This is a genomic window from Leptolyngbya sp. GB1-A1, from assembly GCF_039962475.1.
Classification (GTDB): Bacteria; Cyanobacteriota; Cyanobacteriia; order Elainellales; family Elainellaceae; genus Leptolyngbya_A.
Genome location: NZ_JAMPLI010000027.1, coordinates 1 through 57,671, shown reverse-complemented (window position 1 = coordinate 57,671; position 57,671 = coordinate 1). Strand labels below are relative to the sequence as shown.

Below are 57,671 nucleotides of genomic sequence, written 5' to 3'. Positions count from 1 at the left end.
CAAATTTGGCTGGACTGTTTCAGAATTGTTGGCAGACCTGCCTCAGCTTGATCAGTGCCGTCACCTGGAGATTCAGGGGCTAATGGTCATTCCGCCTTATGGGCTGCAGGCCGCCGAAACCCAGGCAGTCTTCGATCGCGCTCGTGAACTGGCAGAGCGAATCAGGCAGCAAGGCTGGTCTCACCTGCAAATGAAGGAACTGTCGATGGGGATGTCGGACGATTACCCTCTGGCAATTCAGGCGGGATCAACCATGATCCGATTGGGAAAAACCCTATTTGGCGATCGAGCATCTCAGACGAAAACGGAGCCTTCTGCATCAATCTGATTGCGGTTCCCACCTAGAGTAGGATGTTATCTTTACCAGAGTTTAAGATTTATCGGAGGAGTGCAGTCTATCGGGCGGAACAGAGTATTATATTTCTCGATTCGGTGGCATTCGACGGCTTGGCTCTCTCCTGTAGGCTTGAGTGCTGAGTTTAACGGCTAAAAAAGACGGCTCCTTGGCTTTGGCTAATAAATTTTTCCAACTCCGTGATCGTTTGAGTCAAAATAGGCTAAACTCTACGGGTGGAGTACCAAGCAGGCTAAAAAAGCAAGAGAACGCTATGAATGGTAATAGATAGATGGTGTTAGTTAGTGATCTGGGGTCAATTTGAAGTGGTCGGTGAAGGTTGTCTAGCCGTCTCCCCCGGGAGAACTGCGAGGCGATCGTTTGAACAGGAGTTTTAACAAAAGCCGGACTGTAAGTGCGATGATTTGTGATCGATACTGGCAGTTCACTAACAATGGGCAATTGCTGATCACTCACCGTTTGTTCTAGATCTCTGAGGCTTCTTAAGAATTCCTTTTGATTTCGAGGATTTGATTTGGCGGTCAAATGTTTTATATTGAACCTTGCTTAGCAACAAGCGAATCCGGGATTTATCCCGATTGATTTAGCAATTTACTGAAAGTGTCGTCATCTGTAAGCAAGCGGTTCTAATTTACGATTGGGACAAGTTAAGGATCAGGTTTTGCCCTCCTAGGAAAATAACCTTGCTCTCCAAGCCTTCTGACGTTCAATGATGTCCAATTGCTTACTTCTTATATGGTTTGATGAATCACTTCATTCAGTATTCTAGCCGGGCAATATTTGTGATAAATATAATCAAGTTTCTGATTGCTCTTGACCTGAGCCAGTCACCTGAAAACGTTCTCAAGTTCAACCCCAAGAAATTCATTGAAATTCATTGACTTATGCTGAAGCGTATGGTTAGTTGTTTCTAGCAAAGTAGTATGAATAAGGTTCAATCAGGTTTTGCTTCCCTGGAATTTGGCAGCTAGCTTCAAAAATTAGGTTATACTGTTGACTCAAATTGGATAAAAAGGTGGCTTAGGTGAATGAGAATTGCTAGGTAAAGTCAATTGAGAAATTCCAAGAAGCTGATTCGCTAGCAAGTTTTCATTAAGGTTAATACTTCCTGTCACTTATTATTTTGATTTGTCATTCATTGGGCTGTGAGTGGCGTTAACTAAATTAGTTTTTTCTGTGAGTAGTCTGGGGCTCGATTGTTCAAGTTCTTAATAAGGCAACTTAAATTTTTGCCCTTTTTTAAGCTAAAACTCTAGTTGTGATGGAGAGTGGACAGTGAATAGCATCTTCGCAAAGCTGAAGGATTTTGTAGGGTTGAATGAGCCGAGTGATGAGTATGACTATGAGTACACCGAGGTAGAAGGCGAAGAATACCGTAACCTCTATCAGGAAGAGCATCCTCAGCCTGTCCAGGAAGAAGAACCGAGACGGCGGCGAATTCGTGAACGTCTATCTAATGAAGGAGTTAGTTCTGCCATGAGTAACGTGATTGGAATGCCCGGTGCAACGAACGGAATGTCTGAGGTAGTGGTAATGGAGCCGCGCACGTTTGAGGAAATGCCTCAGGCAATTCGGGCACTGCGCGAGCGCAAATCGGTGGTGCTGAATCTGGCGATCATGGACCCCGATCAGGCACAGCGGGCAGTCGATTTTGTTGCAGGCGGAACCTACGCGATCGACGGTCATCAAGAGCGAATTGGCGAAAGCATTTTTCTGTTTACGCCGAATTGTGTTCAGGTGAGCACGCAGGTCGGCGGCACGAATGACCTGACCGGAGGAATGCCTCAACCTCGCGCTGCCCGCCCGATGGCTCCCACGCCTGCTTGGACGACTGAGCAGGTTCGCATGGCATAGGTTCCACTGTTGCAACAGACGGTATTTAGCCAGACGAGAGAAGGTGGGATAATTTTTCTGACCTGTTATAAACGTTAGAGGCATTCAATTGTCTGTTCAATTTGGTATTATTGGCGGCGGGGTAATGGGGGAAGCCTTGTTATCCCGTCTTTTAGTGCAAAAACTTTATCAGCCCTCCGCAGTGCTGGTGAGTGAACCGCAGCCGCAGCGTCGCGAGTTTCTTCAAACAAAGTATGGTGTGGGGGTAACTGCCGACAATCAGTCGATCGTCGATGCTGCCTCGATCATTCTGCTGGCAATCAAGCCCCAAGTATTTGAAACCGTTACCGCTAGCCTGAAGCCGTCGCCGCAGCCACAGGTGATTTTGTCGATTCTGGCAGGGGTTCCGCTTACCCGTCTGGAAACTGCCTTTCCTGGGCAGCCTGTGATTCGTGCCATGCCGAACACCCCTGCAACGGTGGGCATGGGCATGACGGCGATCGCTGGTGGAGAACATACCCAGCCCGCTCACCTTCAGCAAGCCAGACAAATTTTTGCTGCAGTCGGCGAAGTCGTAGAAGTGCCAGAGTCGCTAATGGATGCCGTAACGGGATTGTCTGGATCGGGTCCGGGCTATGTGGCGGTGATGATTGAAGCTTTGATTGACGGAGGCGTTGCGGTCGGGTTGCCGCGATCGATCGCGACTCAGCTGGCAATTCAAACCGTACGCGGAACAACAGAGCTCCTGCAAACCACAGGGATGCATCCGGCAGAACTGAAGGATCAGGTCACTAGTCCGGGCGGTACGACGATCGCGGGTATTGCTCAGCTTGAACAGGCGGGCATTCGTTCGGCTTTGATTGAGGCGGTGCGGGCTGCCTGTCGCCGATCGCAAGAGTTAGGGCAGTAATTGAGCTGCTTGAATTCCCGATTTGTGTAATTTTATCGATCGCCCTCTGTACAACTTCTGCTGCATCAGCGAAAAAGAAAATAGCGGGTTCCCTCGCTTACGGTTGACCTGCTTTGATTTGTGTGTTTGGCAAATATGCTGTTGATGCAGAGGAACAAGCGATGGACATTTTGCATTTGCTCATCAAGCTGATCATTGCGATCGGCTGTGCGGCAGCGGCAGATCTGCTGCTTCCCCGACGGATTCCAGGTGGGTTAGCAGGGCTGATCTTGGTTGGGTTGGCTGGGGTTTGGCTGGGAGAGCGTGGATTTGCGCTGCTGCGGCAGCAGTTTGGAATTAATTTTGACTTTCTTTACTGGCAGATTGAGGGGGTTTTGATTATTCCGGCGATCGTGGGTTCGGCGATCGTGCTGTATGTCGTGACAGCGTTTATTCGATGGGCGAGGTATAGCAGCTAGAGGGGGTGGATGGGTAATAGGTGAGGGAGTGTCGCGGGTAGGTGTAGGAGTGTGAAGAGTGGCTGGATTTTGGGCGGGGTAACGAGGTGGGGGCTTATCGTTAAATAGAGATAGAGCAGGTCAAGATTCACTGCAATATCTTGACCGTTTTTCCTGACCATTGTTCTCCTGTTCCTCGTTCTTCTGTAACGCTATGGCATTCGATAAGTTTTCTGGTGATTCGTCCTTTGCTAGCCCGCGATCGCTGCCGAGGTTAAGCCTGCTGACGATGTTTCGGCTGGGCTTATTTCAGATGGGGCTGGGGATCATGTCTCTGCTGACGCTGGGGGTGCTGAACCGGGTCATGATCAAAGAGCTGGCGATTCCGGCGACGATTGTGGCGGGGACAATCGCAATGAATCAGTTTGTGTCTCCGGTGCGGGTGCTGTTTGGGCAGATGTCGGATGCCAAGCCGATCGGGGGGTATCATCGAACGGGCTATGTCTGGATTGGGGCAACTCTGTTTGCGATCGCTTCGTTTCTGGCGGTGCAGGTAGTCTGGCAATTAGGAGCGAGTCTTCAGGCGGTGGGCTGGAGTGGAATGACGATCGCCTGGGTCGGGCTGCTGGCTCTGGTGTTTGCGCTGTACGGGGTGGCGATTAGCTTTAGTTCAACGCCCTTTGCCGCACTGCTAGTCGATATCTCAGACGAAGATAACCGATCGAAGCTGGTCGGTGTGGTCTGGTCGATGCTGATGGTAGGCATTATCATCGGGGCGATTATTACGGCGCGGCTGCTGCGGACGATCGATCTAGACACGCCGCTTGATGTAGTGCAGGCGGCAATCAATCGTATTTTTTTGGTAGTGCCTGCGATCGTAGTGGGACTGGCAGTGGTGGCGACGGTGGGTGTGGAACGCAAGTATTCCCGCTATGGAATTCGATCGGCAATGGTCGATCGCGAAGATCAGATTACGCTGGGACGTGCCCTCAAGGTGTTAACTGCCAGCCGTCAGACCGGGCTATTTTTTGTGTTTTTGCTGATGATGACCCTCAGCCTGTTCTTTCAGGAACCTGTGCTGGAGCCTTATGGGGGGGAAGTGTTTGGGATGTCGATCGCCCAGACCACGCAGCTCAACGCTTTTTGGGGACTGGGAACGCTGTTTGGGCTGAGCCTGACCGGATTTTTCATCGTGCCCCGCTTGGGGAAACAGCAAACAACGCGGATTGGCTGTGGACTGGTGGCAGCTTCGTTTGTGCTCCTTATTCTGGCGGGCTTCACAGCTAACCCCGGAATGCTCAAGGGAACGCTACTGCTGTTTGGATTGGCTTCAGGGATCACGACGACGGGCGCGCTGAGCCTGATGCTGGATCTGACAGCGGCGGAAACGGCGGGAACCTTTATCGGAGCCTGGGGGCTGTCGCAGGCACTTGCCAGAGCGACGGCAACGGTGGCAGGTGGAGCTGTGCTCGACATCGGACGATCGCTGTTTGGTGTACCGATGCTGGCGTACGGATTGGTGTTTCTCATGCCTGTGCTGGGAATGGGCGTGGCAATCGTTCTCCTGAACCGAGTGGACGTGAAAGAATTTCAAACCGAAGCGCGATCGGCGGTTGCGCGGGTGCTGGAAACGGAGCTGGATTCATGAACTGGGAACAGATTGTCGCCATTGCTGAAGCGACCACGGCAGAAATTGGATCAAAGCTGTTGCAGGATTTCGGGCGGATCGGGGCACAGGAAAAAAGCGACGGCAGTTTGGTGACGCAAGCCGATCGTTGGGCAGATAAGGCACTGAGAGAGGCACTTCAGCAAGCTTTTCCTGATCATGGCGTTTTGAGCGAAGAAGTTGAGCATCGGTTGCCGGATCGGGATTGGTGCTGGGTGATTGACCCGATCGATGGCACAACGAACTTCACACGCGGCATTCCCCTTTGGGCGATCTCGCTCGGTTTGCTCTACAAAGGCACGCCCGTCTTTGGGCACGTTTATGTCCCGACGCTGCGCGATGCGTTTCACGGGTTCTGGTATGGCGATTCGGGACTGACGGGTCCAGCGGGAGCCTATTTGAACCATCAGCCGATTCATGCCAGCGCAGCCGATCCGTCTGGGAATCAGTTCTTTAGCCTCTGTGCCCGCAGTACAGCGGTGCTGCAACAGCCCATGCCCTGCAAAATTCGCATGTTGGGCGTCGCAAGCTATAATCTGCTCACCGTTGCCACCGGAGTGACGCTGGGCGGCGTGGAAGCGACTCCTAAAATCTGGGATATTGCCGCAGTATGGGCGATCGTTCAGGCAGCGGGTGGCGTGTGGGTTCCGCTTCAGTCTGCTCCGATCTTCCCGCTTCGGGTAGGGCAGGACTACAGCCAGCAATCCTATCCCACGCTGGTTGTCAGCCGATCCGACTTAAAGCTGGTTTTTCTGCCGCTCGTGCAGTTTTTAAGCAAGGATTCATAGCGGATGTTTGAATCACGATTGCTTAGCCAAACCGCTTTCCTCAGAGGTCTTAGCGGGCAATGTAAAACCTCTGCGACTTCTTACACCCTTTTGGGAAAATTTCTGGGGAAATTTCTGGGAAAACCATGAAACGCTGGCTGCCTTATCTTGCAAATCTGGTTTTGAATCTAACGACGATCGCCCTGCTGTGGCTAAGTTACCCGATGGCTGCCTGGAGTCAGGACTTGCCTGCTCTAACCGAGGTGACTGCTCCGACGAATCGATCGCCTTCTGGGGTGGAAAATATTTCGAGCGAGAAGCTGAATCAGTTTGTGCAGGCATATTTGCAGGTGACAACGCTGATCGAGCAGCGAGAGGACGAACTTCAGGGTGTAGAAACCAATGGCGAATCGCTTCAAATGCAGCGCGAAATTGCTGCTGATGCCGTAAGCAAAATCGACGCAGCCGGACTGACGCTGCAGGAATATCTCCAGCTATTGCGGCTTGCCAACCTCGACCCGGAATTTGGCGATCGGGTTGCGGTTCAGCTTCAGGAGGCAGCGAATTAAGATGACCAATGCGCCACAAGTGCTTTGTTTGGGCGAAATGCTGTGGGACTGTATTGCCGATCATCCGGCAGATTCTGTGAACGCGGTGAAATCCTGGACTTCCTATGCAGGGGGTGCGCCCGCTAACGTTGCCTGTGGGCTGGTGAAGCTGGGAACGCCTGCTGCGCTAATTGCCTGCATTGGAGAAGACGTCCCGGGCGAACAGCTTGTAGAAATTCTGGAGCAAATCGGCGTCGATCTGCGAGGAATTCAGCGACACGCGACGGCTCCCACCCGACAAATCGATGTCCTGCGATCGAACACGGGCGACCGAACCTTTGCTGGATTTCGGGGTGGAGAAACGACAGACTTTGCCGATACGCGGCTGAAAGCAGAATTATTGCCAATCGACTTATTTGAAGGGGCTCAGTTTCTCGTGTGCGGTACGATCGGATTTGCCTATCCTGAAAGCCGCGCTGCCTTTGAACGAGCGATTGCTTTAGCAAAAGCGCAATCCGTTCACATAGTGCTAGATGTCAACTGGCGACCTGTGTTCTGGCAGGATCACGCTGCTGCGAAATTGCTAATTTTGGATGTGATGCGGCAGGCAGATCTGCTCAAGCTTTCGATCGAAGAAGCGGAATGGCTTTTGAATACAGACCGTGCGGCGATCGTTGCTGAACGCTTTCCCCACCTCAAGGGCGTATTAATCACCGCAGGCGAAGCGGGATGCGAATATTGGTTCAGCGGCAATGTGGAACAGGTTCCTGCTTTTTCAGTCGAAGTTGAAGAAACCACCGGAGCCGGGGATGGCTTTGTGGCAGGACTGGTGCATCAGCTTTGCGTTCAGGGTATGGAGGCGTTAGCTGACCCCGATCGAGCGCATCAAATCGTTCGCTACGCCAGTGCAGTTGGTTCACTCACCACCATCAGAGCTGGGGCGATCGAGGCTCAGCCACAAGCCGAAGAAGTAGAAGCTTTCCTGTATCTCATGAGAAATGGTCTTTCCTAAAATTCAGATGAAATGCTGTTTGCCCGGTCTTTGTTTATTCACTGGGCTTTTTTGAATTTGAGCTGCCCAATTGCGAGATCGTTAGTTTTCAGGTAAACATTCAATGAACGACTGTTGCTTGCTTTGCCTGTTGACTTTAGTCTGTTAACCTTGCCGGTTAACTTTGTTTGTTAACGACTTTGTCTGTTAACCTTGCCTGTTGACTTTGTCTGGATTGTCCTGAACTGGATCGGATCGATCGCCTGTCACATATGCCTTTGGAACCCATCGCTATTATCGGACTCGGATGTCGCTATCCGGGAGCTAACCATCCTGAAGCCTTTTGGCAGCTTATGCAAGCCGGGAAGGATGCAGTCACTGAAGTTCCGCCCGATCGCTGGGATGTGCAGCAGTTCTACAGTCCAGAGTTGAGTGAACCGGGCAAGACGAATACCCGCTGGGGCGGCTTTCTAGAGCAAATCGATCGCTTTGATCCGCAGTTTTTTGGCATTGCGCCCCGTGAAGTTGCCACGATGGACCCACAGCAGCGGCTCTTGTTGGAGGTGGCATGGGAGGCACTGGAAGATGGAGGACAAATTCCAGAACAGCTCCGCGGGTCGGAAACAGGAGTGTTTATCGGCATTGGCACACACGATTACTCAATCATGCTGTGGCAGCAGCCGATTAACGATCCCTATGCGACAACAGGCACGGGCAACTGCATCGCGGCAAATCGAATTTCTTATTTGTTTGACTTCAAAGGTCCAAGTCTGGCGATCGATACGGCTTGCTCCTCTTCGCTGGTGGCGGTTCATCTTGCCTGTCAGAGCCTCTGGACAGGAGAATCGACCCTTGCTCTGGCAGGTGGGGTGAATGTGCTGATTTTGCCCACAGTGACGATCGGCTTCTCGAAAGGGGGCTTTATGTCGTCGAGCGGTCGCTGCAAGAGTTTTGATGCCAGCGCGGATGGCTATGTGCGAAGCGAAGGGGCGGGCATTGTGGTGCTGAAGCCGCTGTCTCAGGCACTTGCCGATCGCGATCCGATTTATGCGACGATTCGCGGCAGTGCGGTTAATCAAGATGGCTTTAGTCAGGGCATGGCGGCTCCTAATCCCACGGCGCAAGAGGCGGTGCTGCGATCGGCGTATCGGCGGGCAGGTGTTTCTCCGGCAGCGGTGCAGTACGTCGAGGCACACGGAACCGGAACCAAGTTGGGCGACCCGATCGAGCTTCAAGCACTGAGCGCGGTGCTGACCAAAGGACGAGCGATGAATCAGCCCTGTGCGATCGGCTCGGTCAAAAGCAACATCGGACACACGGAAACTGCAGCAGGCGTTGCAGGCTTAATCAAAGTTGCGCTGGCAATCAAGCATGGGCAAATTCCGCCTAGTCTCCATTTCAAAACACCCAATCCGCAGATTCCCTTCGATCGCCTACCGCTGCGTGTCCAGACTGAACTGACCTCCTGGTCTTCAGAATTGCCGCTGCTCGCAGGTGTGAATTCCTTTGGCTTTGGCGGCACCAATGCCCATGTCGTTGTGGAGGCGGCTCCTTCTGCTTCGCTTAGTCCAGCGAATTCCGGCTCTGCCCAACGTCCGCTGCATTTGCTTACCCTTTCTGCCAAAACGGAAAAGGCACTCCGGGATTTGTCCCAGCGCTATGCCCAGTGGATTGCCGATCGTCCAGACGTGGATCTGGCTGATCTCTGCTACACAGCAAACGCCAAACGATCGCGTTTCTCCCACCGTTTAGCGGTGATGACTGAATCTTTGCCCCAGCTTCAGCAGCAGTTAGCGGCTTTCTCGCGTCAACAGTCCCTTGCCGGAGTGAGCTATGCCACCGCATCGCCCGCGCCCCTGGCATTTTTGTTTACCGGGCAGGGTTCGCAGTATGGTGGCATGGGTCGTCAGCTTTACGAAACAGAACCCGTTTTTAGAGCGGCGATCGATCGATGTGGAGTAATTTTGCAGAGCGAGCTAGATCGATTACCCGCTAGGAAGAACGGTTTTGTATCGCTGCGATCGCTTCTTTACGAAGAGGACTTTGCTGATCTACTGAATCAAACTGCCTACACCCAGCTGGCGATTTTTGCCTTGGAATATGCTCTGGCGCAGCTCTGGCTGTCCTGGGGGATTGAACCCCATGCGGTTATGGGTCACAGCGTGGGTGAGTATGTAGCGGCTTGCGTGGCGGGGGTGTTTTGCCTGGAAGATGGCTTGAGGCTGATTGCGGCACGGGGTCGGCTAATGCAAGCGTTACCCCTGAATGGCGGGATGATTTCGGTGGCGGCAGAAGCGTCAACGGTTCGATCGCTGATGCAATCTGTTTGTGGTTCAGAATCCGTCTCGATCGCAGCGATCAATGGCCCTCAAAGTACGGTGATTTCCGGTGAGCAAGAGGCGATCGATTTACTAGCGATCGAGTTTGAGCTTCAGGGCATCAAAACCACGCGGCTCAAGGTGTCCCATGCGTTTCATTCGCCGTTGATGGAGCCAATGATCGCCCAGTTTTGCCAGGTTGCGGAAACGATCGTTTATCATCCACCGCACAGGGCGATCGTCTCGAATGTCACAGGTCGTTTGGTCGGTGCAGAAATCGCGACGCCGGACTACTGGTGTGAGCATATCCGTCAGCCCGTGCAGTTTGCGGCAGGCTTGGCGACCCTGTATCAGCAAAACTATCGCACCTTTCTAGAAATTGGGGCGAAGCCGATCTTGTGCGGGATGGGACGAACCTGTGTGTCGTCGTCTGATGTCCAGTGGTTGCCTAGCCTTGATCCGCGTCAGTCAGACTGGACGGTTTTGCTGCTTAGCCTGGGTGCGATCGCCGCGATGGGATTCTCGGTAAACTGGGCAGCATTCGATCGCGCAGAAGAACGGCAGGTTCTTCATTTACCCACTTACCCGTTTCAGCGACAGCGATACTGGTGGGACGAAGCGGTGTTGCCAGGAACCTTTCAGCCGCAGAGCCAGAACGATTACCGCTACGAAGAACTGCAAAATCAACGGCTCGGTTCTCCTCATGATGGGGAGGCTAGGGGAACGAATCGTGCAGACAATGCAGACAATGCAGACAATGCAGACAATGTAAATTTCGTTCACCCCAAATGCAATCATCCTTTGCTGGGTCAGCTTCTTTCAGCGAATTCAGCAGAAGCGCGATTTGCAGCGACGATCGCCCCCCATCAGCCCGATTACCTGCAAGATCACCGCATTGCTAACCAAATCATTTTCCCCGCAGCAGGCTATGTCGAAATTGCGCTGGCAGCTGCCGCTCAAACGCTTTCGGGTGGGCAAATTTGCATCGAGTCTCTGGCGATTGAACAGCCGCTTCTCTTTCCTGCCGGTGATGCGGGTGGCAAAGTTGAAATTCAGACGATCGTGCTTTCGGATGAATCAGGAAACGGAAAGCGGTTTCAGATTTGCAGTGGAAATTCTGCTTTGCAGCCAGGCGATCGCCAACGTTACGCGACAGGCAAAATTCGAGCCGTTCAGCAGGCGGAAAAACTGAACCGATCGCTCCAGTTCTGGCAGGACATTCAGCAGCTTCAGCAGCGCGAAGGCTTATCGTCCAACACCTATTACCAGCAGCTTCGGCAGCAGCATCTTCACTATGGAAAGTCTTTTCAGGCAATTCAGCAGCTCTGGCAGCAGCAAAATGTTGCCTGGAGTCGAATCCAGCTCCCGGCAGGTCTGGACGCATCCCCTTATTCTCTCCATCCGGTCGTGTGGGATGCCTGTTTTCAGACGGTCGGTGCGGCAGTGGCTCAAGTTCGGTCCACCCTCAATTTGTCGGTCTATTTGCCGGTGGGGATCGATCGTCTGACGCTTGCTCGATCGATCGATCGAATTTTGGAAAGCCCCCTAAATTCCTCAGGGCTAAATTCTTCAGGGCTAAATTCCCCAGGGTTGGAGGGCTTTGAACGTCAGCCTCATCGGCTCGGTTTCCCCCAGAATGGGTTCGATCGGGAGGCAAACGCTCCTTCCCATACGGATTTCCATACAGAATTGAGCCAGAATTTAGCCTCGGATCGCTCTATCTGGTGCCGGGTTGAGCTTCAGGCTGCTGATTTGGCTCCGTCTAAAACGAACCAGAGTCGCCCGCATTCACTCAAAGCAAATCTGATGCTATTCAGTGCGATCGGCGAAAATCTCGCGACGATCGAAGGGCTGACGCTGCAAGCGGTAAGCGATACGACCCTGCAAAAACTGCTGCAAGTGCCGCACAAATCCGATGAATCACAAAACTGGCTCTATGAGCTGGTCTGGCAGCCACAGGATCATCATGCGCTTGAATTAACACGTTCCGGCGATCGACTGTGGATTATCTTTGCAGACGATCGCGGCGTGGGTGAGAAATTAGCCGATTTGCTGAAGCAGCAGGGCGATCGATCGGTGTTGGTTTGGGCGGGGGACGGCAATCGCCGGATTAAAGCAGACCAGTATGCGATCGATCCCGCTTGCCCGGAGCAGTTTCAACAGCTAATGCGCGAACTGGGTCCCGCCAATTCGATCGGGTCTTGTGGCATTGTGCATCTCTGGAGCTTGAATGGCTCCTGTTCTGGCTCCCCTTCTGGGCAGCCCTGGCTCGATGAGCAAGCGATGGGCTGTGGCACAGCTCTGAACCTGCTGCAAGCGATGCCTTCCCGCTCGCGACTTTGGCTGATTACGCAGGCAACGCAGGCAATACCAGACAGTTCCCCGTCTGGAAGCATGGATTCACACTCAATCGGGCTTAATGCAGCACACAGTTCGCTTTGGGGCTTGGCACGGACGATTCGCTTAGAGCAGCCAGAACTGCACTGCACCTGCATCGACCTAGGCAGTCAACCTTCGGATGCAACGCTGGCTCAACTGGTCGAGGAATTGCAGCAACCGGACGGTGAGGACCAGATCGCCTATCGGCAGGAGCAACGTTATGTTGCTCGACTGGTGCGATCGATCGCGACTCAGACCCCGATGCCAGAAACTCCTTTGCGGCTGGGAATTTCTGCCTATGGTGTGCTGGATGACCTGGCACTGATGCCCAGCGAGCGGCGATTTCCTCAGCGAGGCGAGGTCGAGATTCAGGTCTTTGCGGCAGGGGTGAACTTCCGTGATGTTCTCAACGCACTGGGAATGCTGCAACCCGTGCTGCAAGAAATGGGCTATGCAGAAGCGGCGGTGGTTCCGTTTGGCGGCGAATGTGTGGGGCGAATTGTGGCAGTCGGGGCAGGAGTGCGCGGCTTGCAGGTGGGGGATGAAGTGATTGCAGCGCAGGCACTCGGCAGTTTGGCGCAGTTTGTCACGGTGAAGGCGCAGTTTGTGATTCTAAAACCGAAGCGGCTCACGTTTGCGGAAGCGGCAACCCTGCCCACAACTTTCCTCACCGCTCAGTACGGCTTGCAGCATCTGGCAAAGCTCAAGCGGGGTCAACGGGTTTTGATTCATGCAGCGGCGGGCGGCGTGGGTCAGGCGGCAATTCAGATTGCTCAGCAGGTAGGCGCAACGGTTTACGCGACTGCGAGTCCGGGGAAATGGGATTTTCTCCGGTCTTTAGGCGTGCAGCACATCATGAATTCCCGCACGATCGACTTTGCCGAAATGGTGATGCACCTCACTGATGGACAGGGCGTGGATGTGGTGCTGAATAGCCTCAGCGGAGCGTTCATCGAGCCAAGTTTGTCGGTGCTCGCGGCGGGTGGGCGATTTGTTGAGATCGGCAAGCTGGGCATCTGGACGGCAGAACAAGTGCAGCAGACCCGATCGGATGTCGTTTATCTCCCGTTTGATCTGTGGACTGTGGGGCAGGAAAATCCGGCTGTGATTCGATCGATGCTGAAATCGCTGCTGCCCAAATTTGAGTCAGGCAAGTTAAACCCGTTGCCGCATACTGTTTTTCCGATCGAGCAAGCGGCAGATGCTTTTCGCTATATGGCACAGGCAAAGCATATTGGAAGAGTTGTGATCACGCTGCCGCCCCTTTCCCCAGGTCAGCCGATTGTTTTTCCAAACTGCACTTATCTGATCACAGGCGGACTCGGCGCACTTGGACTCAAAACAGCCCAGGGCTTGATCGATCACGGCGCAACGCACTTGCTTTTAGCGGGACGCAAACCACCCTCGCCGGAGGCACAGCAGGCAATCGAGCAAATGCAGGCTCACGGCGCATCGATCACAATTGCCCAGGTGGATATCACCCGGTTCGAGGCGATCGAGCAGTTGCTTTTGCCTTATCAGGCGGAGCATCCGGCTCCTCTACGAGGCATCATTCATGCGGCAGGAATCCTGGATGACGGGATGCTGCAAAATCTCACCTGGACAAGATTTGCTCAGGTAATGGCTCCCAAAGTAGCGGGAGCGTGGCATTTGCATCAAGCAAGCCGATCGCTGTCGCTCGATTTCTTTGTTTGCTTTTCGTCGATCGCTTCTCTGTTTGGCTCACCCGGTCAGGGCAGCTATGCGGCGGCAAATGCAGCGATTGATGGGTTAATGCACTATCGTCGTCAGCTCGGTTTACCGGGACTCAGCATCAACTGGGGAGCCTGGGCAGAAGTGGGCATGGCAGCTCGGCTAGAAGAACGCGATCAGCAGCGATTGGCCGCGCAGGGAATGGCTCTGATTCCAAGCGATCGGGGAATAACACTGCTCGAAACGCTGCTGCGGATGCGATCACCTCAGAAAGGGAACTGCTTCGCATCGGCTCAGGTGGGGGTGTTGCCTGTAGACTGGTCAGTATTTCTGGCACGTCAGGTTAACGTTCCACCGTTCCTGGAGGCATTCGCTCAGCCATTATTAAAAATCTCATCCGAGAGGTCAGTGAAGACCTTATCTGGGATGTTATCCGGGACATTATCCGAGACATCCTCCAGGACGTTCACGAACCCTGATCAAGAATTATCAAAATCGCAGTTTATTAACCAGCAATCAGAAGATATTGCGGAAAGTGTAAGCGCCGTTCCTGCTGCCGCAGCTTCTGAAGCACCCCGCTCTTTGGAACAATTGCAAGCCCATCTGCAAGCAGAACTGGCAAAAGTATTGGGATTCAGTACAGCGGATGCGATCGGATTCAGCGATAATTTTGCCGATTTGGGTATGGACTCGCTGATGGCAGTAGAGTTTAACAATCGCCTGCAAAAAACATTGAATTGCACAATTTCATCCTCGGTTCTGTTTGACTATGCCACGATCGCCGCTCTGTCTGCCTATCTGCTCACGCTTTTAGGAGAGGACGATCGAGTAGCCGTTCAGGCAATGCCTTCGGCAGCGGTTCATCGCGCTGACACGGTGGAAAGCTTAGCCCAGCGGAACGGCTTTATTGAGTTAGAGCAAGAACTTCAGACAAATCGTTCAAACGGTTCAGAGATAGCGTCAGATTCTGGAAAGCTCTCCGTAGGCGGGCGATCGAATTCTGCCTATCAGGATGCGATCGAGCAAAAAGCAATTGGCTCGGTTGACCGCTCAGGAAATGGTATTTCTGATACTTCAGATAATTTAGAAATCGATAATTTAGAAATTCATAACAGTCGGCAGACGAGCGAAACACAATCAAATTCAAATGAACCCCGGAACGATACTGAAATTAATGCTGAAATTGCTGAAATTAATGTTGATTTAGAATCGCTTCCGGTTGAGTTTTATCAGTTTGCTCAGATGCCGGAGTATATCAATCTGAAACACGATCTGGCACGAGTGGAGCAGCTCGGCAATCCATTCTTCAAGATTTACGAGGGAATTGCGCGGGAAACGACGCGGCTCAATGGTCGTGAATTCATCAGCTATGCCAGCTATAACTATATCGGGATGTCTGGCGATCCGATCGTTTCTGAGGCGGCAAAGGCAGCGATCGATCGCTATGGCACATCGGTTTCTGCAAGTCGTGTGGTGGCAGGCGAACGTCCGATTCATCGGGAGCTTGAGCAAACGATCGCCCGCTTTCTGGGCACAGAAGACTGCATTGTGTATGTGGGCGGTCATGCCACGAATGTAACGACGATCGGGCATCTGTTGGGCAGTCGCGATCTGATTTTGTATGACGCATTAAGCCACAATAGCCTGCGCGAAGGCTGCAATCTTTCGGGTGCAACGGCGATCGAGTTTGCCCATAACGATGTGCGATCGCTCGAACAGCAGCTGATTCAGCATCGGCATCGCTACGAAAAAGTGCTGATTGTCGTTGAGGGAATTTACAGTACTGATGGCGATCTCGCGCCGCTTCCTGAAATTGTTGCCTTGAAGCAGCGATTCAAAACGTTTTTGATGGTCGATGAAGCGCATTCGATCGGGGTATTGGGGCGGCGTGGGGGCGGCATTGGTGAACACTTCAACATCGTGCCCAATGCGGTCGATTTGTGGATGGGGACGCTGAGTAAATCGTTTGCAAGCTGCGGTGGCTATATTGCAGGCTGTAAAGCACTGATTGAATATCTGAAATACACCGCTCCCGGATTTGTCTTTAGCGTTGGGATGTCTCCGGCAAATACGGCGGCAGCATTAGCAGCACTCCAGGTGCTTCAGAAGGAACCCGATCGCGTTACAAAACTGCATCAGCGATCGCAGCTTTTCCTGCAATTGGCACAGCAGCATCAATTAAATACGGGCGCAAGCCACAGTTCACCTGTGATTCCCGTGATTGTGGGCGAACCCTATAAAGCTGTTCAACTTTCCCATCTCTTAGCTGAGCGCGGTATTGATGTGCAGCCAATGGTCTATCCCTCTGTGCCTTATCATGCGTCGCGTTTGCGTTTCTTTGTCACCTGCCTTCACTCCGAAGCGCAAATTCGATACACGATCGAGCAACTGGCGCAGGCGATCGATCAGCTTGCTTAAATTAACAATGATTAGTTTTTTAGAATGACGAACATTTATTTCTGAAAATTGAAAAATAATCAAAAGATCCCTGCAAAAAATACCTGAAAGACAATTGAAAGGCGGATGAAACACTATCAAATTGCGGCATTGCCCGGAGAAGGAGTCGGTTCAGAAGTGGTGGAAGCATCGCTGGTGATTCTGCAGCAAGCAGCTCAGCAGTTTGGCTTTACCGTGGCGATCGATCGGGGGCTGATCGGTGAACCCGCGCAACAGCAGCACGGCAATTTTTTCCCAGAAGCAACAGCTCAGCTCTGCGAAGGCAAAGACGGCATCTTGTTTGGGGCAGTGACTCAGGGTGGGTTGTTGGAACTGCGAAAACGCTTCGATTTTTTTGCTAATTTGCGTCCGGTGCGTCCTTCAGTTCATTTGCGCGATCGATCGCCCCTCAGACCCGAAAAGCTGGACGATGTGGATTTGCTGTTTGTGCGGGAATTGGTGAGCGGCATTTATTTTGGGGCATCCGGGCGCGGTATCGACCAGCGAGGCTCCTACGGCTATCACACGATGCAGTATTGGGATCGAGAGATTCGGCGGGTCGCCAAAGTTGCGCTAAAGCAGGCGCAAAATCGCCGTTGCCATCTCACGATCGCCCACAAAGAAAACGCCTTACCGCACCTTCCCTGGACTCGTCTGGTGCAGAGTGAAGCCGCCGCCTTTCCCGAGGTGACGATCGAGCCAATGCTGGTGGATACGCTGGCAATGCAAATCGTGATGAACCCGCAGCAGTTTGACGTGATTTTGGCAGGCAATTTGTTTGGTGATATTCTCAGCGATTTGGGCGCAGTGCTGACCGGGTCGATCGGAGTGCTCGGATCAGCGAGCCTTAACGCCGCTGGATCTGGACTGTATGAACCCATCCACGGAACCGCCCCCGATCTCGTAGGCAAGGGCATTGTGAATCCAATGGGCACGATCGCTAGCGTCGAACTCATGCTGCGGCAATGGGGCGAAATTAAAGCTGCCAATTGTCTAATGCAAACTCAGGAAGAATTACTGGCGCAGGGATACCGCACGGCTGATTTAATGACGCGATCGGAGGATAAATTTGTGAATACCCAGGAGTTTGTCGATCGGTTTTTGGAGATGATGAGTTCGATTGATTGAGATGATGGTGGGGGATTAGATAGCAGTGAAATAATATTTCAGAGCTGTTTGCAGGAAATTCAACGATGACAGTTGACTATCTTCGATTGATTCCAGAAGATCCATACTATATCCCAGCGCAAAACCAATCCGTAGCGCTGGAAGAATTCTCCCGTTTACTTCCGGCAGGAGTGGAGATCGAAATTTCTGTTTATGATACAGCCCACTTCATCGATCAGGGAGAAAACTTTGAGCAGGTGTCTTGTCCATTTTGCGGTAGTGAGCTAGCAACGGACTGGTGGCAAGATGCAATGGATGAAGCCTACAAAAATCTATTCGAAAACTTGTCCGTTACTTTACCCTGTTGTACTCGACAAACATCTCTGAATGATCTTGATTATCGGATGCCAGCCGGATTTGCTCGATTTGTTCTATCTGCCCGTAATCCAAATTTGGGCAGAAATTTAACTGACAGTGAACTAGAGCCGATCGAAAGGGTATTGAACTGTAAAATCAGGCAAATATGCAGCACCTATTAGCCACAGTCAAACGTTAGTTTTTAAGCCAATCAATAAACTAAAAATTGACTTGAAAAGCGATTAAATCAATCCATCTATGAATCAGCAAGAACCCTCCCCCCGCATTCTCTACCTCGGCAGCGACATCAACACCGATGACATTATCCCCGCTAAACGCGGCACAAACGGCGAACCTGACCACCTGAAACGCTATGCCTTTGAACACCTGATCGGCGAAGGCAAACTGATGGAATACGACATCATTGAAGCAGGCGACAACTTTGGCTGTGGCTCCAGCCGCGAGTTTGCCCCGATCGCCATCCAAGCCGCAGGGATCCAAAAAGTCCGTGCCCGCTCCTTCGCCGAAATCTTTTACCGCAACAGCATCAACATCGGGCTCCCCCTCGAATTCCTCTCCCCATCCCTCCATTCCCTCACTTCCTCATCCACCCCCGCTCCCCTGATTCAATCCATCACCCACTCTGGCGGACTCTCCTCCTTCAATGAACGCCGCCGCGCCGGAAAAATTACCCTTCCCCCCAGCCAAACCCCGCCCCGCCCGATGACAATGGCAGAAAAACTGCTGGCACGCGCTTCAGGCAATGAATTTGTGCAGCCTGGAGAAGTGATATTTGCAACAGTCGATCTGGCAATGTCGCACGATGCGATCGCCGCCACGGTTGGAGAACGCTTTTATCAGGAATTTGGCGCAGATGCAAAAGTCTGGGATGCGAATCGGATTGTGTTTGTTGCGGATCACTTTATCCAGATCAACGACATTCGATCGGATGCAGGCGCGATTCAAATGCACAAGCAGATGGTGCAGTTTGCCCAAGCCCAGAATTGCCGCTTGTTTGATGTGGTTTCTCCTGGTGAAGCGGCGGGAATTTGTCATGTGCTTCTGCCCGAACAGGGTTTGATTCGCCCGGGTATGGTGATCGCCGGAACTGATTCCCATAGTTGCACCTATGGCGCGTTTGGCTGCTTTTCGACGGGCGTGGGCACAACGGATATGGCAAACCTGTTCGCAATGGGCGATTTGTGGCTACGCGTCCCGGGAACGCTGCGGTTTGATCTGTCGGGAACCCTGCCGGATCACGTCAGCGCGAAAGATATCATGCTGTTTATTCTGGGGCAGATTGGCTGCGATGGGGCAGTGGGTAAAGTAATGGAGTTTTGCGGCAGTATTGTCGATGCGCTTGCGATCGATGAACGCATGACTCTAGCCAATATGGTGATCGAGTGTGGCGCAATGTGTGGCTTGATGGCGGTTGATGAAACCACCCGTGCTTATCTGCGCGATCGAGGACAAACGGAGTTTCTCGAAATCACAGCCGACCCAGATGCCCAGTACGATCGCGTTTATTCTTTTGATCTTTCGAACCTGGAACCGCAAATTGCCTGTCCACCCAAGCCCGATCGCGTGATCAGCATCAGCGAACTGTCGGATGTGTCCATCACCCGCGCCTTTATCGGTTCCTGTACGGGCGGTAAGTTCCACGATTTGCAGCAGGCAGCTGCCGTTTTGAAGGGACGCAAAGTTGCCCCCGGTGTCAGCTTGTTTGTGGTTCCCGCATCGCAACAAATTCGTCAGCAGGCAAAAGCATCAGGAGATCTGCAAATTCTAGAACAGGCAGGCGCGCAAATTCTGAAATCGGGCTGCGGAGCCTGTATCAATGCTGGATTCGGCGTGTTAGGTAAACAGGAAACAGGCATTTACGCCACCAACCGTAACTTTAAAGGACGTAGTGGTGACCCCACGGCGCACAACTATCTGGCATCTCCCCGAACGGTGGCGATCTCTGCGGTGCGCGGCAAAATTAGCGATCGGCTGGAAAACGATCGATGAATACCCAAGCTGTTGTTTCATAAACAGTGCTTTTAGTAAAGCTTTCCTCACAAAATTTTGCACGAATTAAGAAGAATTGTTACAGTGCAGGAAACCTTGCTCCTTACCTCCTGCCTGTATGAATCTTCTTTTCGGCATTATTCCAACTCCGTCACCGCTGCAAGCCAAGTCTCGTGTTTATGACCTGAAAGCCCGATTAGATTGGGGCGAGCCTGCCCTGACGATTATTGATGTCCGCGATCGATCGGCGTTTCAGCTTAGCCATTTGCTCGGCGCGATAAATATGCCGCTTGAAGAATTACTCGATCGGGCACTGACCAGCCTGGAACGGACGCGGGACATTTACGTGTACAGCGATATAAACGAAGAAGCCGCAGAGGCAGCAGCGATTTTGCGAACTGCGGGATACCTCAATGTGTCTGAGCTTCAGGGTGGGTTACCTGCCTGGAAAGCAGTAGGCTATCCGATCGAGTCGGGCTTCTTCTGGCTCGCACTCTAGGATCTTGAGTACAGGATCTTGAGTACGCCTCAAACATCCTCCAAAGATTGTTTAGCCGCAAAAATTGCTCACGCTCCATTTCCTCAAATCGCTGATGCTCGAATCTTTTATGATCGAGAGACAGAGTGGGGTCAATGCAATGCGTGCAGGAATAATTTCTGGAATCTCTTCTGAAATTGCTCAGCTTGGGCGACGCTTTTTGGCGATGCGAAGCAGGTTTCCCCAGGGGGTAATCGGGCTGGTGCTGATTATGGCGATTGGGCTGTCGTCCTGTAATCCGAGCGAACTACGATCGCAGGCAGCCAGCGTGCCCCGGTTAGTCATCAGTGAACTAAGCGAACCCAAGACATTTAACCCCGTGACCAGTCAGGAAACCACCAGTGTTTTTGGGCTGATTCTAGACAGCTTGCTGTCTACCAACGGCTTGAACGGGGATCTGGAGCCTGGATTAGCGGAAAGCTGGGAAATTTCGCCTAACCAGAAGCAAATTACCTTTACCCTGCGCGAGGGGCTAAAGTGGTCGGATAGCACACCGCTCACAGTAGATGATGTGCTGTTCACGTTTAACGATGTGCTGTTTAATCCCAAAATTCCCAGCAGCTCAGCAGATATTCTGCGAGTGGGCGAACAGGGCAAATTTCCGACGGTTGAGAAAGTAGACGATCGCCGCGTTCGATTCACTGTTCCCGAACCCTTTGCGCCGATTTTGCGATTTGCGGGCGGTGTAGAAATCCTGCCCAAGCACGTTCTAGCCGAGTCTGTTTCGACTCTGGATGGAAACAACCAGCCCAAGTTTCTTTCGACCTGGGGCACGGGTACCAATCCTGCGGAAATTGTAGGCAGCGGTGCTTACAAACTCACGAGTTATCGGGTGGGAGAGCGCCTGATCTTCGATCGCAATCCCAACTACTGGCGCAAAGATGCTCAGGGCAATCCTCAGCCCTATATCGATCAGTTTGTGATCCAGATTGTGGAATCGACCGATGCTCAGTTGACCCAGTTTCGATCGGGCGGTTTGGATACGGCTGCAGTCACCCCAGATTATTTCCGACTGATCAAACGTGAAGAAAACCGGGGCGATTTCACAATTTATGAGGGGGGTCCTGCTCTCAGCTCCCTTTTCATGGCATTTAATCTCAATCAGGGCAAACGTAATGGTAAACCCCTCGTTAACCCGATCAAGTCACGCTGGTTTAATACGCTGGAGTTTCGGCAGGCAGTGGCTCAGGCGATCGATCGCCCCACAATGATCAACAATATCTATCAGGGTTTGGGCGTTCCGCAAAATTCGCCGATTTATATCCAGAGTCCTTACTATCTTCCGCCTGAAAAAGGATTGCCCACCTACGAGTACAACATCGAGCAGGCAAAGGCTCTGTTGCAGCGTGCCGGATTCAAATACAACGCCCAGGGACAGCTTCTTGATGCAGACGGCAATCGGGTGCGCTTTACCATGTCTACCAATGCGGGCAACAAAATTCGTGAAGCCAGCGGTTCTCAAATTAAGCAAGACTTGTCAAAAATTGGGATTCAGGTCGATTTTCAGCCAGTCGCCTTTAACACGTTGGTTGGCCAAATGACAGACAGCCTGGACTGGGACACGATGATCATGGGCTTGGGCGGCGCAGGAATTGAACCCGATGGCGGTCGAAATGTTTGGTCGCCCGATGGACAGCTTCACCTGTTTAACCAGAAACCGGGTGAAGGAAAAACGCCGCTCGAAGAACGAGTCGTGGCAGACTGGGAAGCCGAAATCGGACAGCTCTATGTCAAGGGAAGCCAGGAACTAAACGACGACAAACGCAAAGCCATCTACGCCGAAATTCAAAAGCTGGTTCAGCAATACGTGCCAATGGTATATCTGGTCAATCCACTTGCCCTCTCCGCAGTCCGAAACGAAATCGAAGGCGTGAAGTTTTCTGCGCTCGGCGGTTCGCTGTGGAATTTGCATGAGCTGAAGCTGAGCGAGGAGTAGGGGGGAGTAAGGGAGTAGATGAATGATTACTCCCCTTCCCTCAACCTTTACTCAACCCCACGCTCATCGATCGCCTTTCGAGCTTTTTCGGCTCTGGTTTCGGCTTCTGCCATGACTTCAGGCAGCTTTTCTAGCATTTCGCCAGGGTAGTTTTCCAGCACCTTGGTGGAAAGCGAAATTCGCCGCTTCACCGCATCCAGATCGATAATGAGGGCTTTAATGGGCTGTCCGATTTCAAAGACCTGGTTCAGGTCCGCAATATAGTTTTTGCTGATTTGGTTGATGTGAAGCAAGCCTGTGGTGCCGTCAAATTCAACAAAGACTCCAAAGGGCTTCATGCTGACGACCTTGCCCTCGATAAGTTGACCGATCGTAAGCTGGCTGAGGCTGACTGCCTGGGATGCCATGCGCTGCGACAGCACCAAACGGCGGCGATCGGGGTCTACTTCGAGCACTGCAACGTTTAAGGCTTTGCCGATCAGAGCTTCTAGATTATCGCGCTCGACCAGATGCGATCGGGGAATAAACCCGCGAATGCCCTGAACTTCTGCGGTCACGCCGCCTTTATTAATGCCGCTGACTCTTGCCTGCGTTGTTTGCTGATCTTCTTGCAGGGCTTGCAGTCTTGTCCAAGCTTGCTTGATTTCAAACTGGCGCAGCGATAGCGTTACTTGCCCGTCGTCGTTTTGCTCACGGATGATCAGGTACTCGCGCTCCTCGCCTTCGGGAAGAAATTCAGGCAGGTTAGTCACGCGCTTAAGGGAGGCTTCTTCGATCGGTAGAAATGCAGCCGATTTGCCGCCAATATCAATATAGGCTCCGTCTGAATCGTAGCCCGCTACTTTGCCCCGCACGACCTGACCTCTCTGAAACTGATAGTCGTGTTGTTCGAGGGCTTTAGCAAAGTCGTCAGTAGAAAAGGACAAAGTCAGCCTCCTAGAAACCAAGTTGAATTACTCAGACTGAGATTACTCCGGCGATCGCCGATTGATTTGCCAATCGATCGAATGACGATCGTGATCGAAGCGATCCAGGCAATGATCTTAGCGAGATCTTAGCGATCCTCTCTGAGCACTACTTCCTGACCTATGGTACTCTCTCCATCCTGGGAATGACATCTCTCGCAGCGAGATCACTGGCGGATCTGCCAGCACCCCCAGGGGCAGCCTCGCAGCAGCGCGTTAACTCATTTGCTTGAGGGCAGACAGCAACAAATCTTGAGGTTTTGGATTCGTTTCAGCTGATGCTTACAGCCTTGTTCAGGCGATTGAAGTACAAAAAATGGGGCATAGCCCCTGCACCCCCCGTACCTTACGGGAGTGAAAAACGCTGTACCCAGTTTGAGCCGGCTGGGTTGGGGGCAATTAATTTTTCTGGAAATTCCCCCATTTAACGGGTAGCGAAAATCATCATGTTAAGCCCTTGGAGGAATTTACTCGCGCTTACACTGCGCCTGAAATAATTTCCTCCCTTGGGGCGGATTACGAAACACGCGATTCTAAGCAGCAATAAAGTATCCGCCTCACGAATCGTCATTACTACCATCGAATCTAAGTTCCAATGCCCATGAACATGTTCCGCCTCCGAATCCAATGCTGGAAGATTAAACATCTGCCCCTCATGCCCCACATGAGACGACTTTATCAGTCGCACCATTTAGAGAAATGCCTGAAGATGAGCGAACTTTCTGAACATCGCTTCTGAAACGTACTTTCGAGGTGTTTTCAAGGTACAGCCTTTGAGGGGCAGAGCAGCCTTCGAGCAGAGCATCTATCGAAACGCGACGGATAGCTCGATCGCTGTCTCTAGTCGATCGCACGGTGGCAGCAGCGTCAACGAGTCTCTGGTGTTTAGCGCGTTGCGTGGGGCACTCCAGGGTTCGAGACAGTAATAGTCTTTTCCTTTGACCGTCCAGAAAACCAGCGTGGAAAACAGGGGATCGTAAGCGAGGGTCAGGTCAATTCGACGGGCAGCATCGGCAACGCTTGCAGACTCGCGAGAAATCTGGCGAAAGGCAACGTCAATTTCATCGCGATCGAAATCAAACTGTCCTGAAAACGGATGCACGGTTTGAGTCTGCTGATCCTGATACGCGATCGCCGGAATCTCGAACTGAAGCTGAGCCTTGTCATTGACTGGAAAATAGGGATGAAAGCCGATCGAGAAGGGCATCGGTTCAGCGGAACGGCTGGTAATCTGCTGCTCGATCCGCAGGCGATTGGGCAGAAGGCGATAGGTAAACCGTAACTCGAAGTCAAACGGGTACTGCGATCGAGTCAGGTTACTGCTGCTTAGCACAAGCTGGATTGCGTCAGCTGGGGAAGGGTTAACCACTGTCCAGGGCAGGTCGCGGGCGAAGCCATGCTGTTTCATTAAGTAGGACTTGCCTTGATGGGTGTAGGTGTTGTTGGGCAAGTTACCGCAAATGGGAAACAAAATGGGAATTCCGCCCCGGACGCTGAGGCCGGGATCGGCAAAACGCGCTTCGTCTAAATAGAGAATGTCTTGCCCCTGCACTTGCCAGCGTGTGATGATTCCGCCCCGTTCGGGCACGACTTCCAGGCGAGTTGAGTTTGCCTCGTCGGTGAGAATGCAGGTGAGAAACTGGCGTTGCTCGATCGAAAAAGCCATAACAATTACTAAGCTTACGCGCTAGGGTTGGGTCGGGTCTACGGTGAAGGGTTCGGAAAAGGGCTTATCGGAGTTGGGCGCGGCAGGAAGGGTCAGGCGAATTCGGGCATCCAGCGTTGTGGGCGATCTCAACGGCTGACGAAATAGGCTGGAGGCTTGCTTGAGGTAATCCAGGATCGAGGTTCCGGCTTCGGCAGTGAGAACTTCGGTTTGTCCGCCGCTGACGCGCACAGGCAGGAGTTCAAGCTGCATCTGCTGCTCCTGAAGGCTGAGCTTGAGGGCAAGGGTTTCGTACTGCTGGTTCGTCGGCTCGGCATCCTGCGCTTGATACGGGTCAAGCAGGGAACCCAGTGAATAAACGATCGCCCGTCCGCCGTAAACTTCTGCCCCTTGCGTCACCGTCGGATGGTAGCCAACGACCAGATCTGCTCCATGGTCGATCGCGGCATGGGTGATATTGATTTGCCAGTCTTCCGGGTACGATCGCAAATTCTGGTTCCAGTGATAGCTGACGACGACCCAGTCCACCTGATTGCGAATTGATTTGATGTCTGCTTCAACCTGTTCATTAACGCTGGTGTTGAGTCCAGCAGCATTCTGTGCCGCAGTTTGCAGGCTGACATCGGAATAGCCTAGATAAGCGATCCGCTTACCCTTGATCGAAAAAATTTGCGGACGACGGGCACTTTGCTGATTGGCTCCTGCCCCGATCGGATAGATGCTGGCTTGGCTGAGCGATTTGATTATCTCGTTGAGCGCGTCGCCGCCGGATTGAATGAGCGGGTTGCTTGCCAGGTTGACTACATTGACCCGATTTGCCTGGAGCTGTTGCAGTGTCAGTGGCGGCAAATTGATAGGAGGCGGTTCTGCAACTGAATCTGTTTCTGCAGAATCGATCGAGGATTCGGATAGGTCTGCTTCGGATGAAGATTCGGATAAATCTGATTCGGATAAATCTGATTCAGACAAGTCAGAACCATCCGTCATTGCTTGAGGAAAAGGTCCAAAGGCTCCGGCTGAATCGGCTGAAGCAGATTGGTCAAACTCAATCGCTGGTTGAGTCGCAGCTTCAGGCGTAGTCTCAGAAGGACTGGTCAAAGGACTGACCGAAGGAGCTACAGAAGGATTTGTAGAAGAATTGGCAGAATGCTCGGTTTGAGCAGCAGTTCCAGCTAAACCAGCTAAAGGCGCATTGAGACTGGAAATCAGCATATCGACGTTTTGCTGCGCGGCGATGCCTGACTGACCTGAGGCTGAAGTGAGCGTGACAGCATTGCTAAACAGCAGAGTAATGGCGGGATCACTGGCATTCGCAGCTGGCAGCTGAACCACCGGAACTTGCTCGAGCGCCGTTTTTACCATGCCCTCATAGCGAGCTCCTGCCGCCGCTTCGGGATTTTGGCTTTCGGCAGTAAAGAGAGTCACTTGATAGCGCAATAGCTCAAAGCCACAGCCCAGCAAAAACGCTGCGATCGCAGAACCGCCTAAAATGACTGCCTTTTGGCGCGGTTTTTGCCGCTGAAACCACTGGATCGATTGCTCAGTAGTCTGCCGAAGCTGACGACCGCTCTGCTGCATTTGCTGCTGACTGTGCTTCAGCCAGTGAGCCGTTTTTCGCTTGAGCGATTTTGGTCTAGACGATGCTCCCGGCTTCGTTTCCGGCTTCGTTCCCGGTTGGGTTTTCGGCACCGTGGGCTGAAAGGCGATCGTGGCAGGCACACTGCCAGAAGCAGCAACAGAAGCGGCAGCAACCGCAGGCATTTGCTCTGAAACTGGAGCCACAGAGTCTTGTAAGGCAACGTTTGAAGCAGTCGAGGCAGCAACCGCGATCGGCACAGGCTGCACGGAATTCACATCTTGATGTCCCGCTTGGAGAACTGTGGAGCGATGTCCCGCCTGGGGAACTGTCCCACGATCGGCTGCTTGGGCTGTCAGCCTTGTCTCTGTCCCTATTGGTTCTGCCACATTTGGGAAAGGAGAAACGGGGGCAAGATGGGCGGTTTGGGTCCAGAGTATTTCTGCCGAGCCGACAAGCTGCACCTTAAAGTGAACCGATTGAATCACAGGGGAATAAAGCTGGCTCAACCGCTCACCAATAAAGTGAACTAAGCGATCGCGATCGGGAGCTTGACGGCAGAGAATTTGTAGGGTGAGATGTCCGGGCTGATTGGTCGTCGCCTGGACACAAATCCCCTGCACTACCAGATCGCGGTTCAGCCAGAATGCGACTGCTCGCAAATTGCCCGCCCGCGCCAGCTTCACAACCGTCTCTTCCCAAGAGCTTTCTAAATTGGACATCTGCTTCACTCCTCCCGATCAGTTGCTCTGCCCTTACCATCTGCTGATTCATCTCGCTTCAGCGATACCTGCTGAGGATGATCTCAGTCCAGTGCAGCAGCTAAGTAACTTATTCTATTGCCATGCTTTGAATTTGAAGAACTTTACTGCAAGAATTTCGGCGAGAAGCGAGATTATTTTGCTCAGAAGTCGCGGCTATCCTATAAGTTGAGTCCTATCAGTGGTTGGCAAGTCAGCGGTCAGCAAGGGTTGCTCTGCGGTCTGCCCCTGGTAATCCATAGCTGTGGTGAATAACTGCGATTCATGCCTTCAATTTCCAATTCTTCCAGCAATCCAGCTCAATCAGAAGATCAAGCCTCTGCTGGGTCAGGGCAACCAGGGTTAGAGCGGCAAGTCGTCCAGGCTTCGAGTGTATCGGCTCGTCAGCCTGCTCCGGTAGACGCTTTGATGCCCGATGCCCTGCTGCTCAATGAAGCTTCTGCAATGCCCATCTCGCTGTCGATCGCCCGGCGCGGTCAGGTTCAGCCTCCCTTGGGGCTAATTATTACGATCGCGGTCAGTTTGATGGTTGCAGGGCTATGGTTCAACGCCTTTTGGCTGGGATTTTCTGGGGCAACCGTCGCGCTTCTGGTTTCGCTGCGTGTACTGTGGGTGGCAACCGCAGATGTCCTGATCGAACTGCTCTCTCCGCAGCAGCGCACCCTCTCGATCGGCATTGTGGGACTGATTGCAGCCGTGATCGGCTTTGTTTATCTCACGGGTGGAGCCGATCGACTGAGCGAATTCCTCAGCCAGCTTAACTGGGATGCGGTGGGAGCGGCGGGAGAAGTAATCGGAGCCGTTGGGCAAATCTTGATTGCACTGCTGGCGGTTTACGTAGCGTGGCGGCAGTATGTAATTTCCAAAAATTTGACGATTCAGCAAAATTTGATTACGCAGCAGCAGACGATCGACACTTATTTTCAGGGAGTTTCTGACCTGGTGCTCGATGAAGAAGGGCTACTCGAAGATTGGCCTCAGGAACGAGCCATTGCTGAAGGACGCACGGCTGCTATTCTCAGCAGTGTTGATGCCAACGGCAAAGCAAAAGTGCTGCGCTTTTTGTCGCGATCGAGGTTGCTTACCCCGCTAGAGCGCGATCGGCGATTGGGTCGTCCGATTCTGGATGGACTGGGCAGCTATGCCGAAGATCGGGAGTCGGGGGTGCGCGTAATTGATCTGGGGGTAATGCTGGCAAACGCCGATCTAGAAGGAACGGATTTGCGTTGGGTGGATCTCAGCGACATTAACTTGATTCGGGCAAACCTGAGCCGCTGTGAACTGGTGCGTGTCAACTTATCGCGGACGATCCTGTGCGGGTCGAATTTATCTGAAGCCGATCTACGCGGAGTGCGTTTATTCTACGGCTCGGTAGAAACAGCAACGCCTCGATCGCTGACCGATTTACCCAACTACAAAACAGGTGAATTTACGGGGGCTGTCGTGGAGGGAGCCGATTTCACTGGGGTTCAGCAGTTGTCAGCCGAGCAGCGATATTACTGCTGTGCCTGGGGCGGGTCAGCCACGCGATCGACGATTCCTGGCGGCTGCGAAGGCATCCCAAACCGATTAAATCGCTAGGGCGGCTGCAAATTCTCGCGTTTAATCGGTGCAGTGTGGCTTGTGACAGAACGAGTTCAGCAAGAGATACGATCGTTTATTGTTTCAGGCTGTATCTGAAACCTTTGCTTATAACTGGGCTTTTATAAAGTCTTTAGCCCTTACCAGAGGGTCGCCCTGGAAATACAAAGTTTCTTTCTAGAACTGTCCTGTCTTTGCTGTCTCTTGTCTGAGACCTAATCAACTAGCCACTGTCCTATCAAATACCCCATAAACAAAAAATACAGCCCTGCAAATAGCACAAGCCCTAGCCCCACATACGTCCCAAGCATCACAATCAATACCATCCACCGGGCTACTCTTGTCCCTCGCAGCTGTTGTCCAGCGATATCTACTGTATTGAAGGGCTGGCTCAACTGCCATAGTAATAGAACAAGATTGGTTGACAAGAGTCCTGCTAACCCTGCTGCTCCCCAGAGCCAGTAACTCTCTTGCACCTGTCGCACCCCCGGAATAAGTGACCCAGCATTGGCACTATTGGGTTGAAAGGCGGGGTCTCGGAGCGGGGAGACCTGATAAACAAATACGCCGCTGGCAATGGTGAGCAGCAGCAACAAGCCCAGGCTGACCCAGGCATAGAATGTTTGATGGCCGAGCGGGCCGTTGAATGGAGAATGGTTTGACTGCCTGCGGTTTCCGGTCATCTTTACAGGGACGGAATCGGGTTTGTTCAGGAACTAAGGGCTGGGGGCAAGGCATTACTTGCGATCAAACTGACGCAATGGGAGGGAGTAAAGTGCCCTGCTGAATGAGAGACATAATTCAGGACGGAGATCGCGCTTGCTTGCTTAATGACTCAGACCTAACCCATCGCTCGCTTTAATGCCCTGCTTCTATGAACCGTCCTGCACGGTCACAAAGGACACCGTTACACCGAAGCAGCAATACCCGAAAAGCGATCAATCAGAGCTGTCATCCTTCCTCCATGTCCTAACAGCCTCAGAGACCTCGGAGGTCTAGTGTGCTGTGCTGACGCATTTGTTGATTTAGCTCGTCTAATTTTGACTGAAGGTCAGCATCGTATTGTTTAATGCGGACGTCATCACTGTGCATTAAACTCTCCCGCAACTGCCTAACCAAGGTTTCAATACCCTGACGAAGGTTCTGAGCAAACTGCACCCCAAAATCCAGAGCTGCCTGCTTCAGTTGTTGCTCCCCCTGTAATATTAAAGCTTCAGCACGATTGAGCTTCTCCATCGGTTCTTGAGCCATAATGCTACTCCAAAACTTTGAAGCGTCACGAGATTTGTGTTTTCCTCGCCATAACACTTAAACTTGCAGCAAGCTGAATAGCCAAACAGAAAAGCCAAGCAGACAAGCCAAAGTAAAGGAGTAGATTTTCTGAGTTCGTTGGGTCGAGTCAGGGTGTTTTGAGTTTTAAGTAGGTTTCTCATGAAAATCATCGGAACTTCATTGCTGTTGCCCGTTCCAACTGGCGTTCTTTGTATTGCGGCTCAACCTGTTGCATCAGAGGATTTGCAGAAGCCCAAGGGCGGCTTAATCAGGGGTGCTCAAAAACTCAAGTTTTCGCTCATTGTGCCGACTTATAAAGAAGCCGCGAATGTTGAAGCGATCGTTCAGCAATTGACCCGGCTGCTCAATCCAGTTCTGGACAATGATTATGAGATTATCCTGGTTGATGATGACAGCCCCGATCGCACCTGGGAAATTGCTCAGTCCCTCATGGCAACCTATCCGATGCTGCAAGTGATGCGGCGACAGCAGGAACGAGGGCTTTCGACGGCAGTGATTCGCGGTTGGCAGGCGGCACGAGGCGAAATTCTGGGCGTAATCGATGGCGATTTACAGCATCCGCCGGAAGTACTGTATCAGTTGCTTAAGGCAATTGAGGAAGGAGCAGATTTAGCGGTTGCCAGTCGCCATGTGGACGGGGGTGGCGTGAGCGATTGGAGCCCGACGCGCCGATTTTTGTCACGCGGAGCGCAGGTGTTAGGGTTGCTGATGCTGCCAAATGTGGTGGGGCGAGTGTCTGACCCAATGAGCGGCTACTTTCTCGTGCGGCGATCGGTAATTGCAGAACGACCGATGAGTCCGATCGGCTACAAGATTTTGCTTGAAGTGCTAGGGCGAGGCACGATCGGCGAAGTGGCAGAAGTGGGCTATGTGTTTCAGGAGCGGCAGGAGGGCGAAAGCAAAGTCACCTGGCGACAGTATCTGGATTACGTGGGTCACTTAGTCCGGCTGCAAACCAGTCAGGGCAGAATTGGGCGGCTGCGGCAACGCTTCCCGATCGAGCGCTTTGTGCGCTTTGGGCTGGTCGGTTTGAGCGGGGTCTTTGTCGATATGGCGATGCTGTATTTGCTAAGTGACCCGACGATGCTGGGATGGAACCTGACGCGCAGCAAAATCCTGGCGGCAGAGGTCGCAATTCTAAATAACTTTTTGTGGAACGATCGCTGGACGTTTGGCGATTTGTCGAGCTATCAGCACGGCTGGCAAAAGCGGCTGAAACGGTTTCTGAAATTCAACGTAATTTGCTTGTCTGGACTGGTTCTCAACGTTTTGATTCTGAATGTGCTGTTCAACGTCTTCGGAATCAATCGCTATATTGCAAACCTGATGGCGATCGCTGCCGTAACGTTCTGGAATTTCTGGCTCAATTTGAAGTTGAGCTGGCGCGTGACGGATGCGAAGTAGGAGGGTAGATGAGTGGATGGGTCGGTGAGTGGATGGGTCAGTCAGTGAGCGGGGGAGCAAATCATTCCACTTCGATCGTTTCTCCGATTTCTGCTGATCGCCTTGCTGCATCCGCAACTTGAAGCGCGTAGAGGCTGGAGTCCAGGCTGACGTAAATGGGGGTGCCGATCGTTAGATAATCCAGCACCTGGGCAGTATCTTTGGCAAAGAGTCCGCGCCGACTGCCAACTTCCAGTGAGCGATCGCCCGCTGCGGTGGTGAGTTTTCCCTGTTCGCCGTTGATCGTGAGCGCACCTCGATCGCCTTGAATGGTCAGGGTGCGATCGGTTTGCCAGATCGCTTCGCCTTTGCCGTAAATCACTTCGGCAAGCAGTCCACTAGTAAACCGCAGGTGAGCAATGCAAAGACAGGAAGAGAAATAGCCGGAGGCCCTAGAGCTATCCCAGAAGCGAGTTTGACAGCTCACGGTTGCCACTTTGCCAAAAAGATCGGTCAGGCGATGAATTCGCGAAACGGCTCCGACTAGCGGAAAGCCAAACTGCTCTCGGTGATAGCTCCACTTCTCAGGAGCGGGCTGCTGTGACATCAAGCTGGCAGAGCGGACATGAAAAGGAATCCCGACTTCGGGCAGGGCAGCCTTGATCGATTGGTGAATGCCGCTCAGCAGTTCGATGTGCTCGACGTGCAGCAGTTTGTTCTGACGCTTTGCCAGGTTGATTAGCTCAGATGCTTCGATCGCCCTTAATGCAAGCGGATATTCCACCACAACGTGCTTTCCGTGTTCCAGCGCAGTGCGGACAATTTTTTCATGCTCATAATTGGCAGAGCAAATCACGACCAGATCGACATCCGATCGCTCCACTAGCTCTTGCCAGGACTCAACAGCAGAAACACCGTGGGTTTGAGCAAAAGCGGCGATTTGATCAGGCTTATGTCCAGCAATGGTGACAAGCTGCGATCGATCGTCTGCCTGAATCGCCTCTGCTCGTCGTGTCGCTGCATATCCAGTACCGACGATTCCAACTTGGATTGTTCTTGTTTGAGTGCCTGGCATAAGTTTTTCTTCAACGCGCTCCCCTCGGTCATTATTGCAGGCGATCACCCCCAAGGGAAAACAGCTCATCGATCGGAGTTAAACTGATTTCTTGCGGGTTGCTTGTGCGTGAGGAATTGTTCTGGTTAAGGCTCAACATTGGAGGACGGCTCGATTCAAAATTGTCCAAAAGGCAATTCAACAGTTCTGCGTTTTTGGGCTGGCGATCGTCTGTTTCCTGGGGGTTCAGTTTGGGATTGGAGTTTACCGGGCTGCGGCAGTTCCCTTACCTGCAACGTCGATCGTGGAAACCTTACAGCGAAATCCCCTGACGCTCGAACTGTTGCAGGAACGGCTAAAAGCTCCTACTGAAACTGAGGGAACTCGCCTGGTCGATCTGCGGCGATTAGAGATCGACTTGCGTTCTGAAAATGCTGCGTTTCGCGATCAGTTTTACCGTTTGATCCAAACTCAGCTCCAGCGATCGACCCTTCCTCTGGGGCTGGATTTGAGTTATTCCCTGGTGCGGGGCGAACTGAAGATGAGCGATCTGGGAATTCGCACGCCCCTGTATGGGCAAACCCTGCCGCCCTTTTTCACCGAACGGGAGCAGGCACAGCTGAATCGCGATCGTCGCCGTCTGTCTCAGGTCAACCAGCTTTCTCAATCATTGCTGCTTCAAACTCAGCTACCGCCTTTGCAGATTACGGTGCTGCGCGGTTCGCTCAATCTGGTGCAGACGCAGTTCGAGGGCTTTGTGAATTTTACAAACACGTTCTTTTTAGGGCGGGTCAACGCTCAGGGAGCCAGGTTTGATCAAGAGACTGATTGGTCTGAGGCACGATTTAGCCAGCCTGTCACCTTGAGCAATGCCCTGTTTCTGCGTGAAGCCCGCTTTCGCAGCATTCTCTGGTTCGATCGTCTGCGGGCAAATCAGGTGCAGTTTGGCGCGAGCGTCACCTTTCAGAACAGCGAATTTCGAGCGACCGGAAGCTTTCACCAATCCGTTTTTCAGCAGACGGCAAACTTTACCCGAACTCTGTGGCAGCAAAACGCCGACTTTGCCCAGACGCGCTGGCAGAGTGCTGCTTTTTTCGATCGCAGCAAATTTGCTCAAGCCCTTTTTCTGACTGAATCCACGTTTGAAAAACTGCTCAGCTTCCGGCAGGCGCAGTTTGATCGATCGGTCAATTTGCGCGGAGTCAGCGTCCTCGATCAGGCAGATTTTGGCGATGCAAACTTTGCGTCAGGTGTACATCTGAATGTGCCCGACCTTCAATTTGATCCTCGCCATGCTTCGATTCTGGGAAATCCAGGACAGATCGGAGCGGTGCTGTCCGTTCCTACGCTGCAAGGCAACGAGACACTGCTGCGAAACCTTGTGCAAAACTTTCGTCAGATGCAGCAAATTAGCGATGCGAATCAGATCGAATACATGGCGCAAAAGCTTCGATCGCGCCAGATCTGGCAGCGCATTGTGGGCACGGATTTAAATACAGCAAGCACAGATCAGCTTCAGCGGGCGGGCTTTTCAGCAAAACAGGCAGAAGCAATTCTGCAAGTCCGCAGCCAAACGCCGTTTCGCACAATCAACGATGTGCTGCGCCTTGAAGCGGTCGATCTGGCAACCTATGTTAAAGTGCGCGATCGCATTAGCGTCGGACGTTTTGCTTCTGCAACAGGCTGGCTGGGCGATGGCTTAAAGTGGCTGGGTCTGAGTTTGCTGCTGCTGCTGACTCGCTATGGCACGAGCTTCTGGCTAATCTTCGGGGTGGGCATTGTCGGAGTTGCCTATTTTGGGCTGGTATTTTGGCTGATCGATCGCGTTCGTCGTCGCTACCCCAAACCGATTCTGCCTGACCGGATCGAGGTAGGGTGGATTTTGGGCGGGTTTAGTGTGATTACGATCGGCGGACTGGTTGCTATGTTTCGCAGTGCCGAACAGCCAATGCTGACGCTATTTTGTCTGGGATTAGTGACTTTGCCCATCCCGCTCGCCCTGGTCGCGCTTATCTATTGGCAAGGACGCTACCACGACCTGATGGATGTCAGCTATTTCGTTGAAGATGCAACCCTGCGCCAGTTGCGCTTTCTCATCGGCAGACTGCCCGTGATCCCCGCCTACCCGCTCTTTCGCGAACGCTATATGCCTATCCTGTGGAAACGTCGCTGGGGTTGGCTCAACTACTTCGATTTCAGCTTGAATAATTTGCTGCGATTTGGATTCAACGACATCCGCCTGCGCGATGAACACGTACCCGGACTGATTACGACCCTCGCCTGGTATCAGTGGAGCCTCGGACTGCTTTATCTTGCGCTGCTGCTCTGGACGCTTTCACGGACGATTCCCGGATTGAATCTGCTGATTTACTTTAAATAAACAAGCAGGAAATAGGCAAGTAGGCGATCGCCTTTCATCAATAGTCGATCGGCAGCTTTTCAACAGGGGGAGTGAACTGCGATAAAATCACAGAGAGTCTTAACAATTGTTCACCTTCACTCCCATTGCTAATTCGATGGCACTTCCTCCAGCCGATACGCCGCTCTACAACCATCCTCTACCCGATATCGAATCCTGGCTTCAGTCAAAGGGCTGTGAGCAGGACGAAAACGATATTCACCGTTGGCATATTCAGCAGCCCGCTTGGACAGCAGAAATTTCAATGGAGGTCGATTCGCTGCTGGTTCGCTACCTGGAAGCTGCTCAAGACGGAGGGGATATTCAGCGATCGTTCAAATATTCCCTGAGCCGTCAGGATCTCGATGAAGCCATCTTCTCCGGTCCCTAAACGGCTATAAGGAAATTAAACCTTGCCAAACCGCCGATCGCGCTGTTGATACGCCGAAAGTGCCTGGTGAAACTCTGCCCGGTTAAAGTCGGGCCACAAGGTATCGGTGACGTACAGTTCCGCGTAAGCAACCTGCCACAGTAAGAAGTTACTGATTCGCATCTCGCCACTGGTTCGGATCAGCAGATCGGGATCGCTGTTGCCTGCGGTGTAGAGGTGTCGCTCAAACAGGGCTTCGTCGATTTCACTGGGGTCAATTAAGCCCTGCTGAACTTTGGTCGCGATCGATCGGCAAGCCTGAAGAATCTCCTGCCGTCCGCCGTAGTTGGTTGCAACAGTGAACTGAATTCCCGGATTATTGCGGGTCGTTTCGACTGCTTTCGTAATCTCGTTTTGAAGCGAGGAGGGCAGGGCTTGCAGATTGCCGACAAACTGGATGCGGACGTTTTCTGCCATCATTTCCCGCAGCTCTTGCCGCAGAACTCGCTCAAATAGGGTCATCAAAAAATCGACTTCTTCCAGGGGGCGACCCCAGTTTTCCGTGGAAAAGGCGTAGGCGGTGAGTGCCTCAACGCCCCAATCCCGACAGCAGCGCAGCAAATCCTTCAGCGTATCGACTCCGCGCCGATGCCCCATGATTCGAGGCAGACCGCGCTGTTTTGCCCAGCGACCGTTACCGTCCATAATCACCGCAACGTGCTTGGGTAACCGTGCCCGATCAAGGTCAGGCGGTAAAACTTGCAGGTAGGTCTGTTGTGCCGTGATCGATTGTGCCGTCATTTTTTCTCCCGTGAAGCCGATGATGAAAAGCGAAACAGGCGTGAAACCAGCGCGGCGATTCGAGTACCGAGTTGACGACCAAGGCTCCGCAACTGCGGCGCGACCACTTCGCGATCGACCGTTTGAGAAAATTTCTGCCTGAGCAACTCCCTCAGTTTACTGCTGGTTAAGGGTCGATTGAGGATACCCCGTTCTGCCAGGGAAATTGACCCCGTTTCTTCAGATACAACGACGCAAACGCAATTTTCGACTCTTTCCGTAATGCCCATTGCAGCTCGATGACGAGTGCCTAACTGGCGCGAAGCCGTTCGCTCCGAGATAGGCAAGATTACGCCTGCCGCAACGACCCGCGACCCACGAATCAAGGTCGCGCCGTCATGGAGCAGCGTCGAGGTCTGAAAAATGGTCTGAATCAGTTCCTTAGAGACTTCGGCATTGAGCCGCACCCCCGGAACAGAAAAATCGCGCTCGTCGATCGTCCCATTAGTCTCCAAGATGAGCAGTGCCCCGGTTCGGTTTTGAGACAATTCTTTGACCGCATCAACAATTTCGTCAATCACGCTGTCCGCCTTAGGAACGGCTTCCTTTGCAGGACGGATAAGCTGAAGGACTTCACCCCGCCCAAGTTGTTCGAGCGATCGGCGAAACTCCCCCTGCAAAATTAACGCCATTGCCACCGCAGAGCCAATCACCAGCTTTTCTAGCACAAAAGTGAGCAGCCGTAGCCGCAGCGCACTTCCCAGCGCAGAAGCCAGCATCAGAATGATCAAGCCGCGCACCATCCAGAGCGTTCGCCGTTCGCCGATAATCACCAGGATCATATAGGTCAATACCAGCACCAAGCCAACATCGATGACGGGCAGCAGCAAGGACCAAGCCCAGCTAAGGTGTGTCAGCCATTGCCTCAAAAAAGAACCCATCGGATTGATTCTGGTTTACCCTTCTCCAAGTGACCTTAGGAACCGGAAAGACGAGGGTGAGGCGAAAAAACTTCATGGGTCTTTCATGCCTCAGCCTGATTCTTGTATTTCGCTTAAACTAATCTCTCGAACAGACTAATCTCTCTGGCAAGGAATCCTGTCGGATTAAATCCTGATAAGTTTCCCGTTGCAGAATCACGCTGGCTTCACCCTGGTTAACCAGGACTGCCGCCGGACGAGGCAACCGATTGTAGTTGGATGCCATGCTGTAGTTGTATGCCCCAGTCGCCATCACAACCAGCACATCCCCTGCCTTAGTTTCGGGCAAGCTTGCCTGCTTGATCACAATATCCCCAGATTCACAGTGTTTGCCTGCAACCCTAACCGTCTCTGTCATCAGTGCAGACATCCGGTTTGCGACTGCTGCCCGGTAAATCGACTGATACGTGATCGGACGTGGATTATCCGACATCCCGCCATCCACACTAACGTATGTTCGGATACCTGGGATCACTTTTTGACTACCGATCGTATAAGCCGTGACGCAGGCAGAGCCAATCAGCGATCGCCCCGGTTCAGCAATTAGCTTGGGCAAGGGCACCCCTTGAGCTTCACAAGCTTTCACCACGCCTTCACACACCACTTTTACCCATTCATCAATGCTGGGCGGATCGTCGGATTCTGTGTAGCGAATGCCCAAACCGCCGCCGATGTCGAGTTCCTGAACTGGTAAGCCGTACTGTGCCGCCTTGCTCATCCACTGTACCATCACGCTACCCAGATCGCCGTGGGGCTGGATTTCAAAAATCTGAGAGCCAATATGGGCGTGTAAGCCGACACAGTTCAGCTCCGGCTGCTGGCTAATGTACTGAAAGACAGATTCAAGCTGATCGGGGTCAAAGCCAAATTTGCTGTCGATGTGCCCGGTGCGGATGTATTCGTGCGTATGGCACTCAATACCAGGCGTAATCCTCAGCATGATTCGAACTGAGGAGCTCGGCTTGAGGGCAACCAGGGTTTTGAGTTCGTGCCAGTTGTCAGCAACGATCGTACAGCCTGACTCGATCGCATACTGAAGCTCTTCGATCGACTTATTATTGCCGTGGAAATAGGTTACTTCAGGTTTCAATCCGGCTTTGAGTGCTGTGTACAGTTCGCCGCCGGATACCACGTCAATCCCTAAGCCTTCGCTAGCGACGATCGCGTTCACTGCCAGACAGTTCCAGGCTTTCGAGGCGTAGATCACCAGCGACTCTGCCGGATAGTATTTTTGGAAGGCTTGTCGATATTGCTGGCAGGCGGTGCGGAGCGTTTCTTCGTCCAGAATATAAAGCGGTGAGCCAAAGCGTTTCACTAGATCGACAACATCACAGCCACCAATCTCTAGATGGTCTTGCTCATTCACGCGTGCCGTCAACGGCAGCAAAAATTGGTTGGGTGAGGCGTTATTAGAAATCTCAGTCACCACATATTGACGACCGGATTGAACAACCTCGACAGTCGGAGTTGAAACCATTCCTATATCTCTATCCTTAAACTCGCTGAAACTTGCCTGAAAGTCCTGGCTGAACTTGCTTACCAAGGTAAGGGGTGCAGTCTTTAGATCGCTGAATGTCGATTCGCGTTCCTGCCTCACCTAATACTCAGTGTACAATTGGGGGCTGTGCATCCTGAAACTGATTTTCAAAGACCTTTGTGAATTTCCTCAAGTTAGAGCTGCTGACTGAAGATCTGTTACCCGATGTGGTTGAACTCGATCGCCGCTGTCTAGGTGGTTTGTGGTCGATCGAAGGCTACCGTCGCGAAATTGAAAGTCCAAACAGCGATTTGCTGGTTCTGAAGCAAGAGGCGATCGAAGGGGAGAGTTTTGATGCTGAATCAGAGCATTGCCCCGCCCCCCAACCCTTTCCGAGCGGAGGACTTTTGAGCCATCAAAATCTTTCCCCATCTCAAAGCTCCCCCTGCATGGGGAATTTAGGGGGTGATGCAGGACTTCCAACTTCAACTCAGCAGTCCTCAACTTCCCTGATTGGCTTGGGCTGCCTGTGGGCGATCGCTGAAGAAGCACATATCACCGTTCTGGCGATCGATCCCGCTTATCGGCAACTGGGACTCGGCCAGGCAATTCTCTACGCGCTCCTTGTTTCGGCAAATAAACGTGGCTTGGAGTGGGCAACGCTGGAAGTGCGGGCAGGAAATGCGGCAGCAATCCGGCTGTACGAGAAATTTGGCTTCCGAGAAGTGGGGCGGCGCAAAAGGTATTACTCCGATGGTGAAGACGCGCTGATTTTGTGGCGAAGCGGGCTGCAAAAACCGGAGTTTCGGCTGTGGGTTCAGGAGGGCGATCGGGAGGTGCGCGATCGATTACGAGAGTCTAACTACGAAATTTCGCTAGAACCTGCCCTGCAAACCGCTTTTACTGAAATTTCCTAAATTTTCCGCTTGACTTTTGATGCTGTTTTTAATAAAAATCCCCCTTTGGAGGTAGCTTCTTAGTTTTCTCTCTTCATCGGCTAACCCATCAGGATTTCAGGGGATCAGCAGCCCGCTTGATTCGGAGATCCCTACCTTGGACGAGCTGTTCATCAGTGACAGCTTGAGAATTTTCCTATGCTAAAATCAGCGTACCGGCACGCACCAGGTGATAAAGGAACGCCATGTTTGAACGCTTCACAGAAAAAGCCATTAAGGTGATTATGCTTGCCCAGGAAGAAGCCCGTCGCCTGGGACATAACTTCGTGGGTACAGAGCAGATCCTCCTGGGTCTGATTGGAGAAGGGACCGGCGTCGCCGCCAAAGTGCTGAAATCTATGGGTGTCAATCTTAAAGATGCCCGGATTGAAGTTGAAAAAATCATTGGTCGAGGTTCCGGCTTCGTCGCAGTTGAGATTCCCTTCACGCCTCGCGCTAAGCGGGTTCTAGAGCTATCGCTTGAGGAAGCTCGCCAGCTTGGACACAACTACATTGGTACAGAGCATCTGCTGCTGGGACTCATCCGCGAGGGCGAAGGGGTTGCTGCACGAGTGCTGGAAAACCTTGGCGTTGACTTGTCCAAGGTTCGGACGCAAGTCATTCGAATGCTGGGCGAAACCGCCGAAGTGTCTGCCGGAGGAAGTCAAGGACGCACCAAGACTCCCACCCTGGACGAGTTTGGTTCCAACCTGACCCAAATGGCAGCCGAAGGCAAGCTCGATCCCGTGGTCGGTCGCCAGAAAGAAATCGAGCGCGTGATTCAGATCCTCGGTCGTCGTACCAAAAATAACCCGGTGTTGATTGGAGAACCCGGTGTAGGTAAAACGGCGATTGCAGAAGGTCTGGCACAGCGCATTTCCAACAACGATATCCCCGATATCCTCGAAGAGAAGCGTGTCGTCACGCTAGACATCGGTTTGCTGGTAGCAGGAACCAAGTATCGGGGTGAATTTGAGGAACGTCTTAAGAAAATTATGGATGAGATCCGCCAAGCGGGTAACGTCATCCTGGTGATCGACGAGGTTCATACCCTGATTGGAGCAGGTGCAGCCGAAGGGGCGATCGATGCTGCCAACATTCTGAAGCCTGCTTTGGCACGGGGCGAACTCCAGTGTATTGGTGCGACGACGCTGGACGAATACCGCAAGCACATCGAGCGGGACGCTGCCCTGGAACGCCGTTTCCAGCCTGTCATGGTGGGTGAACCGACGGTTGATGAAACGATTGAAATTCTTCACGGTCTGCGCGATCGCTACGAGCAGCACCACAAGCTGAAAATTTCTGACCTGGCCCTCGAAGCTGCCGCGAAGCTGTCTGACCGCTACATCTCCGATCGCTATCTGCCGGACAAGGCGATCGACCTGATTGATGAGGCAGGCTCTCGCGTTCGTTTGATCAACTCCCAGCTGCCCCCGGCCGCGAAGGAACTCGACAAAGAACTGCGCCAAGTTCTGAAAGAAAAAGACGATGCGGTGCGTTCTCAGGACTTTGACCGGGCAGGCGAACTGCGCGATCGGGAAATGGAAATTAAGGCGCAAATTCGCTCGATCGCTCAGAACCGCAAGACTGATTCCACTGAAGGTGATGATTCACCGGTTGTGGATGAAGAGGATATCGCTCACATTGTTGCTTCCTGGACGGGTGTTCCGGTGAATAAGCTGACGGAATCTGAATCCGAGAAGCTGCTGCACATGGAAGACACCCTGCATACGCGCATGGTTGGTCAGGAAGAGGCAGTCAAGGCAATTTCTCGCGCTATCCGTCGTGCCCGTGTGGGTCTGAAGAATCCCAACCGTCCGATCGCAAGCTTTATCTTCTCGGGTCCAACTGGGGTAGGTAAAACTGAACTTGCGAAGACGCTGGCTTCCTACTTCTTCGGCTCTGAAGAAGCGATGATCCGTCTGGATATGTCGGAGTACATGGAGCGGCACACCGTTTCTAAGCTGATTGGTTCGCCTCCAGGCTACGTGGGCTATAACGAAGGCGGTCAATTGACTGAGGCTGTGCGTCGTCGTCCCTACACCGTCGTTCTGTTTGACGAGATCGAGAAAGCGCACCCGGATGTGTTCAACATGCTGCTGCAAATCCTGGAAGACGGTCGCCTGACCGATGCGAAAGGACGCACAGTAGACTTCAAGAACACGCTGCTGATCATGACCTCGAACATAGGTTCTAAGGTGATTGAGAAGGGCGGCGGCGGTCTCGGCTTCGACTTTACTTCGGAAAGCCAGGACGAAGCGAACTACAACCGCATTCGATCGCTGGTGAACGAAGAACTGAAGCAGTACTTCCGTCCTGAGTTCTTGAACCGTCTGGATGAAATTATCGTCTTCCGTCAGCTCAAGAAAGAGGAAATCAAGCAGATTGCCAATATTCTGCTGAAGGAAGTTACGGGTCGCCTCACCGAGCAGGGCATTACCCTCGAAGTGACCGAACGCTTCATGGAGCGTCTGATCGAAGAGGGCTACAACCCCAGCTATGGGGCACGTCCGCTACGTCGGGCAATCATGCGCCTGCTGGAAGACTCGCTGGCAGAAGAAATTCTGTCCGGTCGGGTCAAGGGCGGCGACACCGCAGTAGTGGACATCAGCGAAGACGGACAGGTGCAGGTTCGTCAGGGCGAGAAGCGCGAACTGTTGCCTCAAGCCGTTGAATAATCGCTGAGTTTCGAGAATTGAATTGAAGGACGGTAGTTCGGTCAGGCGATCGGGCTACCGTTTTTTTAGTGGGGATATTTGTGAGGGAAAGGCAGCCTTCATTTCCCAACCCCTTCTTTCAAGTCTGCTACTGTGTACACGCAGGTTTCTAGTGATGTCTTGCAATCCCTGATGCCCCCTAAATCCCCCAGAATTGGGGGACTTTGAAACTCTTGGCTTTAGACAATTCTGCTCTGCTGCTCTACTGCTGAGGCATCAAACACCACTTCAAATTTGCTTCCCGGATCGAGACGACGCAGAATCTTGGCGTAGCCGTCTGCATCGGAGTAGTGATAAAACCAGCCCACGTCAACTCGCCGCATCTGAGGTAAAAGGCGCACGACAGCCCACCGCTTCCGTAAGCGATCGCTATAAGTCATAATAGGTTGTCTCCTAAATGAACAATGGAGCTTGAGCCAGTGCAGAACTTCTCAGGGGACGCACTGGTTTTTAGCTATTCAAAATCATATCACACACTCTAAGTGTTTAGATCGACACTTTTAGGGATTTCTTTTGACGATTAGATGGCGACTAAGGGAAATCATGGCTCGGCAACGCATGACGAATAAGCGGTTAGCCGACCTGATGGGCGTTCATCCTAATGCAATCTCACGAATAAAAAATCAGGACACCCTACCGCAAATTGGCGGCGAAACGCTGAATGCCCTCTGTAAGTTTCTGGACTGTACCCCGTCTGATTTGATTGAGTATCTACCGGATGAGGAAGGATGAGGGCGATCGCTGATTTGAACTGTGGAGTTATTAGGCGATCGGGCTACCGTTTTTTGGGGGCTTCCTGATCCAGCAGCTTTGGGGCTGAGGCTCCATACATTCTTCCTGATTGACCCGTATTGCTTACGGGTAATTTTAGGCAGAACTGACAAGCCTCAAAAAAGGTAGTTATACTGAATTTTCCTGCCTAAACAGCCAAATCGAGATCTTAGGCGGAACTATTTCTGTTTATATCGCCAAATCGGGATTTTAGGCAAAAGATTCAGTCTAATTAATTGTTATCCGGATCTAAAGCTCCATCCGTGCCTTTCTCATCTAAAAGGTTGCGAGTGTCCAAGGAGTTAAGGTGTACTATAGCTACATGGTTAAAGCAGTACTCCATCAAGGTGATGCAGTTTGCTGGCTGCGTGAGTTGCCGGATGCGTCAGTTGACCTTATTGTGACCGATCCCCCCTATGAGTCATTAGAAAAGCATCGTGCCATAGGTACTACTACACGTCTTAAACACAGCAAGGCGTCTAGTAATGATTGGTTTGAGATCTTTCCTAACGATCGGTTCCACGAGTTATTCGTTGAGTTGTATCGGGTATTGAAGAAGAATTCTCATTTCTACCTTTATTGTGACAATGAAACAATGTTCGTAGCAAAACCTATTGCAGAGTCCGTAGGATTTCGCTTTTGGAAGCCACTCGTTTGGGACAAGGTAAAGATTGGAATGGGGTACCACTATCGTGCTCGATATGAATTCATACTGTTCTTCGAGAAGGGTAAAAGGAAACTCAACGATCTTGGTGTTCCTGACATCATTCAAGTACCTCGGATTTACCGTGGATATCCAACTGAAAAGCCTGCTGAGGTCTCAGAAGTTCTTATAAGACAAAGTACAAAGCCAAATGAGGTCGTTATCGACCCCTTTATGGGTTCTGGCTCGACGGGCATCGCTTCGGTGAAACTTGGTCGTCACTTTATCGGCAACGATATTGGTACAGAGGCTCTAAAAGTAACTCGCGAGCGGCTTCAAGATCTGCAAGTTGACTTCGTATCTACTCTCTGGCCGCAGCCAACGTCAGTGTCCGAAACGGCACAACTTGACCTCTCAATCTGAAGGCTCGGCTCAAACTTTCGAAAGGCACTATTATTCATGTTTACGCAAAGTTCTGATAGGCACGAGGAGCAGGACAATCATGGCACTGTCAAGAGGGGCAAAGAAGCTATTTGAATGGCTCAAACAACAGTCTGCGGGAGCAATTGTAAGCTACGAAGAGGTAATGGAAGCCGCCGACTGGAGTGATGGGTCTCTTAGAACCTACATCAACAAGAACAAGATTGCTCCTTTTCTACAAAAACTTGAAAACCGGCATCTCAAGGTTCTTCTAGATGGAGATGAGATCACAGAAACTTTCTTCAACGAGACATTCACTCAGAGCGCACCGCGGCAGATTAACCTCTCCTCAGGTGATCAACTTCAGGGTGAGAAAGGTAACAAATACGAACTCGTCGAGCCATTAGGGAATGGAGCGGTAGGACGCGTTTGGTCTGCTCGAACGCAGTCACCGGAAGTCACACTTGTGGCTGCTAAGGTAATGCTTCCGCGACGAGACCTACTGCAAGACTCCAAGCTTCCGAATGTACGAGAACGGTTTAGGCGTGAGGTACAAAATGGTCGCGAGCTTAATCACCCTAACATCGTCAAGTACATCGACATAGGAGAAATTGAACAAAACCCGTTCTTAATTATGGAGCTAGCGGAGCGCTCTATCGCTGACCAACTTCGAACTAGTGATTCTATTCCTGAGGAAGAAGCTGCCGAAATAATACTGGATGCTGTCATTGGTCTTGGTTTCCTACATTCGAAGGAATGTCCTCATCGAGATATCAAACCAGCAAACCTCTTAGAGTTTCCTAATGCGATCAAACTTGGAGATCTCGGTATCGTTAAGTGGAGCGACTTTGACCCTACTTTCACGAAAGGAGGGACTATTACTCAGGAATCAATGCAGCTTGGTTCCTGGTTCTACATGGCTCCAGAGCAGCAAGAGTCACCACACAATGCAGTCAAGGCGTCAGATATATACGCCTTGGGCGTTACTTGGATAGAACTGCTCACGGGTGAACTGCCAAGTCCTCACGCAATTGCTGCCGGAAGATACCAAATTCCTAACCTAAGGTCTGGCGTTGCCGAGCTACTGGCAAATATGGTCAAATACAGCCCAACTGAACGTCCAAGTCTTATAGATATTCAGGAGACAATTCAGAGAGCATACTCAATAGAGTGACAAATAAACGATCTCAAGATTGGGCATTTAGTTAGCATATATTGCAGGCGAATGAAGCTACTCCCTATCATGATCCGGAATTCCACTCCAAGTTATTAGACAGAATATTCAGCTATTGCAAAAGCAAATGAAGATTGAACTTGTTACAGCAGTTGTTGCGCTCATAGTTTCAATTTCAGGAACTTTAATTAATGCATTACAGCTAGATATCCAACGCCGCAAGTTAAAGGATGATAGAAGACAATGGGAACGAGCAGTAGAAAGAGGAATTACTCAAGCGATATTTCAGGAGACATCAATAAAATTATACGAAGCTAGACTTAGGGAATATGCTTCAGTTTGGCCTTTATTAAAAATAACAGCAAGATACGAATGGCGGAGGTTGGGAGGAGATCAATTGGCTAAAAATTCCCATCAAGATGCAGTAGAATCTGTACAAAAAATGGCTGATGATCTGACTAACATTGCCTATGACAGTGTGGGTTTATTAATGTCAGAAGAGTCGCGAACACACCTCACAAGCCTGCGTCGTTGCTGTGGTGCCTTTAAAAAGAATAAGATGACATTTGAAGAACTAGCAGGACAGGCACATTGGTTTAAGCATAGCCTCAGGGCTGATTTGCATATTCCTAGTAAGTCTGTCGAAAATGAGGAGTTTAAAAAATATACAGAGACAATCAGTGAACTCCTTCAATCCGATAGAAATTAAAGACAAATTTATCCATATTGTGATTGCCTATTATCTTAGGTTGGGCTGATGCTGGAAAACTCAGCAGCCTTTCGCTTAGGGTTGTGACTGGTTCCTCTTTAATCTGTAATCGCCGCCTAACTATACGATTGGAGTGGACTTTCAAAACATCTTGGTGCAAATGCAAAGGTGATTTCAGCCGCTCAAGTGAAACGTTATTCAGCGATAAGGAAGCGATCGACCCTACTTCCTTCGAGCAATGCTAACCTCGAACCTGCCAGCATTTTATTTGTTACTATCAAAACAAAGTTAAACCCAAGCGTTATCAATACCTTTAGCGATCGAGCCATCATTTATTCAGCGTTTTTAGTAAAGGGATGAGTTCCGATTTTTCGACTACATAAACTTTTTGGATTTTGTTCGATTGCATTGAAACTCTTGCATTTGAGAAAGCCACGATCGCGGTTATATAACTCAGGTTCTTTTGCTTCCTAACCTGCAAAGCCTGCTTCGTCGCCTGTGTCAGGAAATCTTTCTCGAACGGGTAAGTTGTTTTTCCCATCTGACGTTGTAGCTGTTTTCCGTCCGTGATGACTGTGCCGCGATGCGATTTGACATCAATGACAAAAGCTTTTTTTTGAGGAGAAATGCAAACGATGTCAGCATCTCCTAGTCGATTTCCTAAATGCATTCCGTATTCAATCTGCCAGCCTGCCTGCTGGAGTGGAAGCATCGCTTGAGCCACGTCTTCCTCGCCTTTCGCCCCCTGGTCAGCATGATTAGCACGCTTCCACAGATAGATTCCGTTTGCCGTTGAGCCTATTGCGATCACAATAAGGAGAGCGTAAAGGGCAGGTGGCAGATTTAGCGAGGGCTGAGTCTGAGCAGGATTCAGAGCGGACATCTGTTTCAGGAAATTTTCGAAAAGCCTCTCCAGAAGAAATGGAAAGGCAATGGCTAAAGCGGCTGAGGAAAAGGAAGCGATCGCCTTAATCCTTCTTCTGATTGCAAGCTGGCGGACATTTTGTCCAGCTCCTCGTTGGAATTGCGGCATTGGATTGGCATTGAGTGAAACTGATATAGAGTGCCCAGTATGAATGAGCAATTGCCGCAGTTTATTTCAGGTGTAGTCGATCGCCTACAGTCGATTCCAGGGCTTTTTTGATGGTTTCACGTTTCTCACAACAAGTCTTTCGGCAGAGGTTTATACAAACTGTAGCAAGTAGCTTGCGATAAGCTGTATCCCAAAAATGGGATCGTGATTCGCTTGGAGATTAATAATGGCAACCCTCACGCTTTACGGAACTCCGATTAGTGTTTATGTTCGTGCGGTTCGGCTTTTGCTGGAAGAGGCAGGCGCGAACTATGACCTGAAGGAAGTCGGAATTTTTGACGGTCAAAACACTGCGGCTGAATACCTGGCGAAAAATCCTTTTGGTAAAGTTCCAACACTCGATATAGACGGAACTGCGCTGTACGAAACAGTCGCGATCAATGAATATCTCGATGAAGCTGTCGCGAACGGCAAATTTAGCCCGTCTGATCTTCTCCAGAAGGCGAAAATGCGGCAAATCATGGCGATTGTGGATAGCTATTTGTATGGACCAACTATTCGATCGATCGTCATTCAGCGGGTCATTGTGCCAAGTCAGGGCGGCAAAACGGATGAGGAGGTGGTGAAAGGGGGAATCGATCCTGCGAAGAAAGCAATGGAGGCGATCGAATCAATTGCGATTTGTAGCCCCTATCTCATGGGTAGTGAACTCACTTTGGCTGATTTTCAACTGATCCCAGTTTTCGTTTATTTTGCGAACACGCCTGAATTTGATACAGTGACGGCTCAGACTCCGAAGCTGAAGGACTGGTGGCAGAAGGTTAGTCAGCTTCCGTTAGTGCAGAAGGTTTGTGGATAGGTCTGAAAGGTTTTGCAGCCCCCTAAATCCTCTAATTTTGGGGGACTTTGAACTTTAAAGAAGGTTTGCGATCGTGTCTGATGATTCTTAACCTTGCTGTAAGCAACAGTCGATCGAATCAGAGATACCGTAGTAGGGAAAGGGCATTCTGCTGATTTCAAAGTCCCTCATTTATGGGGGATTTGGGGGGCAGTGCAGGAGCCCTGAGACTTCTCAAATATCCTCTAATCAGGCTCAAACCTGGCACATTTCCGATTCTCAAATCTATGTCGATCGTTTTGACGCACCGCATTTCTAAAGAGTCTCAGGCTATTTCTTCTTCTGTCCCTCAATTAATGTTGAGCTTAACTGCGGAAGAGCGAACGCGATCGCGCTACTATTTCCAAACTCTAGAAGGCGAAGGCGTTTATCTGCGGCTCGCTAGAGGAACGGTGCTGCAAAACGGGGATCTGCTTTACTCTGAAGACGGTGAGACGATCGTGCAGGTTATTGCAAAGCCTGAGCCTGTAATGACCGTGCGGGCGCATATGCCTCTAGAACTGCTGCGGGCTGCTTATCATCTGGGAAATCGACACATCGCGCTTGAGGTGACGGAAACTTATCTGCGTCTTGCCCCTGATCCCGTCCTCAAAGATTTGATTCAGCGTATGGGGCTGCATATCACCGAGGAAGTCGTTCCCTTTCAGCCTGAGGCAGGCGCATATACTCAAGAGTCTGGACATCACGCTGCCCATCACACTCATCAGGCTGCTCATTCCCACTGATTTTGCTTTTTTCCTTCCCCTCTTGCTTCAACACTATGTTCACCCATTCATCTCAACCTTTGCTGCGATTGTTGCAGCTTGTGAGTCCTGCTTTGCCTGTAGGCGCATTTAGCTATTCTGAAGGGCTAGAAACGCTGGTGCAGGCTGAAAAAATTACAGGAGCAGCGACGCTTCAACCGTGGCTCATGCAGGAATTGCAGTATGGCGCGGTGCGGATAGAAAGTGCAGTGCTTTATCAAATGTATGAATGCGCGAAACAGCAGGATCTCCAGCAGCTCAACGACTGGAATCAGTGGCTTTCTGCGTTTCGGGAAACGGAAGAATTGCGCGAACAAAGCTGGCAGATGGGACGATCGCTTACGCGCCTGCTGATCGACCTTGATCCCCAACTTCGGGAAGTTTTAGCTGAAATCAAAGAACCCCATCACTTTGTAACTGCGTTTTCGATCGCCGCTGCCCACTGGCAAATTGATGCCTTTTCTGCTGTATTGGGCTACCTCCAAAGCTGGAGCGCAAATCTAGTCAACGCTGGAGTTCGGCTTATTCCACTCGGACAAACGCAGGGACAAAAGCTGCTGCTTGATTTGTATCCAGCAATTGAATCAACCACTCAAGACGTTATCCAAAGTTCAGCAGATTCTCTGTTCTGCTGTAGCTGGGGTTTGGCGATCGCCAGTATGAATCACGAAACGCTATATTCTCGTCTTTTTCGCAGCTAGGCGAAGCTGAGCAGTTTTGAGAATGAGAACTGTTTTTTCTGCTGCGATCGAGATACTTCCTCAGTTAGACGCTTTGCGTTTATTTTCTGTCTAGAGTCTCTTCTATCAGAGACAAAGACTTGGCTAGGGAAAGTATCGAAAATATGAATCAAATCTGGTTTGCGATCGGCTGTTTGGGGATGGCACTGGGAGCATTGATCTTTGGCTTCGGCGCACACAATGCCCAGAATGAGCGATGGCGTATTCTTTTTACTCTTAACTTTTTTATTGCGGCGATCGCTTCCGTTTTGTATCTTGCAATGTGGACAGGGCATGGTCAGAGCATTGTCTACGATCGTCCCACCTATTGGGTGAGATACGTCACCTGGATTCTCTCAACTCCATTGCAAATTCTTACGGTTACTTATCTGGGCGGAACCAGTTTGGCATTCACAGGTGCAGTGGTTGGCGCAGATATTTTGATGATTGCTACGGGCTTTGTAGCGACGATGTCACCTAAACCCATCAACTATATCTGGTACATCGTGAGCTGTGGATTTTTTATCGGTATGTTCTACATGCTGTTTAATCAATATCGATCGCAGGCAAATGCAAAACATCCTCGATCGCGTCGCGTTTTCACTAAACTCATCACCGTACATCTGATCCTGTGGCTGATCTACCCCGTGATCTGGATCTTGGGCGGAACAGGATTCAATTTAATCAGCAGCACGGTGGAAACTGCTTCTTACACTATTCTTGATCTGGTTGCCAAAGTTGGTTTTGGCTTTCTCGCACTTAATTCCTTTAAGCAGCTCGACCAGGCAGGCGAAGCACCACGACTGGAGCGCGTTCTCTCCTAGCGACTGCAACAGGTAGCCATCTTTCAATTTCAAGCTTCAAGAAAGGGTGAACTCAGGTTCATCCTTTTTGCTTTTAAGGCATCAGCACATACACGGCGTTGCCTGGCTGGAGCAGTTGCCATTGATTCACTGCACTATGTTCAACACATCCATGCTTTTTCAGCAAGGACTGCTCTGCATTGTTTGATTGACTTGTTTCCGGTGTCTCACGTTGAGATGGACGCGAAGCGGTTTCGTACCAGAGCGAAAGATGAAGATAAGCTAATGTTTCCATAATTGCTTGTCCTAAAGGGGCAATATCAGCAGTAAAGCAGTAAATCCGAGTTAGGAGCTAGCTTCCCGGATACGGTTCTTCAAGCGTCACTTCCCTTAGACAAGAAAAATGCAGTTTTTTCTCCTCAAATCTGAGAAAGTTTTTCCAGAAGGGTGGACACTTGCCCAATTGACCCGTCTTCTTTAAGCTGTACTGCTGAAGTTGGACTTCGCTTCGATCGTCCCGCTGGGGAAACTGCTTCGATCGCAAGATTTAAGCAAAAGAAACTCAGGAAGAGTTTAAGGAAATCACAATGCACACGCTGCGAGTTGGAATTGCTGGACCGGTTGGCTCAGGAAAAACTGCCCTGGTAGACGCGCTTTGTAAGCTGTTGCGAGAACAATACAGTATCGCCGTCGTCACCAACGATATTTACACTCAGGAAGATGCTCAATTTCTGGTGCGAAGTGAGGCACTGGAGCGCGATCGAATTGTGGGCGTTGAAACAGGGGGCTGTCCCCATACGGCAATTCGAGAAGATGCGTCGATTAATCTAGTGGCGATCGAGCAGCTTGAACGACAGTTTCGTCATCTAGATCTCATCTTCGTAGAAAGTGGCGGCGACAACCTGGCTTCCACTTTTAGCCCAGAGTTAGTCGATTTAACGATTTATGTGATCGACGTAGCAGCAGGGGACAAGATTCCTCGTAAGGGAGGTCCCGGCATCACGAAGTCAGATTTGCTAGTGATTAACAAAATCGATCTTGCACCGCTCGTTGGCGCAGACCTGGGCATAATGGAGCGCGATGCCCGCAAGATGCGAGGCGACAAGCCGTTTGTCTTTACCAATATCAAAGCAAGGCAGGGACTTGAAAGCGTAATCAATCTTATTGAGCTGCACTTGGGTAAAGCTGTCGCATAACGAACTGATTTTCGCGAGGCTTACAGCGTTTTTCACTCATGTAAGGTATGGGGAGCACAGCCCTCACACCCCATTTTTTGTACTTCAATCGCCTGGATAAGGCTGTATAGACTCAAGCAAACCGAAGAAAAGCAACTTCGGCAAGTGGAAGGATAAAATCCCCAACGCGAAACAAAATAAAACTTAAGAAACAATTAAAAGTTGTTGAAAAACGTGAGGGGAGGACAGACTAAGCATTGCCCTACCCTTTGCCTTGTCAGCAGTCTACGCCTGGTATTGGCTGAACTATCACAATCCACCAAGTTTGTTATTTGAACGCAAAGGACTTTTGCGACGGATATCAAATGGCTAAGGAGTAAAATTATGTATCCCTTGATACAAATTATTATCTCTCTAAAGACATAACATCACAAACTATTGGAGTTTCTTGTGATGTCTCTCTGTGGTGTTTTGTTCCTGAAGTAGGAAGTGGTGAATTCATGTCAAGGCAATTTGGTCGGCGTAAATTTCTGGTCTATGGTTCTGCTGCGCTGGGAACCAGCATTTTGCTCAAATCCTGTGCAAACTCTGGCACGACGACTTCTTCAACAGCAGAGTCTCCCGCAGCAACCACCGCAGCATCTCCCGCAGCTGCCAGTGGAGACACAATCAAGGTTGGTATTCTGCACTCGCTGAGCGGCACGATGGCAATCAGCGAAAAGAGCGTGGTTGATTCCACGCAATTGGCGATCGAGCAAATCAATTCAAGCGGCGGCGTATTGGGCAAACAAATTCAGCCCGTCCTGGAAGATGGAGCTTCTGACTGGCCCACCTTTGCTGAAAAAGCCCGCAAGCTGATCGAAGAAGATCAGGTCGTGGCAATCTTTGGCTGCTGGACTTCTGCAAGCCGCAAAGCAGTTCTGCCCGTGTTTGAGCAGAAGGATCACATGCTGTTCTATCCGGTTCAGTATGAAGGGCAGGAGTGTTCCAAGAATATCTTCTACACCGGAGCCGCACCCAACCAGCAAATTGAGCCTTCGGTAGACTGGCTGTTGCAGAACAAAGGCAAGGACTTCTACCTGGTCGGCTCGGACTATGTGTTCCCGCGTACTGCAAACACCATTATCAAGGCTCAGCTTCAGGCGAAGGGCGGCAGAACGGTGGGTGAAGACTACCTCCCCCTTGGCAACACTGAAGTTGCACCGATTATTACTAAAATTCGCACAGCCCTTCCAAACGGCGGCGTAATCTACAACACGTTAAACGGCGACAGCAACGTTGCCTTCTTTAAGCAGCTTCAGGGTGCAGGCTTGACGGCAGACAAGTATCCGGTCATGTCAGTCAGTATTGCAGAGGAAGAAGTGAAGGCGATCGGCACAGATTTCCTCAAGGGACAGTTCGCTGCATGGAACTATTTCATGACCGTTGACAGCCCTGAGAACAAAGCATACGTAGATGCGTTTAAGGCGAAATTTGGCGGCGATCGCGTGACCAATGACCCTATGGAAGCAGGCTATATCTCGGTCAACTTGTGGAAGCAAGCGGTTGAGAAGGCAGGCTCCGCCGGAACTGCCACCGATCTCAAAGCCATCCGGGCTGCCGTAATTGGACAGGAAATGGATGCGCCAGAGGGTCCGGTGAAGATGTTTCCCAACCACCACATCTCAAAGACGGTTCGCATCGGTGAAGTGCGCGATGACGGCTTGTTTGAAATCGTTTTCTCGACGCCGAAGCCTGTTGATCCCGTACCCTGGAACCAGTTTGTGGCTGAGACCAAGGGCTTTACCTGCGACTGGACGAGAACGGATATTGATAATCCTGGCAAGTTCAAGGCAAGCTAAATTTCCTCTAGCTCGAAGTTAGCTTCAAGCGCAAAACTCCAGCATGGACTTAGACGGCAGACCTGCGGCTTCGATCGAGGTTTTCTGTCTAGTCCATCATTGGCTGTTCAATGCTTGTTTCTATTCAATGCTTGTCTGTTCAATGTCTGCTCGATTCCATCTCTATTTAATTTCATATACGTTCCTTGTCCGCTCGACCCGGAGGTAAGCACTTGTTTACAGGAATTCTTGACGGACTGTTCAGCGGTCTTAGTATTGGCTCTATCTTGCTGCTGGCATCGCTGGGACTGGCGATCGTCTTTGGCTTGATGGGCGTAATTAATATGGCGCATGGCGAACTGATGATGCTGGGTGCCTATACCACTTATGTCGTGCAAAACGGCTTCAAGACATTAGGCGAGCCCTGGCAAGGCGGCTATATTTTTGTTGCCCTGATCATGGCATTTCTGGTGGCGGCCTTGGTGGGGCTATTGCTGGAGCGAGGTGTAATTCGCTTTCTCTACGGGCGACCACTCGAAACCCTGCTGGCAACCTGGGGTGTGAGTTTGATTTTGCAGCAGTTTGTCCGTAGCGTGAACTGGGTAATGATTGTGGGTCTGCTGCTGTTTTCGCTGCTGTTTTTTGGCGGACTCTGGCTCTTGAAGCGACGACCTGATTTTCAACGGATTCGGACTGGGGCGATCGCGATTCTGCTTCCTCTCGCGCTTGGCATTACTGGAGCAGTTGGATCACTGCTGAGTCAAACTTACCAGCTCGCCATAACCAAACCTTGGTTTGGAGCGCAAAACGTAGATGTAACGGCTCCCAAATGGCTGCTCGGCGGTTTACCTATCGGTAACTACCAGCTTCCCTACACGCGCATGTTCATTATGGCGCTGACGATCGTTTGCGTGCTCGGCATTTACTGGTTCTTGCAAAAAACGCCCTGGGGTCTACGAATTCGATCGGTGACCCAAAATCGCAACATGAGTGCTTGTCTGGGAATTCCAACCCAAAAGGTTGATGCGCTCACATTTGCACTGGGATCTGGTTTGGCTGGAATTGCGGGCTGTGCAGTCAGCTTACTGGGATCAGTCGGTCCGAACACCGGACAAAACTATATTGTGAACACCTTTATGGTGGTGGTGGTAGGTGGCGTTGGCAAATTGGTAGGGACGATCGCAGGTGCGCTAGTGCTGGGCGTTTTAGACTATGTGCTGGGTTCAGGGGTGCTGGCAATGCTGCTCACGCCTGTCAAACCTCTGTCAGACTTCTTCACCTTCTTTGCAACGACCAGCATGGCAAAAGTAATGGTCTTTTTCCTGATCGTCGTTTTCTTGCAATACCGTCCTGCTGGTTTGTTTCCGCAGAAGGGACGCACGGTGGACGCTTAACTGACCTTCAAGGGAGCATTGGGAGAATAAAATGACGGCACAGGCGATTGAACAACACAAAATTGATTGGACAAAACGGCGATCGCTTTTAATCGAAGCCGGAATCGTAGCAGTCGTCGTGCTGCTGCTGATCTTCCTAGTTCCGGCGGTTTTGTCCGTTTTTCGTTTGAGTTTGATGGGGCGTTTCCTTGCACTGGCGATCGTTGCGCTGGGCATCGATCTAATTTGGGGATTCACGGGATTGCTCAGTTTGGGGCACGGCGTATTCTTTACGCTCGGCGGCTACGCGCTGGCGATGCACTTAAAGCTGCAAATTCCACCCACGGCAAGCAGCCCGCTTCCTGAATTCATGTCCCTTTATGGCGTGACCGAGTTGCCCTGGTTCTGGAAACCCTTTTATTCATTCGGCTTTACTGCCTTAGCAGTGGTAGTTATTCCGGGTATCCTGGCAGCAATTCTGGGCTACCTCTTCTTTCGCAATCGGATTCGCGGAGTCTACTTCTCGATTCTGACGCAGGCAATGACCATTATCTTTTTCAACTTCTTCAATGGTCAGCAAAAACTATTTAATGGCACAAATGGTCTAACCGATTTTCAAACCTTTCTAGGTGCAAAGGTCAATGCGCCGGAAACTCGGTATACCTTCTATATTCTCACTATCCTCTTCCTGGTAATTGCCTACGCTCTCTGCCGCTGGCTGACGAGTGGCAGATTTGGACGAATGCTAATAGCAATCCGCGATGATGAAAGCCGTGCCCGATTCACAGGCTACAATCCTACAACCTTCAAGCTTCTGGTCTTTGTGATCTCGGCGATGCTAGCAGGGGTTGCAGGAGCGTTTTACACGCTACAAAGCGAGATTGTTTCACCCAACTCGATGAATATTGCTTTTTCGATCGAAATGGTGATTTGGGTTGCAGTCGGGGGGCGTGCCACGCTAATTGGGGCAATCTTGGGGGCGATCGTCGTTAACTTCGCCAAAAGTCTTCTCAGTGAGCGGTTCCCCGATATCTGGCTATTCTTTCAGGGCGGCTTGTTCCTGATTGTGGTAATGGTTCTCCCGAATGGTGTCGTCGGTTGGATACGCACCGAAGGCATGAATCTATTTCGTCAGTGGTTCGGTCAGCACAAACGTTCCGTAACATATCCCAGCTTGGAGCAAGATCCAGAGGTTGAACATGAACGCCAAAATTTTGGAGATTGAAAACCTGACGGTAAGCTTTGACGGCTTCAAGGCTCTCAACCGCCTCAACTTTTCAATGGATACAGGGGAACTGCGCGTCATCATTGGTCCAAATGGGGCAGGTAAAACTACTTTCCTCGACATCATCACAGGGAAGGTAAAGCCAACTGAGGGGCAGGTTCGATTCAAAGGGCGAAATCTGCGATCGTATTCCGAACACAAGATTGCCCGGTTGGGAGTAGGAAGAAAGTTCCAAACGCCCAGAGTCTATCTCAACCTCACCCCTCGCGAAAATCTGGAGCTAGCCTGCAACCCTCGCAAAACTGTCTTCAAAACTCTATTTAGACGTACTCCTGCACTGGAGCGGCAAACGGTCAAAGAATTGCTAGAGACGATCGGACTGTCCGCCAAAGCAGACCTGAAGGCAAACCTCCTATCCCATGGTGAAAAACAGTGGCTCGAAATTGGAATGCTGGTTGCCCAGTCCCCTGATCTGCTCCTAGTAGACGAACCTGTTGCAGGGCTCACCGATGAGGAAACCTATCGTACAGGCGAACTGCTGGTTGCACTCTCCAAAAGCCACTCCGTTATCGTGATTGAACACGACATGGAGTTCGTTCGCCAGATTGCCCGCAAAGTAACGGTGCTGCACGAAGGCTCAGTTCTCTTTGAAGGCAACATTGAGCAAGTGCAAAGCGACCCGCGTGTAATCGAAGTTTATCTGGGACAGGAAATCGAATCCGAAGATGACCTGCCTTCTGCGACTGCCTTCTCAATCTCTCCTTCCTTGACTCCCTAATCTGCAATGACTCAGACTTACTCTGATTCGATCGCCTCATCTAGCAGCGCGGCTCAACCTTTGATGCTGCAAGTCTCCGGCTTGAACGTCTACTACGGCGAAAGCCACATTCTCCGCAATGTCGATCTCAGTGTCCCTCAGGGTCAAATGGTCTGCCTCATCGGTCGCAATGGTGTAGGCAAAACCACCCTACTCAAAACCGTTATGGGACTTCTCCCCGCTCGCAGCGGCACAATTTCTTTTGAGGGGCAACTAATCAACCACTGCTCACCCGATCGTCGTGCCCGTATGGGAATTGGTTACGTGCCTCAAGGGCGAGAGGTTATTCCCCGTTTAAGCGTCAAGGAAAATCTGTTGTTGGGGTTGGAGGCGCGATCGGACAGATCCCGCAATCTCAAAGAAATTCCTGAAGAAATCTTTGCCCTCTTCCCAGTTTTGAAAACCATGCTCTCTCGTATGGGAGGCGACCTGAGCGGTGGACAGCAGCAGCAATTGGCGATCGCCCGCGCCATCATGGGTAAACCCAAACTCTTAGTACTCGACGAGCCCACTGAGGGAATTCAACCCTCCATCATCCTGGACATCGAAGCAGCAATTCGCCAGATTGTTGCTGCAACAGGAATCTCAGTCCTTCTAGTCGAGCAACACCTTCACTTCGTCAAGCAAGCAGACTCATACTACGCCATGCAGAAGGGTGGCATCGTTGCTTCAGGCTCAACTAAAGAGTTAAGCAACGAAGTAATTCAACGCTTCCTCTCCGTCTAAACCTTAGACTACTCAAGCACTCTCAGGACTTTCCAAAAAAGTAGCCAAATGGGTTGACAGTGAGGAGGTAGGTTAGTTATATTGATAAAGCGGTGGAGGGAGCGAGGCCAAAGCGAACGAGCTAAGGCGACGTTTCTGAGACCAGAACCTCGACAATTAGATAGATTGAAAGTCAGCATAACATCACTAAGCCGTAAATGCAATGATGTTTCAGTAAGAGGAAACTCACTGAGGCAATTAAACGGATAACTTACAGAGAGCTAACAAACAAACTTGTTTGAGGTTCTACCTTTAACATGGAGAGTTTGATCCTGGCTCAGGATGAACGCTGGCGGTCTGCTTAACACATGCAAGTCGAACGGGATGCTTCGGCATCTAGTGGCGGACGGGTGAGTAACGCGTGAGA

The 57,671-nt window shown here is 51.3% G+C and carries 46 protein-coding genes and 1 rRNA gene (1 of these 47 running past the window's edge); 35 read left to right on the top strand and 12 right to left on the bottom strand.

Going from position 1 to position 57,671, the window contains the following annotated elements:
• From NDI45_RS21005 to NDI45_RS20940, 14 genes are all read left to right on the top strand, one after another.
• Window positions 1-328, top strand: the 3' portion of a protein-coding gene (locus NDI45_RS21005; protein WP_190789719.1) for a YggS family pyridoxal phosphate-dependent enzyme. The gene continues 374 nt to the left of window position 1, outside the view; the window shows 328 of its 702 coding nt (coding positions 375-702); the start codon falls outside the window, past its left edge; it ends in the stop codon at window positions 326-328.
• A 1,302-nt stretch (window positions 329-1,630) separates the two neighbouring features.
• Window positions 1,631-2,209, top strand: coding sequence for a cell division protein SepF (locus NDI45_RS21000; RefSeq protein ID WP_190791579.1), 579 nt, complete (start codon window positions 1,631-1,633; stop codon window positions 2,207-2,209).
• 88 nt (window positions 2,210-2,297) lie between these two features.
• Window positions 2,298-3,098: a pyrroline-5-carboxylate reductase gene (gene proC, locus NDI45_RS20995; RefSeq protein WP_348248586.1), complete on the top strand. Its 801-nt coding sequence runs from the start codon at window positions 2,298-2,300 to the stop codon at window positions 3,096-3,098.
• A gap of 161 nt (window positions 3,099-3,259) precedes the next feature.
• Window positions 3,260-3,556, top strand: coding sequence for a hypothetical protein (locus NDI45_RS20990; protein ID WP_190791577.1), 297 nt, complete (start codon window positions 3,260-3,262; stop codon window positions 3,554-3,556).
• 193 nt (window positions 3,557-3,749) lie between these two features.
• Entirely contained in the window at window positions 3,750-5,183 is a 1,434-nt protein-coding gene (locus NDI45_RS20985; RefSeq protein WP_348248585.1) for a BCD family MFS transporter, read from the top strand.
• Window positions 5,180-5,989, top strand: coding sequence for an inositol monophosphatase family protein (locus NDI45_RS20980; protein ID WP_348248584.1), 810 nt, complete (start codon window positions 5,180-5,182; stop codon window positions 5,987-5,989). Before NDI45_RS20985 ends, NDI45_RS20980 begins: the two co-directional genes overlap by 4 nt.
• Window positions 5,990-6,114: 125 nt before the next feature.
• Window positions 6,115-6,537, top strand: coding sequence for a DUF4168 domain-containing protein (locus NDI45_RS20975; RefSeq protein WP_242067286.1), 423 nt, complete (start codon window positions 6,115-6,117; stop codon window positions 6,535-6,537).
• Between the two features lies 1 nt (window position 6,538).
• Window positions 6,539-7,528, top strand: coding sequence for a carbohydrate kinase (locus NDI45_RS20970; RefSeq protein ID WP_348248583.1), 990 nt, complete (start codon window positions 6,539-6,541; stop codon window positions 7,526-7,528).
• 251 nt (window positions 7,529-7,779) lie between these two features.
• Entirely contained in the window at window positions 7,780-16,314 is an 8,535-nt protein-coding gene (locus tag NDI45_RS20965; RefSeq protein ID WP_348248582.1) for an aminotransferase class I/II-fold pyridoxal phosphate-dependent enzyme, read from the top strand.
• A 105-nt stretch (window positions 16,315-16,419) separates the two neighbouring features.
• The gene (locus tag NDI45_RS20960; RefSeq protein WP_348248581.1) at window positions 16,420-17,460 is read left to right on the top strand and encodes an isocitrate/isopropylmalate family dehydrogenase; all 1,041 of its coding nucleotides are present in this window, start codon (window positions 16,420-16,422) and stop codon (window positions 17,458-17,460) included.
• Between the two features lie 65 nt (window positions 17,461-17,525).
• Window positions 17,526-17,978, top strand: coding sequence for a hypothetical protein (locus NDI45_RS20955; RefSeq protein WP_348248580.1), 453 nt, complete (start codon window positions 17,526-17,528; stop codon window positions 17,976-17,978).
• Window positions 17,979-18,054: 76 nt separating this feature from the next.
• Window positions 18,055-19,806 carry an aconitase/3-isopropylmalate dehydratase large subunit family protein gene (locus NDI45_RS20950; RefSeq protein ID WP_348248579.1) on the top strand — a complete coding sequence of 584 codons (1,752 nt, stop codon included), beginning with the start codon at window positions 18,055-18,057 and terminating at the stop codon, window positions 19,804-19,806.
• A gap of 118 nt (window positions 19,807-19,924) precedes the next feature.
• Window positions 19,925-20,305 carry a rhodanese-like domain-containing protein gene (locus tag NDI45_RS20945; protein WP_348248578.1) on the top strand — a complete coding sequence of 127 codons (381 nt, stop codon included), beginning with the start codon at window positions 19,925-19,927 and terminating at the stop codon, window positions 20,303-20,305.
• Window positions 20,306-20,510: 205 nt separating this feature from the next.
• On the top strand, window positions 20,511-22,280 hold the full coding sequence (locus tag NDI45_RS20940) for an ABC transporter substrate-binding protein (RefSeq protein WP_199296502.1): 1,770 nt from the start codon (window positions 20,511-20,513) through the stop codon (window positions 22,278-22,280).
• A gap of 47 nt (window positions 22,281-22,327) precedes the next feature.
• On the opposite strand, the gene NDI45_RS20935 is transcribed toward NDI45_RS20940, so the two are convergent.
• The 3 genes from NDI45_RS20935 to NDI45_RS20925 all read right to left on the bottom strand — a co-directional run bounded on the left by NDI45_RS20935 (window position 22,328) and on the right by NDI45_RS20925 (window position 27,209).
• Window positions 22,328-23,206, bottom strand: coding sequence for a S1 RNA-binding domain-containing protein (locus NDI45_RS20935; RefSeq protein WP_348248577.1), 879 nt, complete (start codon window positions 23,204-23,206; stop codon window positions 22,328-22,330).
• A gap of 844 nt (window positions 23,207-24,050) precedes the next feature.
• Entirely contained in the window at window positions 24,051-24,911 is an 861-nt protein-coding gene (locus NDI45_RS20930; protein WP_348248576.1) for an aldose epimerase, read from the bottom strand.
• 21 nt (window positions 24,912-24,932) lie between these two features.
• Entirely contained in the window at window positions 24,933-27,209 is a 2,277-nt protein-coding gene (locus NDI45_RS20925; protein WP_348248575.1) for a CapA family protein, read from the bottom strand.
• 303 nt (window positions 27,210-27,512) lie between these two features.
• Between NDI45_RS20925 and NDI45_RS20920 the strand changes: the two genes are divergently transcribed.
• The gene (locus tag NDI45_RS20920; RefSeq protein ID WP_348248573.1) at window positions 27,513-28,829 is read left to right on the top strand and encodes a pentapeptide repeat-containing protein; all 1,317 of its coding nucleotides are present in this window, start codon (window positions 27,513-27,515) and stop codon (window positions 28,827-28,829) included.
• Between the two features lie 215 nt (window positions 28,830-29,044).
• Here NDI45_RS20920 and NDI45_RS20915 read toward each other — a convergent pair whose 3' ends face one another.
• Window positions 29,045-29,512 carry a hypothetical protein gene (locus NDI45_RS20915; RefSeq protein WP_348248572.1) on the bottom strand — a complete coding sequence of 156 codons (468 nt, stop codon included), beginning with the start codon at window positions 29,510-29,512 and terminating at the stop codon, window positions 29,045-29,047.
• A 295-nt stretch (window positions 29,513-29,807) separates the two neighbouring features.
• On the bottom strand, window positions 29,808-30,080 hold the full coding sequence (locus NDI45_RS20910) for a hypothetical protein (protein WP_348248571.1): 273 nt from the start codon (window positions 30,078-30,080) through the stop codon (window positions 29,808-29,810).
• Window positions 30,081-30,260: 180 nt separating this feature from the next.
• On the opposite strand from NDI45_RS20910, the gene NDI45_RS20905 reads away from it, so the two are divergent.
• Entirely contained in the window at window positions 30,261-31,526 is a 1,266-nt protein-coding gene (locus NDI45_RS20905; RefSeq protein ID WP_348248570.1) for a glycosyltransferase, read from the top strand.
• Between the two features lie 61 nt (window positions 31,527-31,587).
• Here NDI45_RS20905 and NDI45_RS20900 read toward each other — a convergent pair whose 3' ends face one another.
• Window positions 31,588-32,580, bottom strand: coding sequence for a Gfo/Idh/MocA family oxidoreductase (locus tag NDI45_RS20900; RefSeq protein WP_348248569.1), 993 nt, complete (start codon window positions 32,578-32,580; stop codon window positions 31,588-31,590).
• Window positions 32,581-32,863: 283 nt separating this feature from the next.
• Here NDI45_RS20900 and NDI45_RS20895 point away from each other — a divergent pair, with 283 nt between their 5' ends.
• Both NDI45_RS20895 and NDI45_RS20890 read left to right on the top strand, forming a co-directional pair.
• Window positions 32,864-34,939: a pentapeptide repeat-containing protein gene (locus tag NDI45_RS20895; RefSeq protein WP_348248568.1), complete on the top strand. Its 2,076-nt coding sequence runs from the start codon at window positions 32,864-32,866 to the stop codon at window positions 34,937-34,939.
• A gap of 136 nt (window positions 34,940-35,075) precedes the next feature.
• A complete protein-coding gene (locus NDI45_RS20890; RefSeq protein ID WP_190793530.1) occupies window positions 35,076-35,348 on the top strand; it encodes a DUF3143 domain-containing protein in 273 nt (90 codons plus the stop codon).
• Between the two features lie 15 nt (window positions 35,349-35,363).
• Here NDI45_RS20890 and uppS read toward each other — a convergent pair whose 3' ends face one another.
• From uppS to lysA, 3 genes are all read right to left on the bottom strand, one after another.
• Complete coding sequence (uppS, locus tag NDI45_RS20885; protein WP_348248593.1) at window positions 35,364-36,113, bottom strand: polyprenyl diphosphate synthase; 750 nt, start codon at window positions 36,111-36,113, stop codon at window positions 35,364-35,366.
• 11 nt (window positions 36,114-36,124) lie between these two features.
• Window positions 36,125-37,048 (bottom strand): diadenylate cyclase CdaA, encoded by a 924-nt coding sequence (cdaA, locus tag NDI45_RS20880; RefSeq protein WP_190793531.1) that lies wholly within the window; start codon window positions 37,046-37,048, stop codon window positions 36,125-36,127.
• Between the two features lie 118 nt (window positions 37,049-37,166).
• Complete coding sequence (gene lysA, locus NDI45_RS20875; protein WP_348248567.1) at window positions 37,167-38,564, bottom strand: diaminopimelate decarboxylase; 1,398 nt, start codon at window positions 38,562-38,564, stop codon at window positions 37,167-37,169.
• Between the two features lie 179 nt (window positions 38,565-38,743).
• On the opposite strand from lysA, the gene rimI reads away from it, so the two are divergent.
• The gene (gene rimI / locus NDI45_RS20870; RefSeq protein WP_348248566.1) at window positions 38,744-39,481 is read left to right on the top strand and encodes a ribosomal protein S18-alanine N-acetyltransferase; all 738 of its coding nucleotides are present in this window, start codon (window positions 38,744-38,746) and stop codon (window positions 39,479-39,481) included.
• 224 nt (window positions 39,482-39,705) lie between these two features.
• A complete protein-coding gene (locus tag NDI45_RS20865; RefSeq protein ID WP_348248565.1) occupies window positions 39,706-42,177 on the top strand; it encodes an ATP-dependent Clp protease ATP-binding subunit in 2,472 nt (823 codons plus the stop codon).
• Window positions 42,178-42,395: 218 nt separating this feature from the next.
• Here NDI45_RS20865 and NDI45_RS20860 read toward each other — a convergent pair whose 3' ends face one another.
• The gene (locus NDI45_RS20860; RefSeq protein WP_348248564.1) at window positions 42,396-42,596 is read right to left on the bottom strand and encodes a hypothetical protein; all 201 of its coding nucleotides are present in this window, start codon (window positions 42,594-42,596) and stop codon (window positions 42,396-42,398) included.
• Window positions 42,597-42,729: 133 nt separating this feature from the next.
• Between NDI45_RS20860 and NDI45_RS20855 the strand changes: the two genes are divergently transcribed.
• The 4 genes from NDI45_RS20855 to NDI45_RS20840 all read left to right on the top strand — a co-directional run bounded on the left by NDI45_RS20855 (window position 42,730) and on the right by NDI45_RS20840 (window position 45,933).
• Window positions 42,730-42,948, top strand: a complete 219-nt coding sequence (locus tag NDI45_RS20855) for a helix-turn-helix domain-containing protein (RefSeq protein ID WP_348248563.1) — start codon at window positions 42,730-42,732, stop codon at window positions 42,946-42,948.
• Window positions 42,949-43,309: 361 nt separating this feature from the next.
• Complete coding sequence (locus NDI45_RS20850) at window positions 43,310-44,053, top strand: site-specific DNA-methyltransferase (protein WP_348248562.1); 744 nt, start codon at window positions 43,310-43,312, stop codon at window positions 44,051-44,053.
• A 79-nt stretch (window positions 44,054-44,132) separates the two neighbouring features.
• Window positions 44,133-45,224, top strand: coding sequence for a serine/threonine-protein kinase (locus NDI45_RS20845; RefSeq protein WP_348248561.1), 1,092 nt, complete (start codon window positions 44,133-44,135; stop codon window positions 45,222-45,224).
• A 127-nt stretch (window positions 45,225-45,351) separates the two neighbouring features.
• Complete coding sequence (locus NDI45_RS20840; RefSeq protein WP_348248560.1) at window positions 45,352-45,933, top strand: hypothetical protein; 582 nt, start codon at window positions 45,352-45,354, stop codon at window positions 45,931-45,933.
• Window positions 45,934-46,261: 328 nt separating this feature from the next.
• Here NDI45_RS20840 and NDI45_RS20835 read toward each other — a convergent pair whose 3' ends face one another.
• Entirely contained in the window at window positions 46,262-46,816 is a 555-nt protein-coding gene (locus NDI45_RS20835; RefSeq protein ID WP_348248559.1) for a nuclease-related domain-containing protein, read from the bottom strand.
• 376 nt (window positions 46,817-47,192) lie between these two features.
• On the opposite strand from NDI45_RS20835, the gene NDI45_RS20830 reads away from it, so the two are divergent.
• The 4 genes from NDI45_RS20830 (at window position 47,193) to NDI45_RS20815 (ending at window position 50,150) form a co-directional block, all read left to right on the top strand.
• Window positions 47,193-47,825: a glutathione S-transferase family protein gene (locus NDI45_RS20830; RefSeq protein WP_348248558.1), complete on the top strand. Its 633-nt coding sequence runs from the start codon at window positions 47,193-47,195 to the stop codon at window positions 47,823-47,825.
• Window positions 47,826-48,091: 266 nt separating this feature from the next.
• Window positions 48,092-48,589: an urease accessory protein UreE gene (ureE, locus tag NDI45_RS20825; protein ID WP_348248557.1), complete on the top strand. Its 498-nt coding sequence runs from the start codon at window positions 48,092-48,094 to the stop codon at window positions 48,587-48,589.
• 35 nt (window positions 48,590-48,624) lie between these two features.
• On the top strand, window positions 48,625-49,308 hold the full coding sequence (locus NDI45_RS20820) for an urease accessory protein UreF (protein ID WP_348248556.1): 684 nt from the start codon (window positions 48,625-48,627) through the stop codon (window positions 49,306-49,308).
• A gap of 143 nt (window positions 49,309-49,451) precedes the next feature.
• Window positions 49,452-50,150, top strand: a complete 699-nt coding sequence (locus NDI45_RS20815; RefSeq protein WP_348248555.1) for a microbial rhodopsin family protein — start codon at window positions 49,452-49,454, stop codon at window positions 50,148-50,150.
• Between the two features lie 73 nt (window positions 50,151-50,223).
• Here NDI45_RS20815 and NDI45_RS20810 read toward each other — a convergent pair whose 3' ends face one another.
• A complete protein-coding gene (locus NDI45_RS20810; protein WP_348248554.1) occupies window positions 50,224-50,424 on the bottom strand; it encodes a hypothetical protein in 201 nt (66 codons plus the stop codon).
• 292 nt (window positions 50,425-50,716) lie between these two features.
• On the opposite strand from NDI45_RS20810, the gene ureG reads away from it, so the two are divergent.
• From ureG to NDI45_RS20775, 7 genes are all read left to right on the top strand, one after another.
• Window positions 50,717-51,325: an urease accessory protein UreG gene (gene ureG, locus NDI45_RS20805; protein WP_190793543.1), complete on the top strand. Its 609-nt coding sequence runs from the start codon at window positions 50,717-50,719 to the stop codon at window positions 51,323-51,325.
• Window positions 51,326-51,804: 479 nt separating this feature from the next.
• Window positions 51,805-53,145 carry an urea ABC transporter substrate-binding protein gene (gene urtA / locus NDI45_RS20800; RefSeq protein ID WP_348248553.1) on the top strand — a complete coding sequence of 447 codons (1,341 nt, stop codon included), beginning with the start codon at window positions 51,805-51,807 and terminating at the stop codon, window positions 53,143-53,145.
• 212 nt (window positions 53,146-53,357) lie between these two features.
• Window positions 53,358-54,518, top strand: a complete 1,161-nt coding sequence (urtB, locus tag NDI45_RS20795) for an urea ABC transporter permease subunit UrtB (RefSeq protein WP_190789620.1) — start codon at window positions 53,358-53,360, stop codon at window positions 54,516-54,518.
• A 31-nt stretch (window positions 54,519-54,549) separates the two neighbouring features.
• Window positions 54,550-55,722 (top strand): urea ABC transporter permease subunit UrtC, encoded by a 1,173-nt coding sequence (urtC, locus tag NDI45_RS20790; RefSeq protein WP_190789619.1) that lies wholly within the window; start codon window positions 54,550-54,552, stop codon window positions 55,720-55,722.
• Entirely contained in the window at window positions 55,697-56,500 is an 804-nt protein-coding gene (gene urtD / locus NDI45_RS20785; protein ID WP_348248552.1) for an urea ABC transporter ATP-binding protein UrtD, read from the top strand. Before urtC ends, urtD begins: the two co-directional genes overlap by 26 nt.
• A gap of 63 nt (window positions 56,501-56,563) precedes the next feature.
• The gene (urtE, locus tag NDI45_RS20780) at window positions 56,564-57,265 is read left to right on the top strand and encodes an urea ABC transporter ATP-binding subunit UrtE (RefSeq protein ID WP_348248592.1); all 702 of its coding nucleotides are present in this window, start codon (window positions 56,564-56,566) and stop codon (window positions 57,263-57,265) included.
• 293 nt (window positions 57,266-57,558) lie between these two features.
• Window positions 57,559-57,671: ribosomal RNA gene (locus NDI45_RS20775) — 16S ribosomal RNA — on the top strand; the annotation flags it as partial.

Coding starts and splice junctions, on each gene's coding strand:
- NDI45_RS20990 (WP_190791577.1), top strand. CDS start 3,260: ATGGACATTTTGCATTTGCTCATCAAGCTGATCATTGCGATCGGCTGT.
- NDI45_RS20985 (WP_348248585.1), top strand. CDS start 3,750: ATGGCATTCGATAAGTTTTCTGGTGATTCGTCCTTTGCTAGCCCGCGA.
- NDI45_RS20980 (WP_348248584.1), top strand. CDS start 5,180: ATGAACTGGGAACAGATTGTCGCCATTGCTGAAGCGACCACGGCAGAA.
- NDI45_RS20975 (WP_242067286.1), top strand. CDS start 6,115: ATGAAACGCTGGCTGCCTTATCTTGCAAATCTGGTTTTGAATCTAACG.
- NDI45_RS20970 (WP_348248583.1), top strand. CDS start 6,539: ATGACCAATGCGCCACAAGTGCTTTGTTTGGGCGAAATGCTGTGGGAC.
- NDI45_RS20965 (WP_348248582.1), top strand. CDS start 7,780: ATGCCTTTGGAACCCATCGCTATTATCGGACTCGGATGTCGCTATCCG.
- NDI45_RS20960 (WP_348248581.1), top strand. CDS start 16,420: ATGAAACACTATCAAATTGCGGCATTGCCCGGAGAAGGAGTCGGTTCA.
- NDI45_RS20955 (WP_348248580.1), top strand. CDS start 17,526: ATGACAGTTGACTATCTTCGATTGATTCCAGAAGATCCATACTATATC.
- NDI45_RS20950 (WP_348248579.1), top strand. CDS start 18,055: ATGAATCAGCAAGAACCCTCCCCCCGCATTCTCTACCTCGGCAGCGAC.
- NDI45_RS20945 (WP_348248578.1), top strand. CDS start 19,925: ATGAATCTTCTTTTCGGCATTATTCCAACTCCGTCACCGCTGCAAGCC.
- NDI45_RS20940 (WP_199296502.1), top strand. CDS start 20,511: ATGCGAAGCAGGTTTCCCCAGGGGGTAATCGGGCTGGTGCTGATTATG.
- NDI45_RS20930 (WP_348248576.1), bottom strand. CDS start 24,911: ATGGCTTTTTCGATCGAGCAACGCCAGTTTCTCACCTGCATTCTCACC.
- NDI45_RS20925 (WP_348248575.1), bottom strand. CDS start 27,209: ATGTCCAATTTAGAAAGCTCTTGGGAAGAGACGGTTGTGAAGCTGGCG.
- NDI45_RS20920 (WP_348248573.1), top strand. CDS start 27,513: ATGCCTTCAATTTCCAATTCTTCCAGCAATCCAGCTCAATCAGAAGAT.
- NDI45_RS20915 (WP_348248572.1), bottom strand. CDS start 29,512: ATGACCGGAAACCGCAGGCAGTCAAACCATTCTCCATTCAACGGCCCG.
- NDI45_RS20910 (WP_348248571.1), bottom strand. CDS start 30,080: ATGGCTCAAGAACCGATGGAGAAGCTCAATCGTGCTGAAGCTTTAATA.
- NDI45_RS20905 (WP_348248570.1), top strand. CDS start 30,261: ATGAAAATCATCGGAACTTCATTGCTGTTGCCCGTTCCAACTGGCGTT.
- NDI45_RS20900 (WP_348248569.1), bottom strand. CDS start 32,580: ATGCCAGGCACTCAAACAAGAACAATCCAAGTTGGAATCGTCGGTACT.
- NDI45_RS20890 (WP_190793530.1), top strand. CDS start 35,076: ATGGCACTTCCTCCAGCCGATACGCCGCTCTACAACCATCCTCTACCC.
- cdaA (WP_190793531.1), bottom strand. CDS start 37,048: ATGGGTTCTTTTTTGAGGCAATGGCTGACACACCTTAGCTGGGCTTGG.
- lysA (WP_348248567.1), bottom strand. CDS start 38,564: ATGGTTTCAACTCCGACTGTCGAGGTTGTTCAATCCGGTCGTCAATAT.
- NDI45_RS20865 (WP_348248565.1), top strand. CDS start 39,706: ATGTTTGAACGCTTCACAGAAAAAGCCATTAAGGTGATTATGCTTGCC.
- NDI45_RS20860 (WP_348248564.1), bottom strand. CDS start 42,596: ATGACTTATAGCGATCGCTTACGGAAGCGGTGGGCTGTCGTGCGCCTT.
- NDI45_RS20850 (WP_348248562.1), top strand. CDS start 43,310: ATGGTTAAAGCAGTACTCCATCAAGGTGATGCAGTTTGCTGGCTGCGT.
- NDI45_RS20845 (WP_348248561.1), top strand. CDS start 44,133: ATGGCACTGTCAAGAGGGGCAAAGAAGCTATTTGAATGGCTCAAACAA.
- NDI45_RS20840 (WP_348248560.1), top strand. CDS start 45,352: ATGAAGATTGAACTTGTTACAGCAGTTGTTGCGCTCATAGTTTCAATT.
- NDI45_RS20835 (WP_348248559.1), bottom strand. CDS start 46,816: ATGTCCGCTCTGAATCCTGCTCAGACTCAGCCCTCGCTAAATCTGCCA.
- NDI45_RS20830 (WP_348248558.1), top strand. CDS start 47,193: ATGGCAACCCTCACGCTTTACGGAACTCCGATTAGTGTTTATGTTCGT.
- ureE (WP_348248557.1), top strand. CDS start 48,092: ATGTCGATCGTTTTGACGCACCGCATTTCTAAAGAGTCTCAGGCTATT.
- NDI45_RS20820 (WP_348248556.1), top strand. CDS start 48,625: ATGTTCACCCATTCATCTCAACCTTTGCTGCGATTGTTGCAGCTTGTG.
- NDI45_RS20815 (WP_348248555.1), top strand. CDS start 49,452: ATGAATCAAATCTGGTTTGCGATCGGCTGTTTGGGGATGGCACTGGGA.
- NDI45_RS20810 (WP_348248554.1), bottom strand. CDS start 50,424: ATGGAAACATTAGCTTATCTTCATCTTTCGCTCTGGTACGAAACCGCT.
- ureG (WP_190793543.1), top strand. CDS start 50,717: ATGCACACGCTGCGAGTTGGAATTGCTGGACCGGTTGGCTCAGGAAAA.
- urtA (WP_348248553.1), top strand. CDS start 51,805: ATGTCAAGGCAATTTGGTCGGCGTAAATTTCTGGTCTATGGTTCTGCT.
- urtC (WP_190789619.1), top strand. CDS start 54,550: ATGACGGCACAGGCGATTGAACAACACAAAATTGATTGGACAAAACGG.
- urtD (WP_348248552.1), top strand. CDS start 55,697: ATGAACGCCAAAATTTTGGAGATTGAAAACCTGACGGTAAGCTTTGAC.
- urtE (WP_348248592.1), top strand. CDS start 56,564: ATGCTGCAAGTCTCCGGCTTGAACGTCTACTACGGCGAAAGCCACATT.